This is a genomic window from Weissella thailandensis, assembly GCF_005405465.1.
Taxonomy (GTDB): domain Bacteria; phylum Bacillota; class Bacilli; order Lactobacillales; family Lactobacillaceae; genus Weissella; species Weissella thailandensis.
Genome location: NZ_BJEC01000013.1, coordinates 1 through 57,671 on the forward strand (window position 1 = coordinate 1; position 57,671 = coordinate 57,671).

Here is a 57,671-nt window from a genome sequence, read left to right on the forward strand (position 1 = left end):
TAGGTACATCGTGACTGCTTCAATTTGTACTTCTTTTGAAAACATAGTAAAACCCCGTAAGTTTTGGAAATTACTCCAACTTACGGGGTTCAGTTCACCCAACCCTTTTATGTTTAAAGTGTATTTGTTATATGCTTGGTAATTTGAGCGCAAGTTTTAACCTTGCGTCGTTATCATCATCGTCACAATCGATGTTGATGTCTGCTGCTGTGTCTCTTCAATTAAAGTCGTGACTGTCCAAGTTTGGATACGGTGACCTAATTTGATAGGGGTTGCAACGGCAAGCAAGGTGCCCTCTGTTGCTGCGTTTAAATGATGAGTATGAATATCGACACCAACTGGCACTTGATTTGGATCAGTCAAACTAGCCTTGGCTCCTAAACTGGCAGCAGTTTCGGCAAGAAAAGCATTGATACCACCATGCACGATGCCATAAGGTTGCTTGATATTGTCGGTGATCTGTAAACGCACGATTGTTTTTTCAGCGGTGACCAGATCATTTGTGACATTTAAAAATTTCAGTGCATCCATGGTAATACCTCACGTTTAAATATAGAATATAATTAATCATCATTTTAATATTAATTTGGAAAAAATAATAGAAAAGATTATAATGCATTAGTAGCATATAAGAGATAAAAAATAGGAAGTGGCAAAATAAATATGACAGTAGAATGGTCAACAGTTAAAGAATACTCAGAAATTTTCTTTGAACGTGCTGATGCGATTGCTAAGATTACCATGAATAATCCACGCCATCACAATGCGTTCACACCTGACATGGTTCAAGAAATGATCGACGCTTTTTCAATTGCGCGTGATGATGCATCAATTGGTGTGATTATTTTGACTGGAGAAGGGGATAAGGCCTTTTCATCTGGTGGTGATCAATCAGTACGTGGTAATGGTGGTTATGTTGGACATGATCACATTGCTCGTTTGAATGTTTTGGACTTACAACACTTGATGCGGATTATTCCTAAGCCAATCATTGCGATGGTTAAGGGTTGGTCAGTCGGTGGCGGTAACATTTTGCAATTAGTTTGTGATTTGACGATTGCTGCTGATAATGCCATGTTTGGACAAACTGGTCCCAAGGTTGGTTCATTCGATGCCGGTTATGGTTCAGGTTACCTAGCACGTGTTATTGGTCATAAGCGCGCAAAGGAAGTTTGGTTCTTGAACAAGTTCTATACTGCTCAAGAAGCTTATGATATGAACTGGATCAATCGTGTGGTTCCTTTGGCTGAAGTTGAAGATGCAACCATTGAGTGGGCAAATATCATTCTACAAAAGTCACCAACTGCCTTGCGCTTTATTAAGGCTGCCATGAATGCTGATACAGATGGTTTGGCTGGTTTGCAACAATTTGCTGGTGATGCCACAATGTTGTACTACACAACTGACGAAGGAAAAGAAGGTAAGAACGCCTTCCTTGAAAAGCGTAAACCAGACTTTAACAAGTATCCAAAATTCCCATAAAAAATATTAGGACTCGGTATGTGACAAGTGATTGTCAGTTATCGAGTTTTTTGTTCTAGTTTGCTTTAAAAAATTAATAGAAGGAATATTATGGAAAATTGGCTAACAAAACGTGCCCAGTTATCACCTGATCGACTAGCCGTTCAGTATCAGGAAACAAAGTTAACTTTCGCACAGATGAAAGAAAAGGTGCAGCGCATTGCAACCCAATTAGCGCAATTTGCACAAGATGAAGAACGCATTGCGGTGATTACGTCAAATCAACTTCAAGGCTATTTGATGATTTTGGCTGTTCAACAACTAGGCAAAACAGTCGTGCTGATTAATCGGCGTCTATCCGCAAGAGAAATTAATTTTCAATTACAAGATGCAAGGGTTCAAGTAGTTGTCCAAGACGATGATTTTGCATTGGCGTTGTCAGTTGATCAACAAGTATCTTTTACTGAAGTCTTAGCAAGACCGGTAACCACACTCATTGAACCAGTTGCCGAGTTTGATTTAGATGCAGTGACATCAATTATGTATACATCTGGAACGACTGGTAATCCTAAAGGGGTCATGCAAACTTTCGGGAATCACTTTTATTCAGCCGTAGGTTCAGCGCTGAATTTAGGTATTATGGCGGATGATGTTTGGCTGGCGGTAGTCCCAATCTTTCATATTAGCGGTTTGTCGATTATGATGCGTTCGCTTATTTACGGTATGGGGGTACGCTTATTCGAAAAGTTTGATGTTCACGCGATTAACCACGCATTATTGAATGGTGAAGTGACAACAATTTCTGTGGTTCCTATGATGTTAACGCAATTATTAGCTGAACTACCAGCCAATGCTCGTTATCATAAAAATTTCCGCACAATGTTACTGGGTGGTGGACCAACTGACTTAACGACCTTGCAACGGGCAAAAGCAGCTGGTATTGAAGTCGTGCAGTCGTATGGTATGACGGAAACTGCTTCGCAAGTCATTGCTTTGGATGCAGCGAATGCACAACGAAAACTAGGTTCAGCAGGTAAGCCGTTATTCCCTGTCTCAATTCGTGTTGCCCACCAAGATGACCAACAGCATGGACGTATTCAAATTAAATCACCAACATTGGCCGTGGGGTACTTAAATCAACCCGAAAAGTATGCCAACACATTTGAAGATGGTTGGTTTGATACTGGTGATATGGGTTGGTTGGATGATGAAGGCTTCTTATTTATTGATGGTCGTGAGGGCGATATGATTTCATCCGGTGGTGAAAATGTCTTTCCAGATGAAATTGAATCAATTTATGCGAAGTTAGATGAAATCAAGCAAATTGCGGTGGTTGGTGTCCCAGATAAAAAGTGGGGCGCAGTACCGGTAGCTTTTGTTACCTTTAAGGATGGCCAAACATTATCACGACAAGCATTACGTGACTTTGGTCGCGATATGTTGGCCCATTATAAAGTGCCTGCTCATTTTTACAAGGCGACAGACTTCCCACGTACAGCTAGTGGTAAAGTGCAACGACATAAATTACGCGATTTGCTTGCAAACGCATCAGAAATAGAATAAGCATTATCCTTGAATTTTCTAAATGAGCTACTATAATAGTTGGTAATCTAGGAAAGGGGGTGATACGTTTTGGCAGATATACACAATCAACGAAACGTATCGCCCTTGTAAAAGGAAACAAGGGCGATACGTTCTGTATAATTTAGTAGATAACTACTAAATAGATTATGCGGATTGTAATATAACAGCATAATCTGAATGGTTGGGTCACAATGTTGTCCCAACCATTTTTTGTCTCGCTCTTTTTTTATAAATGTCTATCCATGTTATAATCGTAGATAGTTTATAATTTATGTCGATAGAATGAGGTGTTAAAAAATGGAAATCATTGATGTTACGCCAAAGACTGAAGCAGACTGGGAACGTATTTACCTTGAAGCATTCCCAGAATATGAGCAACGTCCCATTGCGGATCTCGTTGCAATGTCTGATCAACAGAGTGGCACAAGGATGCAAGTGGTTACTGATGAAGATCAGGTAATTGGTGTTTTGTATTTGTGTGAAATTGGTGTGGACAAAGCGTTTGTGCTATATTTTGCGATGGATGCAAAAATTCAAAGCAAGGGTTATGGTAGCCGTGCCTTAGCTATTTTGAAAGAACGTTATCCAAAAGGTTTGATTTTGGAAGCTGAAAAGACTGGCCACCAAGCAGAAAATGAAGAGCAACGTGTTAAGCGTTATGCCTTCTACAAGCGTAATGGATTCGAGGATAAGCAATTGCTTTCTGAAAATTCTGGTGGTATTTTCCACCTACTAGCAACTACGGAAGATGTTACGGCAACGGAGTATTTGCAGGCTATGCAAACATTGTCAATTGACGCAGTTATCCGTAGAGGATAGGGAATTAAAATAGAATTAACATGTTTATTGACCCGAAAACTGACCAGACTGTTTGGCAAGTTTTCGGGATTTTTTTGTTTTTTCTAAAGAAAGTCCTATTTAATGGATTTTTCAGGTAAAATAAGTCTTAATAAATGTATTGTATTATGGTCGATAAGTAGTGGTATGTGCCCAAGTTGATATGTTTTAATATAGTAGGTCAATTAGGACAGAAAATGGGTTGCTAGACACGTACGTCAAGGTAGGTTTAGAAAGGTAGGATTATTTATGGCACAGAATGGGCTTAAGCCAAGCATTAGCACATTAGGAATTATTTCCTTAGGTGCTGGTGGTGTAATTGGTAGTAGTTGGATTTATACAAATAGTCAGTTTTTCCACCAATATGGTGCGGGTGGAGAAATTTTTGGTTTATTAGCGGCATCAGTATTAGCAATTCTGGTTTCGCTGTCATTTGCCGAGTTATCAACGGTTTATCCTAAAGCAGGTGGTGAAGTTGTTTATGGGTATGAGGCCTTTGGTAAAAAGGGTGGTATGTTTGCCGGTTGGGCATTGCTCGGGTCGTACCTAAGTGCGTTAGCCTTTTATGTTACAGCATCTAGTATGTTACTTTCACAGATTATTCCGAAAATTGCGACTGGACCAACTTACTCGTTTGCAGGGGTTAAAGTTCACTATACAGAATTAATTTTGGGAGTATTGATTACATTATTTATCTTCGCGATTAATTATCGTGGTGCAAACCTGACAAGTAATGTGCAAATCGTGTTATTTATTCTACTAGTTGTTATTGGAGTGGTCTTGGTTGTTGTGGGCTTTAGTCATGGGAAACCAAGTAACTTTTGGCCAGCATTCTATGATCATCAAGCTAAAACACCTGAAATCTTTCGTTTTATTTTGCCAGCAATGACGTTTTTGACTGGTTGGGAATCAATCGGTGTGATGGCTGAAGAGGTGAAAACCCCAGCACGAAAAATTGGGCGCATCGTTGTGATTGCTATTATGATTGCCTCAGCTTATTATCTATTAGTGCTCCTAGCATCAGCTTGGATTCACCCATGGCAAAGTACTGCAACCATGGAAATGGGAACAATTGATGCATTTAAGGCAGAAGGCTTTCCGATCTTGGGGACAGCGGCCTTTGTTATCTCTTTCTTAGGATTGGGAACAAGTTTCTTAGCATTGTTCTCAGCAGCACCACGGTTGATTTATTCATTAGCTGAACAAAAAATCTTGCCAAGCTACTTTGCTAATGTACATCCAAAGTATGGTACACCTAGTCGTGCTATCGTAATGACCTTAGTATTGGTATTATCTCTTGGCTGGTTAGGAAAAGGTGCGCTAACGTATTTCTTGGATATTGGTGGTTTCTTAACGGCTTTAGCCTGGGGAATCAACGCCTTTAATTTGTTAGCTATCCGTAAGAAGTATCCTGATTTAAAGGGTGGGTTCCGTATTAAGCATTTATCACTGCCCGTTATTGGTGGTGTGATTGCTATTCTAATTGCATTATCTACTATTATTCCGGGTACATCAGTTTCCCTAGTTTGGCCTTACGAATACGTTATTTTGGGTATTTGGGTCATTATCGGATTAATTAGTTATGTTGCAGGCAAGAAAAAGTAGCCGTTTATCAATTAATAAATTTTAAACATTAAACAAACTGTGCCATTTTCTTTGGTAGCAGTTTGTTTTTTTGTGCAAGAAAGTGCTCTATAATATGAGATAGGAACCTTAAATATTTAAGGTATAAATAAGTTGAAAATAGGTAGTTTTTAAGGTTCAGTGTTTATATTGAAAATAACAAAACTAACAAGTACAAGAGGGATGGTAACATTATGGCAGAAAATACGGTTAAATTATTAATTGTTGAGGATGACTATGCGTTGAATGACACAGTGAAAGAAACAATTTCTGACCTAGGTGAAGTTGTTCAGGTCCACGATGGCAATGAAGGCTGGTTTGAAATTGAGTCAGGGGTATATGATGCAGTCGTTTTGGATGTGATGTTACCTGGACAAGATGGTTTCACTATTTTGAAAAAGGCTAAGGAACAGTTTCCAAATTTGCCAGTGCTGATGCTGACAGCTAAGGGTGAAATAGCTGATAAAATGCAAGGATTTGACCTAGGTGCTGATGAATATATTACGAAGCCATTCTATAAAGAAGAACTTTTGGCACGTTTAAAGACGTTATTACGTCATACAGGTGTGCTTGGACAAGATGGCGCATTGGAAGTTGGTAATGTACAAATTTATGTGGATCAACACAAGGTGTTAGTTGATGACACAGAAGTTAGTTTGCAAGGTCGTGAATTTGGTCTGTTAGTATACTTAGTGCAACACGTGGGCCAAATAGTTACCAAGGATCAAATCTTTGATCGACTATGGGGATTTGATTCTGATACATCTTTGACGGTGGTTGAAGTTTACATGTCTAACTTGAGAAAGAACTTGCGTCAAGCGGAGGCCCAAGTTAATATCAAAACATTGCGTAATGTGGGATACACACTGAGCGCAACGACTGAGGAATAATGGCCAAAACGAAACTGGCTGAAAAGCAACACCATTGTTTTAACAAACTAAGACTACCAAAGTGGCTACAGAGAATCCGCGCTTCATTGTCACAACAGGTTAAAATGACTATTTTAATGGTGGTTGGCTTTACTTTAGTTTTCGTTTTGATCGGTACCTTTTCAATTAGCCAATTCCGAACAGTGATGTATGGTAATGCCCAATCACGTGTGGAAAGTGCTTTTGATGTACAAGCAAACCGCTTTGATCGGCCCGTTGTCCAAAACGAAACGGCACAGATTACCGATTATGTGGGTGCCTTTCAAAAGACGTTGGATTTACCTAAATCTAATCACGTATATTTGCGTGAATATCGGGGCAGCTGGTATTTTTTCAATCGTAAGGGTAGTGAGTTGGCCTATGTTGATGTCACGGCAGAGCATGATTTAGTAGAATCATATCAGACGCGTTTGTTTTGGATTTATGTGTTATCTGAATTAGCACTATTACTGATGGGAATGGCATTAACGAGAGCTAATATGCGTCCAATTATTCGGTCATGGAATCAGCAGCGGACATTTGTCGCTGATGCTGCGCATGAATTTAAAACACCGATGACGGTTATTCAAAATAATTTGGAACGTATGTTGGAACATCCAAATGATACGGTAATGGATCAAGTCGAAAGCGTTGCCAATGCATTGACTGAAGTTAGACATTTGAATCATCTAACCGGAGATTTATTGACCCTTTCACAGGCCGATGCGGATATTCCAATGTTCGAGTTTGAAGAAATGGATTTGGCTAAGACGGTTCGTGAAGTTGGTGATATTTATGAATACAATGCCAATGAAAAACAACAAACGTTGCAAGTTGATGTCCCAGAAACGTTACCAATTATTGGGGATGCTCAGCGTCTACGTCAACTGTTGGTGATTCTTACTGATAATGCGCAAAAGTATGCTGGTGAAGGGGCCAGTGTCACTATTACTGCGGCTGCAACAAGCAGTGGGGTCAAGTTGACAGTAGCGGACACTGGTAAAGGTGTCTCAGAAGAGGATAAGAAACACTTATTTGATCGTTTCTATCGAATTGACAAAGCTCGCTCACGTTCAACTGGTGGTCATGGTTTAGGGCTGTCGATTGCGAAATGGGTCGTACAAGGACATCGTGGGACGATTGAAATCTTGGATAATAAACCACACGGTACGATCTTTAAGATGTTAATTCCAAAAGGTCAAAAAAGTGCCTCATAATGTGATTTGTGAAAAAAGACAGGTAAGAAAAATCCTAGGATTCTTCTTACCTGTCTTTTAATTTACGTTTCCTCAGCTATTTAATTAGATTAAGGGCTGGGGATGTGAATCAAAAACCGCAATCGTCTCATCATCACGACCAACGATTACTTGGTCAACAATATTTAGGAACAAACCGTGCTCAACGACACCAACCATACTAGTTAGTTCACGACCTAGTTTGAATGGGTCGGGCATTTTATCAAAATGCAAATCAAATAGGAAGTTGGCCGAATCGGTACGAACCGGGTTACCGTTTTGGTCTAAGCGCCAGGTTGGTTCATAACCTTTTTGCTTTAAGCGCTTAAATAGTTGTTCAGCACCGTAAGGGATAACTTCTACAGGTAGATAATGTGTTAAGTGAGGTGCTATTTTTGTATCATCAACGACCCAAATATTGCGTCGTGAATTAACAGCGACAATTTTCTCCCAAAGTAAGGCAGCTCCTCCACCTTTAATTGCTGCAAAATTTTCATCAATTTGATCGGCACCATCGATGGTTATATCGATATGATCAACGTCATCGACGTTATGCATGGGAATACCAAGTTTTGCTGCTGCACGACGTGTCTTATCTGAAGTAGGAACCCCTTTTATTTTTAATCCTTCTTCTGCAACACGCTTCCCCAATGCTTCAACAACAAAGGCGATAGTTGAACCTGACCCGATTCCAACTACCATACCATCTTCAACGAATTCAGCTGCACGATAACCGGCTAATTTTTTTAGTGCAGTTTGGTCTGCCATAAGGATAATGCCTCTTTCTTAATTTTTTTCTTATCTTCATTATCGCTCATTACATATGGTTTAGGCAAATTTGAAATTAGAAAATGTTACACTGGATAAATAACTTTCAAAAAAGGTGGCAAAATTCCATGATTGAGATGTGGCATGAAGACAAAATAGCGGCATTCCGTCAAACATTACTTGAATGGTATGACAGAGAAGGCCGTGCAGATTTACCGTGGCGTAGAGACCGTGAACCTTATCGTGTTTGGGTATCTGAAATTATGTTACAGCAGACCCAGGTGCAAACAGTTATTCCATATTTTGAACGCTTTATGACAACCTTTCCAACAATAGAAGATTTAGCAGAAGCTCCGGAACAAATTTTATTGAAAACTTGGGAAGGACTGGGCTATTATTCGCGAGTACGGAATATGCAAAAAGCTGCCCAACAAATTGTTGATGATTATGCAGGCATATGGCCAAGTCATATGGCCTCTTTGCAGAAATTAACCGGAATTGGCCCATATACGGCAGCAGCTATTGCTAGTATATCTTTTAATGAACCTGTGCCAGCTATTGATGGGAATGCGTTTCGGGTATTTTCACGTTTGTTCAAAATTGATGCCGATATTGCTCAAGCAAAAACGAGGAAAGTTTTCTTTGAAGTAGGGGAACAGTTAATTGATCCAGAACGCCCTGGTGATTTTAATCAAGCAATCATGGATTTAGGGTCATCTTATATGAGCGCTAAAAATTATGATAGTGAACACTCTCCTGTTAAAGCGTTTAATGCAGCGTACTTAGACGGAACCGAGGATTTTTATCCAGTAAAAACAAAAGCACCTAAGCCTAAAACAGTTACTTATTTTGCAATTGCTGTGAAATCACCAGTCGGTTATTTATGGGAACAACGACCAGCCAATGGTTTATTAGGAAACTTTTGGACGATGCCTTTGTATGCATTAACAGACTTTGTTACAGATAGTGATGCCAACTGGACTGAAGAAGAAATGATTACCGCTACTCAGAAAAGACTAGCCGTTGATTATGGTGTGGTAGCTGATTTAAAGAAGGTAACCGGTCGTCCAGTAACCCACGTGTACACGCATTTGAAGTGGACGGTCACAATTTTAACGGCAGAAGTAGCACCACAACAATTAGTTCGTGGCATGTGGCGATCATTTGATGACATGCAAAAGGATCCACAACCTAAAATTCAGGAAAAAATTTGGCGTCGCTTAAGTTAAAATCAGGTAATTGATTACTGGATTTATGATGATAATTTCTGCTGGATGGTTGAACAAATATTAATGTTCCACGTGAAACATAAGCCTTTCGATTTTATGATTCAACTCTGTCAATCTATTGAATAGATGGGTATTTTGCGGTATTCTTTTAGTATTGGAATCAGTTTGGAGAGAGATAATGAACCCCGAAGAATTTGCGGCGGCACTACGCGATAAAAACGTCATTTTAGACGATAAACAACTAACGCAATACCAAACGTATTATGATCGTTTGGTAGCAGTTAATGAACATATGAATTTAACAGCCATTACTGATCGTGATGAGGTTTACTTAAAGCATTTTTATGATTCATTAACTTTAGCATGGGCATATCCTAAGTTACAAACTGACCAACTTAGTATGATTGATGTTGGTGCAGGTGCTGGATTCCCATCGTTGCCGCTAAAAATAGCCTTTCCACAATTACAGATTACTATTATTGATGCTTTAAATAAGCGGATAAATTTTCTGCAGGATCTAGTGAATGAAATAGGCCTCGAAGGGGTAACGGTCATCCATGCGCGAGCTGAAGAGTTTGGTCATAAAAAGGCACCCAATCGTGAACAATTTGATGTGGCGACTGCTAGAGCATTAGCTCGATTAAATGTTTTGGGCGAATTGACTCTACCACTTGTTAAAGTTGGTGGGGCACTATTAGCCATGAAAGGTAGTGCTGCCAGCGAAGAATTGCATGAAGCACAAGGCGCAATTACAAAGTTGGGTGGCAAGATTGGCGAAGAAGTACCAGTCAACTTACCAAATGGTGACCCTAGAACGATTATTGTCATTGATAAGGTAAGTTCAACGCCTAACCGTTATCCTCGTAAACCAGGAGACCCGGCACGCAAACCATTGTAGGAAGGGGAAAATAATGGGACACATTATTGCATTAGCAAACCAAAAAGGTGGTGTTGGTAAAACAACCACAACAGTCAATTTGGCTGCTTCGATAGCATCTTTTGGCAAGAAAGTATTAATTATTGATACCGATGCCCAAGGCAATGCGACATCAGGAACTGGTGTTCATAAATCAAATATTGAACAAGATATTTATGATGTCTTGATTAATGACGTGCCCATTGATGACGTCATTTTATCAACCTCTCATGAAGGTGTTGATATTGTACCAGCAACGATTCGACTTGCCGGTGCAGAACTTGAGTTAGCACCAGTAATGGCCCGCGAGTTACGTTTGAAGAATGCACTGGGGAATATTCGAGAAAAATATGACTACATTTTGATAGATAATCCGCCTTCACTTGGATTAGTGACGATTAATACATTTTCAGCGGCGGACTCAATTTTGATTCCGGTTCAAGCTGAGTATTATGCATTAGAAGGGCTTGGCCAACTTATGAATAACATGAAGTTGGTTAAACGTCATTTTAACCCTGATTTAGAGGTTGAAGGTGTCCTAATGACCATGGTCGACCCACGTACCAATTTGTCAGCTGATGTTATTGATAATGTGCGTGAGTACTTCGGTAGCGAAGTCTACGATACCGTTATTCCACGTAATGTTCGTTTGTCTGAAGCACCATCGCGGGGAATGTCAATTATTGATTATGATCCAAAATCAAGAGGTGCTGAGGTCTATACAAAGTTAGCGAAGGAGGTCCTGGAATCTCATGGTGAAATCTAAAAAAACAGGATTAGGTGGCTTTGGGAAAAAGGGCGGTGGCCTAGGAGCCTTATTTGCTGATCAAGGTCTTGATAACTCAGTTTCTAATGGTGATGAAGTTCGTGAAATTGCGATTGAAAAGATGGTTGCCAATCCATTCCAACCGCGACGAGTGTTCAACCAGGATAAACTGCAGGAATTAGCTGAGTCAATTAAGCAAAACGGGGTCTTACAACCAGTTATTGTTCGGCACAATCCCAAAGATAGTAGTCAGTACGAGATCCTTGCTGGTGAGCGTCGTTGGCGAGCATCACAAATTGCTAATATAGAAACTATTCCGGCAATTGTGCGCAAGTTAGATGATGATCAAATGTTGCAAGCGGCCATTCTGGAAAACTTACAACGTGAAGATTTGACGCCATTAGAAGAAGCGCAGGCTTATCGTGATATGATGGATGGCCTTAATTTGACACAAGCACAAGTAGCTAAACGATTGGGTAAGGCCCGGTCGGTGGTTGCTAATTTCTTGCGTTTATTGAATCTACCTGATGAAGTCAAAGAATTGTTAAATGCCGGTCAGCTGTCAATGGGGCAGGCTCGTACGTTATTAGGATTACACAATAAGCGTCGGATTGTCCCTGTTGCCAAGCGTGCTGTTGCTGAAGGCATGACAGTTCGTCAATTAGAACAATTGGTCAATAAATTAAACGAACAGTCAGCACCTACTAAGGAACAACCAAGTTTGTCTCCTTATATCAAAGCATCCACAACGGCATTGGAAAATAAGTTCGGGACAAAAGTGCATATGACACGTAACCATAAAGGTGCTGGAAAAATCGAAATCACCTATTTGTCAGATGAAGACTTAAACCGGATTTTTGAAACACTAGATATTGACTTAGATGCGGAATAGTGGAGGCAGTGATGTATAATTTACATGATATTGTTGAAATGAAAAAGGCGCATGCATGTGGTGCAAATGAATGGCAGATTATGCGTGTCGGCGCTGATATGAAAATTGTGTGCCAAGGTTGTCAGCGACAAATTGTCATGACACGTCATGATTTTGATAAACGTTTTAAACGTGTACTAAAAAGTGCACAGGATTAATTAATGAAAAGAGAGATGGGTAAATAAAATGGCTCTTACAGCAGGAATTGTTGGCTTGCCAAACGTCGGTAAATCAACTTTGTTTAATGCAATTACTAAAGCAGGTGCAGAAATGGCGAACTATCCATTTGCCACCATTGAACCAAATGTTGGTATGGTTGAAGTACCTGATGATCGGTTGGATCGTATTCAAGAATTGATTCCGGCAGATAAAGTTGTACCAACAACTTTCGAATTTACTGATATTGCGGGAATCGTTAAAGGTGCTTCACAAGGTGAGGGACTTGGAAATAAATTCTTGGAAAATATTCGACAAGTTAACGCCATTGTCCATGTGGTACGCGCATTTGATGATGATGACATTACCCATGTGTCAGGTAAGATTGACCCATTAGAAGATATTGAAACGATCAATACGGAGTTAGTATTAGCTGATTTAGAATCAATTGACAAGCGTTACAGTCGTGTTGAAAAGTCAGCAAAGTCTGCTAAAGATAAAGATGCTATTGCTGAGCTTGCGGTTCTAGAACAACTAAAGCCTGCATTGGAGGCTGGTAAACCAGCTCGCTCAATTGATTGGGATGAAGATGAGCAAAAGATCATTCATGATTTATTCTTGCTAACTTCAAAGCCAGTGCTTTACGTGGCTAACGTTTCAGAAGACGATATGGCTGATCCATCAGAATCAGAATATTATCAACAGATTGCGCAATATGCAGAATCAGAAGGTGCTGGTGTTATCGGTATTTCGGCACGTGCTGAGGAAGAAATTGCCGAAATGGATGATGAAGATAAAGCGGAATTCATGGAATTGCAGGGCATTACCGAACCAGGATTGAACCGTTTGATTCGTGCTGCTTATCATATGCTTGATTTGCGCACATTCTTTACTGCGGGTGGTAAAGAGACACGTGCTTGGACATTCCGTGCTGGCATGAAAGCACCTCAAGTTGCTGGTGTTATTCATTCAGACTTTGAACGTGGTTTCATTCGTGCTGAAACAGTGTCGTTCGAAGATTTGGACAAGTATGTATCAATGAAGGCGATTAAAGAGGCTGGACGTCGTCGTTCAGAAGGAAAGGAATACGTTGTACAAGATGGAGACATCATTGAATTCTTGTTCAACGTTTAATTGGGGAGAAATATGACAGAGTCAAAGGAACAAACACAATCACAGGCACCAAAGCCAACTTTGCCAACCATTCAAGAACTTGCAACGTCGGGTTTGACAAGACGTAACCAAGAATTTATTCGTCAAATGGTCATCCTGGCTAATGGTGATGAGTCTAAAGCACAGTTGATTACTGAAGTTGGCGCAAAATTATTAACTGCCCAAAAAACAGGGGTAACAGCTAAGCAATTATACAATACGCCAGCCGAAGCTATGGGACTAAAGACTGAGGCAGAAAAGAGTGATGATACTCGTGGTTATGCAAGTTATGGTTTTTGGCCACTTGCAGTTGATAATGCCATTGCCTTCTTTATGATGTTTAGTTTCATGTTTGGACTAACATTGATCTTTAGTGGTATGAAGTCATCAGCGGATGGTTCAGCAGGTGCTGCCGGAATTACTTCATTGATTTTGACGTCAGTCTTAGGTGGTATTTTCTTCTCGGCTGTTACATTGACCCTTGCACCACGTCGCGATGGTAAACACGTATCGTTTTTGAAAAAGGCTAGTGTCACAGTAGGGGCCTTTGCCATTTGGTTCTTGGCATACCTAGGCTTTGCCTTCTTACCACCAGTAATTAATCCACTATTACCAGGTTGGGTATATCTTGTGATTGCAGCACTTGCCTTCGTTGGTTTCCGTTACTGGCGTTCAAAGACGGGAATCAAGGGTGGTTTCCTTGGAGCAAACGCACAAGCGCAATCACGAAAGAAATAGCCAAAGAAGCAGTGAGGGTAGATTAATGAAAATTTTGATTGTTGATGATGACCAAGAAATTGCGGAATTGCTAGAAATCTATGTGAAAAATGAAGGCTATGAGCCAGTTGTTGCTAGCGATGGTAGAGAGGCGCTGACTAAGATTCGGACAAGTCCCGATATTGGTTTGATTATTTTAGATATTATGATGCCTGAAATGAGCGGAACTGAGGTCTTGAAAGAAGTTCGTAAGGATAATTCAGTACCTATTTTAGTATTGTCAGCAAAGTCAGGTGCGATGGATAAAATTCAAGGACTAATTACGGGTGCTGATGATTACGTGACAAAGCCATTTAATCCATTGGAAGTTATGGCGCGTGTACGTGCATTACTACGTCGGGCGCAAAATGGCTTGGCACAAGCAACACCAGAGGTGCTAGATGTCGGTCCATTGACAATCAATAAAGATAGTCACGAAGTGCGAACAGCGGACGGTGTTGATATTAATTTAACAGCTTTGGAGTTTGGCATTTTGTACTTACTAGCATCACATCCAAATAGAGTATTTAGCGCTGATGATATTTTTGAACGTGTTTGGCAACAAGAATCTGTTGTTTCAGCAAAAACAGTGATGGTTCACGTGTCGCATTTACGTGATAAATTAGAAGAAGCCACTGGTGGCAACCAGGTTGTGCAAACTGTTTGGGGCGTTGGTTATAAGATCGAAGTACTTTAATACAGAAAGGCAGTGGGGATGAAACTAAGAATACTGAGTTGGCTAAAATTAACGGTCAAGGCAGTGGTTTCCGCCCTGCTTTTTGTATGCATGGGAATTGGTATTGTTCTCATGATTCAACCACATTGGGATACAAATAATTTGTGGTCAGAATTAGTTAGGATATCACAGCAATCACCAGCAACTGTCGGGATTGTCGGGGGTATTTTATTAATTGTCTGGTTGCTATTGCTATGGCAGTTTTATCAACAAACAAAGTTATCAGAATTGATTGTAGCAGTGAATAAATTAGTACCACAGGTTGGTGATACAAAGAGTCAGGGATTACAGGTTAAGCGCTGGGGCCGTCGCTTGCAACCATTAGCAGAGAATGTTAACGGCGTTTTTGAAGCTGCGCAACAAGCAATGGTTGAAGAGCATGAAATTGAACGGTCTAAAGATGAAATGGTTACAAATGTTTCGCATGATTTGCGGACACCTTTGACGTCGATTTTGGGGTACCTTGGATTAATCATTAACGATAGTGAGCAACAAAAATTGCAACGTGAAGAGATTATGAAATACGCCCAAACGGCTTTTGATAAGTCGGGTCAAATGAAGTCATTAGTTGAAGATTTATTTGATTATACGCAAGTTCATCAAGTTGATTTCAAACTTCATTGGGCACCGCTAGATTTAGCAGCCTTACTTCAGCAATTGGCAGTAAATTATGAACTTGAAGCTGAAGAAAAAGGTGTTGTCATTTCGGCGGTTTCAAATCCAACGGTTATCGAAATGGTTGGTGACCCCGATCGGCTGGCGCGTGTGTTTATGAATCTAATCAATAATGCCTTTAAGTACGGTGAGGGTGCAACTTTCGTTAGATTATCAGCAAAGGTTATGCCAGATGACAATCAGGTAGAAATTCGGGTGACAAATAATGGCGCTAAAATTCCCGATGAGTCCATTAAACGTCTGTTTGATCGCTTTTATCGGGTAGAAGGCTCTCGTAATACGAAAACTGGTGGCACAGGACTTGGTTTGGCAATCGTTAACGGCGTGATTAATGCGCATGGCGGACAAGTACGAGTTGAGTCAGATGATGCCATTACTAGCTTCATTATTAATTTGCCATTAACGCCAGAAGAAGACGAATTACTCGATTAATAATTTATACATTTTTAACGCAAAATAGGTTGGAACAAAAGAAAATGTTCCAACCTATTTTTTACTAATAGCGTTATTTAGTTGTTGGTACTTCCTTAATAGGATGCTGTTCCTGCAAAGTACCCAAAATTTTTTCGGCTTCTAATTTATGGAAAAGGACACTAGCAGCCGATTGCATCATCTGTGTTTCTAGAGATACGCCTTCAAGCGGTTGATTCGTGGGATTTTTGAAAAAACCTAGAAGGGTATCAACAAAAGAATTATAAGCTTTCTTTGGGTAATTATCGATGGTTATTTGATCGATTGCTGCCCGGATTTGGTCCAATGAGAAGATAGGCTTTAGTAATGAAATAATCAAAATATCAGCTACCTGAAGCGTTTGATACTTCTTCTTTACGGGCGCTAGAATCATCTTTTTCTTAACATAATTATTGATCATTGTTGAAGTCACTGTAGGCATTTCTAGTGGCGCTAACACTTGATTAATGTATGCAACGACCTGATCCATATAGAGGTCAAAATTTGGTAAATCATCCCAATGTGGGAAAACGATGTCTTCGAAATTATTTTTTTTCAACGTGTTTACAGTCATGATTGTTACCTCATATCATCGTAGATTGTATTGTTATTATATCACATCTAGACTATGAAACTAAATGATGGTTGGGTCTAGACTAAAAAGTTGGTTGTGTCATGACTCGAAAGGACCGAAGAAAATTCGGACAAGTGGTACGGGTTTGTGATAGTATAGGTACAATTTGATTTTTTTAGGATAGAAGGGTAGTTGTTATGCAAGAATTCATGGCATTAAATCGAAATTTAAAATTAAGAACGTTAACGGTATTTTTAACGGTCTTGCTTGGTAGTTCGATTGGTCCCAATATGACGATTTATTATGTACAATATTTTGGTGCTTTTGTATCGGGATTTTTATTAATGGTTGTTTCCGTAGCTGGATTTATTGCAGGACTCTATGGTGGTCATTTATCGGACGTATGGGGGCGTAAACGGACGATGCTGACCGGATCAGCATTGATTATATCTGGTTATACGCTGGCGATGTTAATGAACACGCCATGGTATACAAATCCATATATCACTTTTGTTGGCTTTTTAACTGCATCAATTGGGTCGTCGCTAGCCGATCCGGCTGAACAAGCAATGATGATCGATGCATCAACGATAAAAAATAGAAAGTTTGTTTACGCATTGATTTATTGGGTAATCAATATTGGTGTCATGTTAGGGGCAGCCATTGGTGGTTGGTTCTTCCGTGATTATCTATTTGAGTTATTGTTAGGATCTGTTTTTGTAGGTGTTGTGAATGCGTCAATCATTAAGTTTGGGATGGCGGAGACGCTTAATATGGAGAATGTGCATGCAAACTCATCAGTATGGAGTGCCGTCAAGTCTTACGGCCGTGTTTTATCTGATAAGCGTTATGTATTATTCATGTTTGGATCAATTTTCTCTGTGGTGATTTACTCACAGCCTGATTTTTATTTAGCTGCTCATTTAACACAATTCTTCCATGATTATACCTTCATGGGTATTCACTTCTACGGGCAACGAATGCTGTCATTTATGTTAGTGATCAATACGGTCATGATTGTATTGGTGATGAATTTAATCAACCGCTATACTAATCGTTGGCCATTAATTAAAAGCTTTGCTCTTGGTACATTTATTCAAGGATTTGGTTTCGCAGCCTCGTTCTTATTACGTGACTTTTGGCCATTAGTTATTGTGGCAGTGGTCTTTACCTTGGGTGAAATCATTAATGTGCCGTCAAGTCAGACCATGCGTGCCGATATGATGAATCCGGAACAAATTGGTGCTTATTCGGGTGCGTTTGCTGCAACACGTCCAGTGGGAAATATTATCTCTGGTATGATGGTTTCACTATCACAATTTACGAATGACTGGGGAATGGCAGGTGTCTTAATGATTGGGACATTAATTGCAATGGTTACAATTGTTAAGGCAGCTAAAATGCCCGCACAATTTAAGACGGAAACTATGCAATAAGGTTTATGAAACATTAATTATTATCGTTTAAGAACTGGCCGGAACATTTCTTGTGTTCCAGCCAGTTCTTTTAGTATGTCTTCGGTTTTTGAGCAAAATAAAAAGCCAACAAGCGTAATCGCTCATTGACTCTTTTTAACTGGGATAGCTGGATTCGAACCAGCGAATACACGGTACCAAAAACCGATGCCTTACCGCTTGGCCATATCCCAATAATATAATGGGGGCTATAGGATTCGAACCTATGAACCCGAAGGAATGGATTTACAGTCCACCGCGTTTGACCGGACTTCGCTAAACCCCCATATGTCTGATGAGTAATAATTAACTTATCACCTCAACGGATATATACTATACAGAATACTTAATTACTTGTCAACACTATTTGTATTATTTTGTTTAACCATGACTGATAAAAAGTATTAGCTGTCCATTCTTGTAACTTGTGACGATTATAGCCGACGCTAGGGTTGTAATAAGTTATTAAGTGCTTTTTACGAGGTGGGACCGTGACATGGATATGTCCGTAGAAAACATGTTGGATATTATCATATTGCGCTAATAATTCACCTGTTTTGGTTGAACCCAGGACGCCATTGACCATTGCCCATCGTGAATTATGATTGGGATAAAAGATTTCGTCGTTAATTGGTGCAAAATGAGTAAAGAAGATGACTTGTTTGTGTTGTTGCATTGCATCGTCCAACAGTTGTTTCATTTGATAGAGACCTAAGGCCATGCGATCCGGATCGCTCATTGGTTGATCGATCACTCGGTCGTAGTAAAAGCCCGACCGAAAACGGGCAATGCTTTCGGGGGCAATATCTGGTGTAAAACTATAATCATACCAGCCGTTATGGCCAATAATGCGCCAGTTGGTATGGGGGATGTCGAAATATTGATTATGTAGATAGAGTGGGTCGAGTGGGGTTTCTAATTCAGCAAATGAAATATTACGTCCCATATCATGATTGCCAGCGATAAATAGGACCTTTGTATCTGTTGATAAAGCATGCTGAAGGTCATGGACGTATTTTAATGATTTTTCAAAATCGTTAAACAGATCTCCAGCAATTAAGTAATAGTCGGGTTGTAATTGATGTAGCGTGGTTGCCTGTTGTACAAGTACTTGCTAAATATCTTGTTTGTTAACATCCAGGTGATTATCACTTGATACGATAATTTTAGTCATATAAACTCCTTGTCTACTCTATTTTATAGACTGATTATAACAAAAGTGATAAAAAAATTAGTAGAAAATGATGGTTGCGCTTGTAGATAGTTATAAATTCAAGTAAAATTTAACAAGTGACGTTTTGTCACAATGTTCAGAGTAGAAGAACACTTTATTTGAATGAGGAGTTTTTATCATGAAAACGGAAAAGAAATTCCTGGGACAACCCTTCGGTCTTAAAACATTATTTATGACCGAAATGTGGGAACGTTTCAGTTACTATGGTATGAAAGCCATTTTGCTTTACTACATGTGGCACTTAATTAGTACTGGTGATTTAGATATTACCAAGGCTACTGCTGCATCAATCATGGCGATATATGCCTCAATGGTTTATCTATCTGGGGTTGTTGGTGGTTTTATTGCCGATCGTATTCTAGGACAGCGGCGTACCGTGTTCTGGGGTGGTGTGCTAATTATGTTTGGACACATTGCGTTGGCACTACCATTCGGATCAACAGCAATGTTTGTCTCAATGATTTTGATCGTTCTTGGAACGGGGTTGCTAAAGCCAAATGTTTCATCAATGGTTGGGTCACTATATGATGATGAAGGCGATAATAGTTCACGAGATTCAGGATTCTCAATTTTTGTGTTTGGAATTAATTTAGGTTCATTTATTTCGCCATTATTGGTTGGTTGGACACAAGAAAATGTTGGTTTCCATGCCGGATTCTCATTGGCTGCTATTGGTATGTTCTTTGGTTTGGTACAGTATCACTTTGGTGGCAAGCATTTACATGAAGATTCAAAGTATGCGCCAGATCCTCTACAAGAAGAAGAAGTTAAGCCATTAATTGTTAAGATCATCTTAGGAATTATTTTCTTTGCATTGATTGTTGTATTGATGAACTTGATGGGTTGGAATAGTCTACAAAATTACGTTAATTTGTTGACGATTGTTGCGATTATTTTGCCGATTTCATACTTTGTGTTAATGACGACATCGGCTAAAGTGACTAAGGAAGAACGTTCACGAGTTTTCTCGTATATGCCATTATTCTTAGCTGCTGTATTGTTCTGGGCAATTGAGGAACAAGGATCAATTGTTTTGGCAACCTTCGCTGCTGAACGTGTTGATACGTCATGGTTCCCAGCTGCCTGGTTCCAGTCATTGAACCCATTGTTTATTATGTTATATACGCCATTCTTTGCTTGGTTATGGGTAAAGTGGCAGAAGAACCAACCTTCTTCACCAATGAAATTTGCAATTGGTCTAATGTTCACTGGAGCTTCATTCTTGTTGATGGCCTTGCCAGGTACTTTGTTTGGTACTTCAGGTCATGTGTCACCACTTTGGTTAGTTGGTTCATGGGCCCTAGTTATTGTTGGTGAAATGTTGATTTCACCAGTCGGCCTATCAGTCACAACAAAGTTAGCACCTAAGGCATTTATGTCACAAATGATGTCAATGTGGTTCTTAGCCTCATCTGCTGGGTCAGCCTTAAATGCACAACTAGTAACATTGTATTCATCAGATAATGAAGTTGCTTACTTTACATGGTTTGGACTAGCTTCAGTTGCCCTAGGAATTCTATTAGTGTTCTTAGTACCACGTATCAAGCGATTGATGGCTGGTGTGCAATAGTTAATGATATTAAAGAGTTTGTATGTCATCACATACAAACTCTTTTTTTTATAGGTTACTGAATTGATTTAAAAAAGTGCTTGCAATTTATTTTTTTAATTGGTATGATATAAGAGTTGTCGGGGCAGAGATGCCTGATACAAACATGGGGGTTTAGCGAAGTCTGGTTAAACGCGGTGGACTGTAAATCCATTCCTTCGGGTTCATAGGTTCGAATCCTATAGCCCCCATTATATTATTGGGATATGGCCAAGTGGTAAGGCATCGGTTTTTGGTACCGTGTATTCGCTGGTTCGAATCCAGCTATCCCAGCTAAAAAGAGTCAATGAGCGATTACGCTTGTTGGCTTTTTATTTTATGTAATAATTATTGACAGTAAAAATAAAATGCACTAAAATAAGTAAGTCGCAAACATTGGGATATGGCCAAGCGGTAAGGCATCGGTTTTTGGTACCGTGTATTCGCTGGTTCGAATCCAGCTATCCCAGTAATTATTCGTGAAAGCATCTGTCCAGTTGAACAGGTGCTTTTTTCTTTTAAAAAAGTTATCGATGGTGAAGGTGCAATGTTTGGTTAAAACGAATAAAATAAGCCCTAAGATATGGTAAACTTAAAAGAAGTTAATTAATGAAAGGTGACGTATGTTTACTGATTACGATTTAAAAAAACAAGCGAAAAGTTATGTACGTGGTGATAATTTTGGCACAGCGATAAAGTTGTCGATTATTTTAATTATTTATCAAATTGGTACAGCAATTCGGTCAAATAGAGAAGCAATATCAGGCGCTATGGATCAGGCGGCTAATAATTCGGATAGTGCTGTTATACAGTATTCCTCGGATTTAGCGGGGAATGCTTTACCAGTGTTTACGGAGATTTTTACGACAAGTTTGTTGTCTGAAATAATTTTAGGTGTCTTTACGTTAGGAGTGACTTGGACATTTGTTCAATGGCATCGACAGAAAGAAGCGCCTGAAAAGCCAGTCCGTGCTAGTTTCAAATTTTGGAGTAAGCGAACAATTGTTGATATCGTTGTCTTGCTGGGATTACGGTTTATCTTCACAATTTTGTGGACATTTGTTATCATAATTCCGGGAATTATGAAAACCTATTCTTATTCACAAGCACCTTTATTGTACGCTGAAGATGTGCGCGCTGGTCGTGAAATTTCATCACTGACGGCTTACCTAAAAAGGTCAGAAAAGATGATGCGTGGTTACCGGATGAAGCTATTCTGGTTACAAGTTAGTTTCATTTTCTGGTGGATTTTTGTGGCCATCACATACGGTATTGCAGCAATTTTTGTTGTCCCATACTATCAGGCAACATTAGCACAGTTTTATTTGGCCGTTCGCAAAGGTGAACCAGGACGACGTCCAACCATGCGATTTGATGAGAATGATGAACTGTAACTAATAAGCAGTAAGATGACAAATCAAGAATTACAGCAACTGGTTGAACAAATTTCACTTGAACAATTTGGTCAACCTTTTGAACATAAAACAAGGTTTAATAAACGTTTACGCACAACGGGTGGTAGATACTTGTTAGCGACTCATGATATTGAAATCAATCCTTTAATGCTTTCTCAGTTCGATTTAAATAATCTTACTGGCATCATTAAACATGAATTGGTTCATTATCATTTACATACACGTCATTTACCGCACATGCATCGCGATAAAGAATTTAAACAGTTATTAAAGCAAGTTGACGGGTTAAGATATGCGCCAAGAATTTCGAAGATGCAAAATCAGAAAAAGTATTGGCTTTACGTCTGCGAAAGAGGGCATAAAATATATCGGCAACGGCGCATCAATACGGCACGTTTTGTTTGTGGTGACTGCAAAACAGCGCTAAAATTGGTAAGGTACGATTATTTGAATAATAATCAGAATTAATCCATCTAAGTTATTAGTTTATTAGAGTAGAATATTTATTTAGGAAGAGATGACATGAACCAAAATGTAACAAATAAGCCACGTTATATTACTGGATTTGATGGGCTTAGAGCAATTGCAGTTATTGGCGTAATTGTATTTCATTTATGGCCAAAGGCTTTACCCGGTGGTTGGATGGGAGTGCCACTGTTCTTTGTTTTATCAGGTTATTTAATTACAGATCTGTTAATTCAGGAATATGATCGTAATGATCATATTGATGTGCTGAGCTTTTATCGACGGCGTCTGAAGCGGCTATACCCGGCACTTTTGATGATGCTATTTGCAACAGCCACGTATATTGCTTTTTTTGCTCGTGATTTGCTGTATAATTTGCGGTCAATTTTAACTAGTAATATGTTGTACGTGTATAATATTTGGGCAACCAAACACGGTGACTCTTATTTTGATTCATGGGGTGGGTCGTCACCGTTTACCCATTTGTGGTCATTGTCTATTGAAGGACAATTTTATTTAATTTGGCCAATTATTGTGATGATCCTACTAGGACTACGTATTCGTAGAATTTCGATTGGTGCTGCGTTGATTGGATTGGCTGGTGTGTCAGCTATCCTGTTGGGTGTGTTGTACGATCCAATGAATATCAACCGCGCTTATTATGGTTCAGATACACGTATATTTGCGGTGCTTTTTGGAGCAGCCCTTGCCTTTGGTTGGCCATCTAGACGTATGAAATATATTCTGTCACCACGTGTGAAACGGAATTTAAACACTCTTGGTGGGATTGCTTTGGCATTGACCATTATCACATTTTTTGGATTAAATGGAGAATGGCGTGCAACCTATATGGGATTGATGTTCGTCGCAACAGCAATCATTACCAGTTTGATTGCGATTACTGCGCACCCGGCATCATTTTTGAGTCATGCATTAGATAACAAGTTTTTGAATTACTTAGGAACGCGTTCGTATAGTATTTATCTGTACCAGCTACCAGTCTTTGTATTCTTTGATAAAGTCGTTACCAATCATAGTACATTTTTGATGGGTATCTTGAAAATCATGATTGTGTTGCTTTTGTCGGAATTGAGCTATCGTTATGTTGAGAATGTTTTCCGGAGGGTTAAGAAACCGGCCCTAGGTACTGGTGCTTCATGGTATCAAACATTTTTCAGATCACATTCAGTACAAGCGATGTTGGTAGTTGCCGTGATGCTGATGGCTGGGACAGGTTATGCGGTTTCAGCTAATGAGTCCGCCCACGCAAAACCAAAGAATACGCTAGAAAAGCGCTTGGATAGTAATAAAGACCGCATCAATAAGGCTAATAAGAAAGCCGTTTCTCAAGCTAAAAAGGCACAGAAAGAATCAAGTAGTGCAAAATCATCCGGCCAAAAAGTCGATCCTAAGTCGTTATCACAACAAGATCGCGATTTGATGGACAAATATGGTTTGAATGCAGAGCAGTTTACAACAATCCGTGATAATCGGGTGACGGCAGTTGGTGATTCAGTTATGGTCGATGTCGCTCCTGATTTACAAGAGTTGATGCCCAATACCGTTGCGAATGCGACAGTTGGACGACAACCGTATTCAGTACCAGAAATTTTACAATCGTATGATGGCCAAGGACTATTATCACAAAATGTTGTGATTTCAATTGGTACCAATGGTGCGATTGGAGAAAATGACTTTAAAAAGATTATGGATATTATTGGTCATGATCGCCAGGTTTATTGGATCAATGGCTATGCTGATCGTGACTGGGTATCACAAAATAATAACTTCTTAACGGAGCAAACTAAGACACACAAAAACTTACATATTGTTAATTGGGCAGCACTTGTTAAGGACCATTCTAACTGGTTGGGTGACGATCATGTTCATCCAAACCAGACAGGTTCTGTACAATATACTAGTTTGATTGCCAAAGCGATGGTCGAACAGGGCCAGAAAAAGTAAGAGAAATTTTTGTTGTTTTCTAATCCACGTATTTACCGATACTATTCGGTGGGTACGCGGATTTTTTTATTTCTGAGAAAGTTGCACTAACTTTTTGTACGTGTTACCATTAACTGGTTAATTAACCAGTTAAGGAGATGTGAACGATGACAACACAATCATACGCCGGACAAATCGACCAATTTTTAAATCATTTAAAATTACTTTCTGAAAATCAACGAGAAGTATTAATTGGCGAAAATGAGACTAATATTACTACCACACAAGGTCATTTACTGATGTTGCTAGCTCAGAATGGGCCGCAAACTAATTCAGAGTTGTCACGCGCTTTGCATGTGTCTGGTGCAGCCGTCACCAAGGCAATGAAAAGCTTGTACATTCGTGATGAACCTATGGTTAATGTGATTCCCGATCCAGAAGATGGCCGAGTTAGTCGTTGGTCATTGACAACATTGGGCGGTTCACTAGCGACTGCTCATACACAACGACATCGTGAGACGATTGATGAATATAAAAAGATATTGACCGAATTTTCTGATGACGAAAAAGCGGTTATTAGTCGCTTTTTGACCCAACTATCTGCATGCTTAACAGGAGAGAAGATTGAGTAATAAACAAACGAAATTTATTTGGGTGCCAGCTATTCTAGTGGTTATCTTACTGGGAATGATTTTCTACAGTGCTTGGCAACGACAGGAAACTAAGGTTAGTACAAGTAAAAATAAGATTACTGTTGTGGCTAGTTTAGATAGTTATGGTGAGATGGCCGAGGCTGTCCTAGGTAAGCAAGGAACGGTAACAAACATCATTAATAAACCGAATATGGATCCGCATGAGTATGAACCCACTGCCAATGTTGCGAAACAATACCAGAAAGCTGATGTCATTGTTTCTAATGGTGGTGGTTTTGATAATTGGAGTCTAAATTTCGCAAAACAAAATAAAGCTGCTAAAACAATTAATTTGGCTCATCTTTATAACTATAAGGACGGTACCAGTGGTGGTAATGAACATTTTTGGTATAAAACTGATCTCACGACCCGCCTAACGAATCAGCTCGCCGTAAAATACAGCCAATTAATGCCAGCAAAAAAGACTTATTTCGAGAAGAATGCGAAGAATTACCAGAAAAAGGCTGAAAAGTTAGTCGATTTGCAAAATCAAGTAAAAACGCGATTGGACGGTAAAAAGTTGTTAGCGACTGAACCAGTCTTTGATAACACTTTGTTGGCTTTAGGTGCAGATATGCAGGATCAACAATTTGCTCGTGCTGTTGAAGAAGGTGATGACCCAACGCCGAGTGATGTCCGTGAGTGGCAAGAATTGATTAAGCAAGGTCAGATTGCTGCTGTCATTGATAATCCGCAAGCAACGGGCAAATTGGCTAAGCAAGGTGTTGATTATGCTAAGGCTCATGACGTACCCATGGTACAAGCACGTGAAACAAAACCTGCACAAACGTCTTATATTGCATGGCAGATGAAACAATTAGACGCATTAAACGAGGCACTACAAGAATGATGATTTTAGATGGAAAAGATATTGGGATTAAGTTTGATGATAGATGGCTCTATCAAAAAGTGAATTTCCAGTTAAATCAAGCACATAATTTGGCTTTGATTGGCGATAATGGTGTTGGTAAGACAACTATGATTCGTGCCATGCTGGGTAAAATCCCCTTAACAACAGGTGAATTTAAATGGTATGACGATGGGCAACATAAAATAGCTTATGTGCCACAGTATCGGCCTGATATGCAAGCTTTTCCGCTACGTATTAGGGATTTTGTTGGTCTTACTTTTGATCAGGGGTTGCGACCATGGCTATCGAAAGAAGAGAAAAATCGGTTACAACATATTTTGGCAATCACTAATTTGACAAGTATTGCTGATCAACGAATTGATCGGGCGTCGGGTGGTGAACGACAGCGAGCTTATTTGGCGCAAGCTTTGGTTCAGAAACCTAATGTGTTGATATTGGATGAAGCAACAGCCAATTTGGATAATGTTGCCAAATATGGCTTGATGGATGTTGTTGCTGCGTATCAAGAAAATTATCAGCTAACGACTATTATGGTTAGTCATGATATTGATATCATGCAACGGTATGCAGATGAATATTTGTTACTAACCAAACACGGTAGTGAGTACGGTAATATTGATCAATTAGATGTGACTAAGTTACGTGAAGGAGGCGAAAATTTTGTTTAGTTTTCCTTTTATGCAGCACGCTTTTGTTGCTGGGACATTGATTGCGATTATGAGTGGTCTGATTGGACCATTTATTGTTGCTCGTCGCATGTCATTTCTCGCACATACATTAAGTGAAATTGGCTTTGCAGGAGCATCTTTCGCCTTGTTTATGAGTTGGTCACCATTGGTAGGAATGCTGTTATTTTCAGTCGTAGCGTCAATGAGTGTTGGTGAGCTTGGGATGAAGGAGCAGCGTTCTGAATCATTGATTTCCGCAGTTAGTGCGGTAGCAATTGGGTTAGGAATTGCTTTCTTGTCTCTATCTAATAAAAATGCGACCGCCGCAACCGGTATTCTGTTTGGTTCGATTTTTAGTATTAATCAAACAGATGTTTGGGAAGTGGTTGTGTTAGCCACATTGGTTATCTTGATCACATTAATGATGTTTCGACCTTTGCGTCATTTTGCATTTGACTATACAACAGCTAGTTTCAGCTTAAAGAATATCCAATTAATTGAAGTTTTATTTCTTGGATTAATGGCGACAACCGTTGCCGTTTCAGCACAGATTGTTGGTTCGTTATTAATTTTTATCTTGATGATTTTACCTGCTAGCTCTGCCATGCGGTGGGGTCGGACAGTTTGGCAGATTATCGGGTTAGCAATTATGTTTTCTGTTCTCGGTGTGTGGCTGGCATTGGTGCTATCATATTGGCTTGATTTACCAGTTTCATTCTTCATTGCCATTATCGAAGCAGGCGTTTACTTTATTAGTTTGATTAAAAGAAGATAGAGCGTGACAAAATAATGCCATGGTTATTTTACGCATAAACGCGTTCCAAAAGACTGAAGCCTTAATGTAACAACGATTGCGCAATTCTGTCTCTTCGCTGCGCTACGAGCCAAAATAACGCAATCATCGTTACAACCGGCTTCAAAACGTCTTTTGCCACGCTCTCAAGTTATTTAACTTGCTTATAAATAAGCCATTTGATAGAGTTATTAGTGGTATGCTTGCGTTTCGCAAGTGATAATTAATGAGTAAAAAATAAAATGATATTTTGTAGGAGAAGATAAAAATATGCTAACCGTTTCGAATGTTTCTGTATCATTCACTGGGAAAAAATTATACGACGATGTTAACTTAAAATTTACCCCTGGTAATACATACGGTATTATTGGTGCCAATGGTGCCGGGAAGTCAACCTTTTTAAAGGTATTGGAAGGTAAACTACAACCAACTACTGGAAATGTTTCAATGGATCCAAATGAACGTATGTCATCATTAGTGCAAGACCACTTTGCGTTTGATGAATTTACAGTTTTGGATACTGTTATGCAAGGTCATAAAGAATTATATGATGTAAAAACTGAAATGGATGACATTTACATGCATGATCCTTTCACAGACGAGGATGGTATTCGTGTTGGTGAATTATCGGCCCGTTTTGAAGAACTTGATGGTTGGACGGCTGAGACAGAAGCGGTTCAACTTTTGCAGAGTATTGGTATTCCTGATAGTAAACATCAAGCTTTGATGTCAGATTTGCCCGAAGTAAGCAAAGTTAAGGTATTGTTAGCGCAAGCTTTGTTTGGTAACCCTGATATTTTGATTTTAGATGAGCCAACTAATGGTTTGGATACGAAGACGATTGCCTGGCTAGAAGATTTCTTGGCTGATTATCAAAATACAGTGTTAGTTGTTTCCCACGACCGTCACTTCTTAAATGCTGTGGCAACAATGATTCTTGATGTTGATTTTGGTAAAATCAAGCTCTTTGTTGGTAACTATGATTTCTGGAAGCAATCATCAGAACTTGCACAACGTTTGCAATCACAAGCTAATGCTAAGAAAGAAGAGCAAATTAAAGAACTACAAGACTTTATTGCACGTTTCTCAGCTAATGCATCAAAGTCAAAGCAAGCGACATCGCGTAAAAAGCAACTAGATAAGATTACGCTGGATGATATCCAACCTTCATCACGTAAGTATCCATATATCAATTTTGAAACGTTACGTGAAATCGGTAATGATATGTTACGTGTTGAAGGCGTTTCAAAGAGTGTCGATGGTGTCAAAATTTTGGATAACATTTCATTTACGGTTAGCCCAAATGAAAAAGCCTTGATTATGTCTGATAATGATGTTGCGGCAACGATGATTTTGGACATTATTGCGGGTAAGGTAAAGACTGATTCTGGTAGTGTCACTTGGGGTGTTACAACAACGCAAGACTATTTGGCAAAGGATATGGGAACTAACTTCCCTAATCCAGAACGTCAAATTTTAGATTACTTGCGTGACTTTGCTTCAAAGGAAGAAAGTGATAATACCTTCCTCCGTGGTTTGTTAGGTCGGATGTTATTCAAGGGTGAAGATGCTGATAAAACATTGGATGTCTTATCAGGAGGAGAAAAAGTTCGCGTAATGCTTTCAAAGCTAATGCTAACGAAGGCTAACGTACTAATCCTGGATGATCCTACTAACCATTTGGACTTGGAATCAATTACGTCATTGAATGATGGCTTAATTAATTTTAAGGGTGGTTTGATTTTCACTTCACACGACCATACATTTGCACAAACAATTGCTGATCATGTGATTGTCGTTTCTAATCAAGGGGTGGTTGATCGTGCCGAAACGACCTATGATGAATTCATGGATCACCCTGAAGTGCAAAAACAATTAGCTGCAAAGAATGTCATCTTATAAAATGCAATAGCTGACAATGTCGGTAAAATAGCAACAAATTTTAGTGATATTGTACAAGCCCACAAATATAGCCAGTTATCTGGCTGTATTTGTGGGCTTTTTTGTCACTTTAAAAAAACTTAATATTTAATTAATTGACCGGATAAAAACGCAATATGACGGCATCTTGTGAAGTTTATCATTAAATATTTGTACGTAAATTTGTATGTTTTACACAAAACTCTTTTAATTTGTCCGCACAACATGTATAATAATGTTGTTGATGAAAACGGTTACAAATTTTCATGGAGTTTATTTGAATTTAAATCATTGCAGGTATTTATTTTTGAACTTCATTTTGGGGAACTCGGAGTCGTTTTCAATTTAAAATTTTTTAAGTTTAGGATCATATCAGAGGATATGATTTTGGAGGGATTAGTTCATGTCTGAGAAGAAAATTTCAAGTAAATTTATTTACTTCTTCGGAGCCTTTGGAGGTATCCTATTCGGATACGATATTGGTGTTATGACCGGTGCGTTGCCATTCTTGCAAAGTGATTGGAATCTATCTGGTGGTGGAGTTACCGGTTGGATCACATCATCATTGATGCTAGGAGCTGTGTTTGGTGGTGCGATTGCTGGTCAATTGTCCGATCGTTTAGGTCGTCGTAAGATGGTTTTGTATTCAGCCGCATTGTTTATGGTTGGTGCATTGCTAGCCGGTGTTTCACCTCATAATGGGGTTGCCTACTTAATTTTCACCCGTGTTCTTTTGGGTATTGCTGTTGGTGCTGCTTCTGCTTTGGTGCCAGCATACTTGTCTGAAATGTCACCAGCTGAGAAACGTGGTAGTTTGTCAGGAATTAATCAATTGATGATTGTTTCTGGAATGTTGATTTCATACATTGTTGATTTCTTGCTAAAGGGATTGCCTGAGCATATTGCATGGCGTTTGATGCTTGCTATGGCCGCTGTTCCTGCCTTGGTTTTGTTCCTAGGTGTATTGCGTTTGCCAGAGTCACCTCGTTTCTTGATCAAGGCTGGTCGTAAGGACGAAGCTCGTAAGGTGCTAAGCTGGATCCGTAAGCCTGAAGAAATTGAGGCTGAGATTCAAGGTATTACTGAAACTGCTAAGATTGAGCAAAAAGCTGAGAAGTCAACTTCATGGGCTTCATTGCTAGATGGTCGTTACCGTTACCTAGTTATCGCTGGTGTGATGGTTGCCTTCTTCCAACAATTCATGGGTGCTAACGCAATCTTCTATTACATCCCATTGATTGTTGAAAAGGCTACTGGTCAAGCTGCCGCCGATGCATTGCTATGGCCAGTTGTAAACGGTGTTATTCTTGTTCTTGGTGCTTTGTTCTACATGGCAATTGCTGAAAAGTTTAACCGCCGTGGTTTGTTGATTCTTGGTGGAACTGTGATGGGTCTTTCATTCATCCTACCAGCAATTATTAACTCATTTATGGATACAAATCCTATGATGATCGTTGTCTTCTTGTGCATCTTCGTTGCATTCTATGCCTTTACATGGGCCCCATTAACTTGGGTTCTAGTTGGTGAGGTCTTCCCACTAGCTATTCGTGGTCGTGCTTCAGGATTGGCATCATCAATGAACTGGGTTGGATCATTCGTTGTTGCATTGGTCTTCCCAATCATGACTGCTTCAATGTCACAAGAAGTTGTGTTCGCTATCTTCGGTGTTATCTGCTTGGTTGCCGTAGCATTTGTTTTGTTCAGCGTACCAGAAACACGTGGTCGTTCACTTGAAGAAATCGAAAAGATTGGTGCTGACAAGGCAGCTAAGTAATGATATTACTTGGTTGATTGTTAATTAAATAAAGTTAAGAAACCGAGACATGAGAGTGTCTCGTTTTTTTTATATTATCCATTTTAGTTACCGACAAACTTATCAATAGACAAAAGAATAAAAGCTATTCTATACTTGTTTCTAATACATATATAATTAGTTAAGGAGCGGTAAGCATGCAAGATCTAACAAGTGGTAAGCCGGCAAAGGTTATTCTAATGTTTGCCATTCCTCTAATGCTCACGAATATGGTACAGCAACTGTACAATATTTCCGATACATTGATTGTTGGGCAAACTTTAGGCGTTAACTCGTTGGCTGCAGTTGGAGCGACGGGAAGTATTCAATTTTTAGTCATGGGGTTTGTGCAAGGTTTTAGTTCGGGAATGGCTATTATCACGGCGCAACGTTATGGTGCGCACAATGTTCGTGGTATCCGTGAATCATTTGCTGCTAGTATCGTCGCGGCATTGATTACATCGATTGTCCTAACAATTACTAGCCTGGTTTTTATTGATAATTTGTTGGATGCTATGCAAATGCCGGCAGCAATTTATGGAGAAGCTAAGTTATTCATTGGGATTATCTTAGCTGGAACTATTATGACGATGGGTTATAATGTGGTTTCCAATGCGCTGCGAGCGGTTGGTAATAGTAAAGCACCGCTGTATTATTTAATTATTGGAATGATCGTTAATGTGTCATTAGAGTTGGTACTGATTATTAAATTCCATTGGGGAGTTGAAGGAGCAGCCACAGCAACCGTATTTGCACAATTTGTAACGGTTGTGATTTCGTACTTACATATTACACGGTATACGGATACGTTACGGTTAAGTTGGTCGGATTTTAAACTTAAAAAAGGTGATTTGCGAAAACATCTGTTGGCCGGATTGCCAATGGGATTTCAACAATCAATTATTGCCATTGGAGCTGTTACACTAGCAACAGCTGTGAATACTTTGGGGACAGATGCGGTAGCTGCGAATACAGCCGCTTCAAAAGTTGACCAAATTAGTACGCAATTAATGATGGCAGTCGGGGTTGCTATGGCCACTTATACAGCGCAAAATTTCGGTGCTGGTAAATATGATCGTATTTTAGAAGGTGTGAAGAGTTCTTTGAAGATGTCGATCAGTATGAGTTTTGTATTAGGAGCCATTGAGGTTATCTTTGGTCGTGTATTGGTCAGCTTATTTGTTGGTGCTGGTGAACACCACGTGATGGACTTAGCGCAAGAGTATTTCTGGGCCAATGGACCGTTTTACTTTATCTTAAGTACTTTGTTTGTATTACGCTATACATTACAAGGGCTTGGCGATGTACGAACGCCAACGTATGCCGGTATGGGTGAAATGGTGATGCGTACAGTCACAGCCTTCGCATTGGTTGGCTGGTTAGGTTACTTTGGAGCTAGTTTAGCTAACCCGCTAGCTTGGTTAGGTTCGCTATTGTTCTTGATTCCGGCATGGCTATGGATGGTGAAGCGTTTGCGTAAACTTCATAATCCAGAGGAAATAAGTAATTTAGAATAGTAAAAAATAGGTTGGAACAATGTTTTTGTTCCAACCTATTTTTGGCTAAAAATGTATTAACTATCAACCTGTAAATTTTATAGCGTAAACGCGTTCCAAAAGTCTGAAGCCTCAATGTAACAACGATTGCGCACCGGCTTCAAAACGACTCTTGTCACGCTCTTTTCTATTATTCTTGGGCTTCATCTGCAGTTAATGGCGTGGCAGTTGAGTTACGAACAATCATATCTGGTTCATAAATCACATCATGACCAGGTTGCCCATCAATAAGATCGAGTAGAATTTGAGCAGCATCACGTCCCATTTTACGTTTGGGATGACGATTAGTCGTTAAACTAGGTGTCATGTACGTTGAGAGGCTATAATCATCAAATCCAACAATGGCAATGTCTTCTGGAATTCGGAAGCCTAGTGACTTTACTAAATCACTAGCTTGAATAGCTAATGAGTCATTATATAGCGCTAAGGCAGTTGGGCGATGGGGTGATTCTAAGTAGCTTTCAATCTTATTTAAGATGAGAGTGTTATTCTCTTCATCATCAGATTGATACATGATGATATTACTGTCTAAGGCGTAATCCGGTTGCGTTTGGAAAGCTTTGTAAAAGCCCTGCATACGGTGGGCGCCTTGGATGTCATCAACCTTGAAGACGCCTAGAATCCTTTTGTGCCCCTGAGCAATTAAGTGACGGACCAATTGCGCTTCAGAGTCAACATCATTAACGCCAAGATAATTGAAGTCCAAGCTTTCATATTTTGAGTTAATAAAGACTGTTGGTATATTTAGTTGCTTAATTTGATCGTACAAATCTTTATTGGGATTAGGTAGTGCTGACATTGTGGGCTCGATAATCAAGCCGCTAATGCCCGTTTCAATAATCCGTAATAGGCTGCGCCGTTCACGATCGAACGTATTGTGTGTATTACTGATAAATAAAGCATAACCAGCGTCCGAAATTATTTGGTCAATACCACTAATAATTTCTGGGAAAATGTAGTCAGCTAAATGGGTTGTAATGACACCAATGACTTTATTTTCAGTTTTAGCAGCGGGAACTTTCTTCCAATCATTAACATACATACCATCCCCTTGGATACGGTATAAGTAATTTTCTTGTTCCAATCCTGCTGTGGCACGCCTGACTGTGTAACGGCTCACATTATATTGCTCAGTTAAGTTTGCTTCAGTGGGTAATTTTTCACCGATTGCAAATTTTCCAGAAATAATGTCGTTGCGGAGCCCTTTCTTCACGATGTCATATTTCGTATCCATATTTCGATAGCTCCATTTCCAAAACATATAATACATTTATTATACAAAAAATTCACATAGTTAAAAAGCTATTTATTAATTGTTAGTAATGGCAAGATAGTTGTTTTGAATTATTTTTAGCGATAAGGATGACGCTAACGTTAACGATCAATAAGCATTTCGATGTCGTGATTTGTTGAGCAATTTGGTGAAAAATTTTGTTGCTAGAAATAGCGGTATCATCGCGTTTGTTGATGATGTATGGAATTGTACATACAAATCTTCGCTTTAACACTTGATTTGTCCGCACAAATGATTTACTATAATACTTGTAAACGGTTACAAAAACTTTGATTCTCATTTGAGGGGAATAGATTAATGAATAAAGAACAAATTCAAGAACAAATTACTACAGGGCAAGCGGCCCTTGGTGTTGAGTTTGGTTCTACCCGTATTAAGGCCGTGCTAGTTGCAACTGATTCATCAGTTATTGCAGTTGGTAGCCACAATTGGGAGAACAAACTTGAAAATGGTGTCTGGACATATTCTTTGGAAGATGTCTGGTCAGGTCTACAAAGTGCGTATAAGAATTTAACAGATGTCGTCGCTGACGAATATGATGTTAAAGTAACCAAGCTTTCATCATTTGGAATTGCAGCTATGATGCACGGTTACTTGGTCTTTGATAAGAATGATAAGTCATTGGTACCATTCCGTACATGGCGTAACGCAATTACAGGTGAGTCTGCAGCAGCATTAACAAAGTTGTTTGATTTCAATATTCCACAGCGTTGGAGCATTGCTCACTTGTATCAAGCAATTTTGAACCAAGAAACACACGTTAAGGAAATTAATTACTTAACGACTTTGGCTGGTTATGTTCACTGGCGTTTGACTGGTGAAAAGGTTATCGGTATTGGGGATGCCTCAGGAGTCTTCCCAATTGATGAAGAGACTCATGATTATAACCAAGCAATGATGGATAAGTTCAATGCATTTAAGTCAGTGCAACAATATTTGTGGCAGTTACGGGATATCTTGCCAACAATTAAGTTAGCTGGTGAGGAAGCCGGTCGTTTGACTGAAGAAGGTGCCAAGTTACTTGACCCATCTGGTGCTTTGGAGAGTGGCGCAGTTGCTGCAGCTCCTGAAGGGGATGCTGGTACTGGAATGGTATCAACGAACTCAGTTAAGAACCGTACCGCAAACGTATCTGCTGGTACTTCAGCATTTGCCATGGTTGTCTTAGAGAAGGAATTGTCACAAGTTAATGAGAACATCGATATGGTAACAACACCTGATGGTTCACCAGTTGCCATGGTTCACATTAATAACAGTACATCTGAGATCAATTCATGGGCGCGTGTCTTCACTGAATTCGCCGCTGCAATCGGTGCAACGGTTACCGGTGGTGAAATCTTCAGCGCATTGTTCAACAGTGTTTTGAAGTCAGATTCAGATGCTGGTGGCTTGCTAAGCTACGGTTACCATTCTGGTGAGAACATTACTGGTATGGATGAAGGTCGTCCACTATTTGTTCGTACACCAAATGCTAAGTTTACATTAGCTAACTTGATGCGTATGCATTTGTACAGTGCCTTTGGTGCAATGAAGATTGGTTTGGATGTTTTGGCAAAAGAAAAGGTTGCCATGGATTCAGTTGTTGCCCAAGGTGGTATCTTCACAACGCCAGTTGTTGCTCAAAAGATTTTAGCTGGGGTTATGGATGCACCCGTAACCTTAATGAAGAATGCTGGTGAAGGTGGTCCTTGGGGAATGGCAGTTTTGTCACAATTCGTTGTGAGCCACAAGGATGGTCAATCACTTGCTGATTACCTAGAAGATGAAGTATTCCAGTCTCAAGAGAGTACGACAATCGAACCAGACCCAGAAGATGTTGCTGGATTTGGTAAGTTTATGGAAGAGTACAAAGCTGGTTTATCAATTGAACAAACAGCAATTGATCAGATGCCAGTTGAGACATCTAAGGAGGATTAATTAATAATGTTAGAAGACGTTAAGCAACGTGTTTATGACGCTAACATGGCCTTGCCAAAGCATGGCTTGATTAAATTTACTTGGGGAAACGTTTCTGAAATCGATCGTGAAAGTGGCTTGTTCGTCATTAAACCTTCCGGGGTTCCATATGATGAATTAAAGCCAGAAGATATGGTTGTTGTTGATCTTGATGGCAAGATCGTTGAGGGTGACCTTAACCCATCAAGTGATACAGAAACGCACCGTATTTTGTACAAGGAATTCCCAGAAATGGGTGGAATCGTGCACACGCATTCACCATGGGCGGTGTCATTTGCCCAAGCTGGGATTGACCTACCAGCTGCAGGTACGACACATGCAGATACATTCTACGGTGATGTGCCTGTAGCTCGCCAGATGACCGACGAGGAAATCAATGGTGAGTACGAGCTTGAAACAGGTAATGTAATTATCGAAACGTTCAAGAAGCGTGGTATTGATCCAATGGCTGTGCCAGCTGTATTGGCACAGGATCATGGACCATTCACGTGGGGGGAATCTGCTGATAAGGCAGTATATAACGCAGTTGTGTTGGAAGAGTCAGCTAAGATGGCTTACCACACGATTATGTTAAACCCACACAGCATCCATGTTTCACAAACGCTGTTGGATAAGCATTATTTGCGTAAGCACGGTGCTAATGCATATTATGGTCAAAAGTCTAAGGACTAGTCGTTGTTGTTATATTATATATTTCAGGGGGAAATAGAACATGTTTAACACAGAGAATTACAAGTTTTGGTTTATCACAGGATCACAATTCCTTTATGGTCCAGAGGTATTAGACAAGGTTGAAGCTGACGCCAAGGATATTGTTGACAAGTTGAATGAATCAGGAAACTTGCCATACCCAGTAGAATTCAAGTTGGTTGCAACAACTTCAGAAAATATTGCTGGTGTTATGAAGGAAGCTAACTATGATGATTCTGTTGCCGGAGTCATTACTTGGATGCACACATTCTCTCCAGCAAAGAACTGGATCCGTGGTACACAATTACTACAAAAGCCTTTGCTACACTTTGCAACACAATACCTAGAAGAATTGCCATATGATGACATCGACTTCGACTACATGAATGCTAACCAATCAGCTCACGGTGATCGTGAGTACGCATTTATCAATGCTCGTTTGCAATTAAACAACAAGATTGTTTATGGTCACTGGGCTGATAAGGATGTTCAAGACAAGATTGGTAAGTGGATGGACGTTGCTGTTGCATACAACGAATCATTCAAGATCAAGGTTGCTGCATTTGCTGACAAGATGCGTAACGTTGCCGTTACCGATGGTGACAAGATCGAAGCACAAATCAAGTTTGGTTGGCGTGTAGATTACTGGGCAATGGGTGACTTGGTTGAAGCAGTTAACGCGGTTAGCGACGAAGACATCGATGCTAAGTATGAAGAACTACAAAAGGAATATGACTTCGTTGTTGGTGACAACACACCAGAGAAGTTTGAGCACAGTGTAAAGTATCAAATCCGTGAGTACTTCGGTTTGAAGCACTTCATGGACGAGCATGGTTACACAGCCTTCACTGATAACTTCGAGGACTTGTATGGTCTAGAACAATTACCAGGTTTGGCATCACAACTATTGATGGCTGAAGGATATGGATTCGCTGGTGAAGGTGACTGGAAGACAGCCGCTTTGGATCGTTTGATGAAGATCATCTCACACAACAAGCACACAGTCTTCATGGAAGATTACACACTTGATTTGCGTAAGGGCCACGAAGCTATCCTTGGATCACACATGCTTGAAGTTGATCCAACAATTGCCTCAGACAAGCCACGTGTTGAAGTTCACCCATTGGACATTGGTGACAAGGCTGATCCTGCACGTTTGGTATTTACTGGTATGGAAGGTGATGCGGTTGACGCAACCCTTGCAGACTACGGTGACGAGTTCAAGTTGATGTCATATGACGTTACTGGAAACAAGCCTGAAGCTGAGATGCCACACCTACCAGTTGCTAAGCAATTGTGGACACCAAAGCAAGGTTTGCGTGACGGATCAGTTGGTTGGTTGACTCTTGGTGGTGGACACCACACTGTTCTATCATTTGATGTTGATGCAGAACAATTGTCAGATTTGTCAAAGATGTTCGGCTTGACATACGTTGATATCAAAGACTAATTATTCATTAATTTAAAATTTCTAACCTAATAATAAAATCAAAAAATAAAACCTAAAATCTCATATAAAAGTTAACAATATAAAATAAAATCTCTCATGTGAATTGTCAGTAATAATATGGTCTAAGACATATTATTGCTGACTTTTTACGTTATCTGTTATGATATAGTACTGAGGAAACTGAGATAAGCAAATGATAGAATTTAATCAAAAGGGGCAAAATTCGTAAGATGGATATTACAACACAGCTTCAATTAGCAGATGGTTATCAAATGCCACAACAAGGTTTAGGATTATACAAGGTAACAGACCAAGATAACTTGACTGAAGTTATTAAAACGGCATGGAAAGCGGGCTACCGTTTATTTGATACGGCACAAATGTATAAAAATGAGGCCGAAGTTGGTCAAAGCTTGCGTGCATTGGGAATGCCTCGTGAGGATTATTTCGTGACGACTAAGGTGGCCGAGGCAAACCAGGGATATGATAAAACTTTGGCATCTGTTGAACAGTCTCTGAAGGACTTGCAAATGGATTATGTTGATTTATTGATGGTCCATTGGCCACTGCATGAACAATTCTTTGATACATGGCGTGCTTTTGAGCGCTTACAAGCAGAAGGTATCGTCAAATCTTTGGGAACGTCAAATTTTGGGATGGTTCATTTACAATATTTGGCTACACAAGCTAATGAGATGCCAGTAGTGAATCAAATTGAAAACCATCCTCATCTTGTTCAACCCGAATTGCGTGACTTTTTACGAGAAAATAATATTGTCACACAAGCTTGGGCACCTTTGGGACGTGGATCGGTCTTAGCTGAACCAACCATTGTTTCGATTGCTGAGAAAAATGGCAAATCACCAGCACAGGTTGTCCTGAGATGGCATTTGGCACATGGTACTAGTATTATTCCAAAGTCTGTTCACCCACAACGTGTGATTGAAAATGCTGATATTTATGATTTTTCACTGACAGTGGAAGAGATTGCTGCGATTGATGCATTGGATACTTATACACGAATTAGCCAAGAACCTGAGCAAGTCTATGAACGTGGACGTCAGTACCCACATCATTAATCAATATTTGAAATCATGAAGAGATTGGGACCGTTTCTGTTGTCCCAATCTTTTTTGTGTACACCCCGGCTTCAAAGCGTTTTGGTTCACACTCTCTCATAAACGTGCTCACCAAAGCTGAATTCTCAATGTAAGGCAATTTAGAATAATCCTGTTCTTCGCGTTGCTACGAACAAAATTATCCTAAGCAGCCTTACACACGAATTCAAACCGCTTTTGCTCACACTCTCTATAAAAATGTTACATATTCCTTCCCTCGTTTCGTTAGTATAGATGTCAGCATTTAGCTGATAGTCGAATGGCCGTTCGAAAAAACGAAAGAATTGAGGATGAAAATTATGGTAGAAAAGAAGCGGTTGCCTAACAATATGTTGAAGGTCAAAATTATTGGCAAGACAAATGAAGACGTTGTTACAAGCCGTCAATTTTATGTGAAGCAGGGGACGACCATTACTGAACTAAACCAGTTAGCTCAGTTAATGTTACAACTAGGTGCTGAAATTGCCATTGATAAGATAACGACAGTAGACACAAAAGCGCATTTATTTAATCCAAATACCATTACTAATTAAGGGAGAATTGAATATGAACCAAGTCCTAGAATTATCATTTTTGGCACCGGGACAACAGGTTACGGATACGCCAAAAAAATTATCAGTGATTAAGATTAAGCACCCAGCAATGACATTAGACCGTGAGTCAGTTTATCAAGCGATGGTGAAATTAGCTTCATTTCATTTTTTATTAAATACCAAAGGGGAACCGATGACCTTGGGTGAACCATATATGGCTACGTTAGTTGCAAGTAATAAAAAAATCATCTTTGATAATTCTCAAAAAATGATGTAAAAATTATAATTTATACAAGTAACGCCGGATATGCGCATAATTATATGCATATATTCGGCGTTTTTGTATAAATAAAAATTTTTAAGCAGATTATTAGTTTTTTATTGCATAAATTATCATTAACTGTTAATATTTATTCATCAATAAGAACGGGGAGTAGATTTATGGCAATTCTAGAGATTAAAGATTTACATAAAGCGTACGGTAAAAATACGGTTTTAAAATCAATTAACGCTGAAGTTGAAGAGGGGGATGTGATTGCAATTCTTGGCCCTTCTGGAACGGGTAAGTCAACGTTGTTACGTGAATTAAATATGTTAGAGCATCCCACTTCTGGGGCAGTTATTTTTGACGATCAGGATGTTACTAAAGCTAATGAATCAGGGTTGGATAAGATTCGTCAAGACTTGGGGATGGTTTTCCAAAGTTTTAATCTATTTCCAAATACGACCGTTTTGGATAATGTAAAAATTGCTTTAACTAAGGTTAAGGGAGTTGCTGACGGTGAAGCGACAGCGACAGCCAAAAAGTTTTTAGATAAGGTTGGTGTGGCAGATAAAGTTGATGTGTATCCAGCATCGCTTTCTGGTGGTCAACAACAACGTGTGGCCATCGCGCGTGCTTTGGCTATGAATCCAAAGATTATGTTATTTGACGAACCAACGTCAGCCTTAGATCCAGAGATGGTTGGAGAAGTTTTGAAGACCATGCGTGAGCTGGCCCAAGAAGGTATGACCATGTTAGTCGTGACGCACGAAATGGGGTTTGCCCGTGAAGTGGCTTCAAAAATTTGGTTTATGAGTGATGGTGAAATGACAGCGTATACCGATCCAGCAGGCTTTTTTGAAAATCCTAATTCAGAACGTGCGCAGAATTTCTTAGCAAAAATGTTGTAAAAGAGGGAATGGATTTATGAAAAAGTGGATGAAAAAAGTAGCCATCTTATTAATGGCGATTGGTATGTTTATCAGCAGTGGTGCTGGTGTGTTTAGTGTAAAAAATGTTAGTGCTGCTGAAACTGATCCAACGTTATCACGAGTTAAAAAGTCGGGTAAATTAGTCATTGGAACGGCTGCCGAATACGCACCTTATGAATTTCACGCGACGGTCAATGGCAAGGATAAAATTCTTGGTTTTGATATGGACGTTGCTAGAACGCTTGCTAAGCATTTAGGCGTTAAATTAGAAGTGCAGGATATGAGTTTCGACTCTTTGCTAGGTGCAGTTAAGACTGGAAAGATTGATATGGCGATTGCGGGAATGACTTATACGCCAGAACGTGCAAAAGAAGTTAATTTTTCAACGCCTTATTATAATGATAAAAATGTTGTTCTAACGCTAAAGGAAAACAAAAATAAATGGGCAACACTTGACCAAATTCGTGGTGCAAAATTAGGAGTACAAGTATCGTCAAGTCAATCAAAGTTAGCTAGTAGCTTAACAGATAAGAAAACCGTTCAAGTTAAAAAGATTACTGACTTGGTCATGCAGTTGAGTCAAAAGAAAGTTGATGCAGTTGTACTTGCCCAAACCAGTGCCAAAAGTTATTTAACACAAAGTGACCAATTCGCCATTACAAAAGCCAAGTTACCAATTACAACAGGAAATGCGGTTTCTACTGTGATGAACAAGAATTCACCAGTATTTAAGGAAAAAGTTGACCAAATCCTGAAAGATCACGTGATTGGGGCACCACTACAAAAGTGGCAAGATAAGGCGTTTAAGCAAGCTGTCCAAAAAGATTCATTTATTAAAAAATACATGCCTTACTTCATTAAGGGTACCGAATATTCGGTCGGCTTGGCAGTAATTGGGGTCTTCTTTGGAATTATTTTAGGTGTTTTGTTTGCACTGATGAAGATGTCAACAATTAAACCATTGAAGTGGTTAGCAGTTGCTTATATTGAAGCTATTCGTGGTGTACCACTATTGATTCAAGTATTTTTGGTTTACTTTGGTACACAAGTCATCGGGCTCGATGTTTCGAGTTTCTTAGCAGGTGCCATTGCCATGTTCTTGAATTCAGCAGCCTATGTGGCAGAAATTATTCGTTCTGGTATTCAGGCGGTACCAGCCGGTCAGACAGAGGCGGCACGTTCGCTTGGCTTTACTAAAAATCAAACGATGCGTTATATGATTTTGCCACAGGCAATCAAGAATATTTTGCCAGCCTTGGGAAATGAATTTGTGACCGTTATTAAGGAAGGCTCAGTTGTTTCAGTTATTGGAGTTGGTGAGTTGACTTTCCAAACATCAGTTGTTCAAGGGGCATCCTTTAAGCCATTCTTACCATTGATTGTTACAGCGGTTATTTACTTCATTTTGACATTTGGAATTACGCGTTTGTTGAACTTGTTTGAGAAGAAGTTGCATAAATCTGATAAATCATTTGGATAACAGGGTCATCTGATAAAAAATTAAATATCGACAAAAAAGCTGAAGATACACAAAACCACGTGTATATATTCAGCTTTTTTGAATAAAAAGAGAAAATTTAAGGGCTTTAAGCATAAATTATTGCATATACTTTCAACTACTGGTAGTATTTACTGGTCAGTAATGAATGGGAGTAGAAATATGGCAATTTTAGAAATTAAAAACTTACATAAAGAGTACGGTAAAAACACTGTTCTAAAGTCAATCAATGCCACAGTTGAAGAGGGTGACGTTATTGCGATTTTAGGGCCTTCAGGTACAGGTAAATCAACGCTATTACGCGAATTGAACATGCTGGAATACCCAACTTCAGGTGCGGTGATTTTTGAGAATCAAGATATTACCAAAGCTAGTGAAGCTGGTTTGGACAAGATTCGTCAAGATTTGGGTATGGTTTTCCAAAGTTTTAATTTGTTCCCAAATATGACCGTGTTAGACAATGTAAAAATTGCTCTAACTAAAGTCAAAGGCATTGCTGATGATGAAGCCACGGCAACTGCCAAGCAGTTCTTAGAAAAAGTTGGGGTGGTCGATAAGGTTGATGTGTATCCAGCATCTCTATCTGGTGGTCAACAACAACGTGTGGCCATCGCCCGTGCTTTGGCAATGAATCCAAAAATTATGTTATTTGATGAACCAACGTCAGCTCTGGATCCAGAGATGGTTGGGGAAGTTTTGAAGACGATGCGTGAGCTTGCCCAAGAGGGGATGACGATGTTAGTCGTGACTCACGAAATGGGATTTGCCCGCGAGGTGGCTTCAAAAATTTGGTTTATGAGTGACGGCGACATGATGGCCTACGATAATCCAGTTAGCTTTTTTGAAAATCCTAATTCTGAACGTGCGCAGAATTTCTTAGCAAAGATGTTGTAAGAGAGGGAATTAAATCATGAACAAATGGATAAAAAAGCTCATTATGTTGGTAATGGCATTTGGACTAGTAATGAGTAGCGGTATGGGTATGCTGAATATGCATACAGTCAACGCTGAAGAAACTGATCCGACATTAGAGCGAATTAAGAAATCTGGTAAGTTAGTCGTTGGAACTTCAGCCGATTATGCGCCTTATGAGTTCCATACAACCGAGCACGGTAAAGACAAGATTGTTGGTTTTGATATCGAAGCTGCCCGTGAGATTGGTAAGCAATTAGGTGTGAAAACTGAAATCCAAGAAATGAGTTTTGATGCCTTATTGGGTGCTGTAAAAACGGGAAAAGTTGATGTTGTTGTGGCAGGTATGACGGAAACGCCAGAACGTTCCGAAGAAGTTAACTTTTCAAAGCCTTACTTTGTTGATAAAAATGTTGTGCTAACTTTAAAACAGAATAAAGAAAAGTGGTCAACGTTAAAGCAACTTCGCCAAGCAAAATTGGCAGCGCAAGTCTCATCTAAGCAAGACGATATCGCACATGATATAACTGATAAAAAGGTTGTCTCATTAAAGAAGATTACTGATGAAGTGACGCAATTGAACCAGGAAAAGGTTGATGGTGTCGTGGTTGCTAGTACGACAGCAAAAAGTTATTTAGAACAAAGTGATCAATTTGCTGTCTCACCAGCCAAATTACCAGGCATTTCTAATGGTTCATCAGTGGTGATGAACAAGAATGCAACGGTATTGCAGTCAAAGGTTAATAAGATTTTAGATGACCATATTATTGGTGAACCACTGCAAAAGATGCAGGATGATGCCATAGCGTTGATGAATAAAAAAGAATCTTTCGTTTCTAAATATTCACCTTATTTCGTTAAGGGAACGCTTTACACGATTGGGTTAGCGGTCATCGGTGTCTTCTTTGGAATTATCTTAGGTATCCTATTTGCCTTAATGAAACTATCTTCAATCAAAGTATTTAAGTGGTTGGCTTCAGCATACATTGAAGCAGTCCGTGGTGTGCCTTTGTTGATTCAAGTATTCATTGTTTACTTTGGTACACAAGCCATTGGATTGCATATTTCAAGCTTCTTGGCTGGTGCAATTGCCATGTTCTTGAATTCAGCAGCCTATGTTGCGGAAATTATTCGTTCAGGGATTCAGGCAGTGCCAGACGGACAAACTGAGGCGGCACGTTCACTTGGCTTTACCAAGAATCAAACGATGCGTTATATGATTTTGCCACAGGCAATCAAGAATATTTTGCCAGCCTTGGGTAATGAATTTGTTACGGTTATCAAGGAAGGTTCTGTTGTTTCAGTTATTGGTGTTGGTGAGTTAACTTTCCAAACTTCAGTGGTTCAAGGAGCATCCTTCAAACCATTTATCCCATTGATTATTACAGCGGTTATTTATTTCATTTTGACATTTGGAATCAGTCGCTTGTTAAACTTATTTGAAAAGAAATTACGTAAATCAGATAAGACGTTAGGTTAATTGGCCTGAATGTCATATAGCAAAACAGGGTGGACAGTGATGTGCACCCTGTTTTTTTGTCACATTTTTCAGGGCCCAGAAACTTTTATAAAAAGTAGGAATAGCGTATATTAAAAAGCATAGAGTATGAAGGAGAAGGAAGATGTCAAAGAAAGCACGTATTAAAAAAATTCTTGTCGAACAAATCTTGGATAAGGCGGATATTCCCTATGAAACGATTGTATTTTCAGGAGGAATGAATCGTAACCAGGCAGAACTGGATGCCTATGGGTTAACAGATCATGACATTTATAAGACGTTAGCTTTGGACGGTAATGTGACTGGACCAGTTATTGGCGTTGTCCCGGTTGATAATCATTTAAATGAAAAGAAATTAGCCGCTGTGTCTGGTAATAAAAAGGTTAATATGATTCCGACTAAGAACTTGCAAAAGACAACGGGTTATATTCATGGTGCGAACAATCCTGTCGGTATTTGGCAAACAAAGAAGTTTCCAATTTATTTTGACAATAGTGCCAAAGAGGCAGGTACGATCACTGTTTCGGCAGGTGAAGTGGGACGCTCAATTCGGATTGATGCGGAGACTTTGGCTGAATTTGTCCATGCACAATTTGCAGATATCCGGTCGGTTGACTAATTATGTCAGGTGTAATTGTTTGGCATACAGTACTGTATCTCTTTATCATTTTTTTAATTGGACCACTAGTTGTTAGTTACTGTGTCTCTGCAATTACGGCTAAAACAAATCAGCATTTGATAAATCGGTTTGGGACTCGTGCCCCCTTACTATTTGGTTGGCTGGGAGTCATTGTTCATGAATTATCGCATGCTGGTATGGCTATCTTGTTTGGGCATAAAATCAATCGCTTGGTACTTTTAACCAATCCCTTTCGTTCAGATCGGGAGCAGCGGCTAGGTTATGTTGCACATTCGTGGCAGCCTAAAAATATTTACCAACAGTTTGGTAATTTTTTCATTGGTTTAGCACCAGTGATTGGGATTACGTTATTAACTGGATTAACGACACAGTTATTATGGCCAGAACTGTTTGCTGTGCAAAACATTGGATGGCAAGTTTTTAGTAGTGTACCTTGGTGGCAGTTAGTCATTTGGCTATATATTGTGGTTAATTTGAACTTAGCCATGAACTTGAGTCGTTCGGATTGGTCAAACGTTTGGCAGGGATTGGCCTATTATAGTGTGGTACTGTTGTTGATAAGTTTAATCGTTGGTGTCTTTATTTCGGATCCCTGGCTGATTTTTGAAACGGTTGGTTACTGGCTGGGGATTGTTTGGCTAATTGATATTGGTATTGGCGTTTTAATGCTACTAATCGCACATGTTTTAGATTGATAATTTGAATGGGGGATAAAAGTGAATCAACAAGAAGATGAACAGTTGGCGGTCATGACAGATTTTACGACACAACTATTATCTGCAGATCAAACGGGGCATGATATGACACATATTCAGCGTGTCCTAAATATGACAAAGCATATTTTAACGACGGAACCAACTGCTGACGCATTTGTTGCACAAGCGGCAGCGCTTCTACATGATACTTATGATGATAAATTGTTTGATGACGTTGATCAGGCCAAGGCCCGGGTGGCTAATAAGCTGACAACGATTGGTGTATCTGAGGAAAAACAGTTAGAAATTTTTAAAATTATTGATAATATGTCATGGAGTAAGCAACGATTTGGCAAGCCAGAATCATTATCATTAGCTGGTCAAATCGTTCAGGATGCGGACCGCTTGGATGCAATTGGGGCCATTGCCATTGCACGAGTGATTCAATATGGGGTTGCCCATGGCCATGAATTGTATAATCCAGATATCAAACCAAGACAGGCGAAGACAAAGGCTGAATATCGTCAGGCAGATGGTGAAACCATTATGAATCATTTTTATGAGAAATTATTTTTACTAAAAGATTATTTAAACACAAATGAGGGCAAACGAATTGGCAAAAAAAGAGATCAGCTAATGCATGATTTTGTGACCCAGTTTGAATTAGAATGGCAACAAAAGGATTATTGATCTAATAAGAAGGGAGTGAGTGTGTGAATTCAATATCAAAAAAGGAACGTGGCGTCCTGTTAATATTGATGGTGGGGGTTTTTCTGGGATTTTTGAATCAAACGTTGATGAATACAGCGTTGCCACAAGTTATGGCGGATTTTAAAATTTCGACTTCCCTTGGTCAGTGGATGACAAATGGGTATATGTTAGTGAATGGTATTATGGTGCCATTAACAGCGTTTTTGATTCAGCGATTAAAAACGCGAACATTATATTTAAATGCATTATTGATTTTTGCAATTGGTACTTTAATTGCTGGTTTTGCGCCAACTTACTTTGTTTTAATTTTGGGACGAATGGTGCAAGCTGCTGGAGCAGGGATTTTTGGTCCCTTGATGAATGTTGTCGTAATGAACATATTTGCGGTTAATCGACGTGGTGAAGCGATGGGAATCATCGGGTTAGCATTGAACTTTGCGCCGACAATTGGACCAACGTTATCTGGATTTATTGTTTCAAGCCACTCATGGCGCTGGTTGTTTTGGGGAATTGCGCCATTCATCTTTTTAGATTTAATCTTAGCTTTTTTCCTATTAAAAAATATCGGTACACAACAGTTCTTACGTTTTAATTTCTTAGGCGTGTTACTTTCAAGTATCGGGTTGGGTAGTCTGTTGTATGGTTTCTCGAATGCGGGGGATGGTCAATGGTCAAGCCCAAATGTTTGGGGATTTTTGCTGGTGGGTATCTTAGTCACTATGCTATTTGTCTACCAACAAACCCATGCGAAAAACCCGTTGCTAAACTTTAATGTCTTCAAGTACCATAATTTTACGATTGCGACAATTATTAACGTCGTGTTGATGTGCGCCTTATATGGTGGTGCTTTGATGCTACCCTTATATATGCAAACGGTGCGTGGCGAATCGGCACTGATTTCTGGATTAGTTCTACTACCAGGTGCGTTGATTACGGCAATTTTATCGCCAACTTCAGGTAAATGGTACGATCAGTTTGGGGCCCGCCGATTAGCCCCAATTGGGTTAGGGATTGTTGTCGTCGGAACAATTATTTTAGCGAACTTGCGATTGGATTCACCGCTATGGTTACCAGCCCTTGGTCAATTGATTCGTCAATTAGGTTTGGTCATGGTAACGATGCCAATTCAAACAGAGGCTTTTAATTCATTACCAATCGCGATGGTACCTGATGGCTCAGCGGTTTATACAACTATTCGTCAAGTTGCAGCATCATTTGGAACTGCTGCTTTAATTACGGCATATGGCTTAACAGCTGCTGGTGTCAAGGCAGGGCAGACCCAAGTAATGGCTGATTTAAGAGGCATTCACGTCGCTTTTTGGATAGCGACCGGTTTGGTCGTTACGGCGCTATTGTTAACTAGATTGTTACGAGATCGGCAATACATTGATGAAGATCGTCATGTTCATCAAGAAAATGACTAAATAAAAAGTGGTCTGACCTATTTTGGTTGGACCACTTTTGTGTTATGATAATAGCTTGAAGTGAACAGGAGGTTCAAAATGGCTAGAGAAGTACTGTACATGAAAGTACTTAATGATTTAAACCGACGTATCAATGCACAAGAATTCCCGAATTTAAAGTTACCAGATGAGCGGTCTTTGGCTATCTCGTATGATGTTTCGCGAAGTTCTATTAAAAGAGCCCTCAATGTTTTGGTGCAACAAGGGATTATTTTTAAAAAACGTGGCTCAGGAACGTTTGTCAATCCACTGTATTTAAAAAACCAAGGGATGTTTAATGCTGTGGGACAAAATTTAGGTGTTTCTGATTCTTTTCGTTTTAAGGGTGAAACACCAGCAATCAAACTGTTAGTTTTTGAAAAAGAAATTGCGAATGATGAAGATCGTGAGGCATTGTTTTTAGAGCCTGATGATGAAGTTTATCGTATTAAACGTTTACGTACACTGCAAGATAAAGTATTTATGATCGAGAATGCGGTGATTCCGGTGAAATTATTGCCAATGTTAACGGCTGAAGATATGACACATTCTATGTTTCAGTATGCTGAACAGACAACTAACAAAGCAGTTACCAAATCATTCATGACAGTTACAGCTGAACCATCTAGCGAAGAAGATCAACAATATTTGAATTTGGCACCGACAGAACCAGTTGGCGTGATGTCTGGTGTGTACTTTTTAGATGATGGGGCACCTTTTGAAGTTGGGCAAATGCGCGTTCATTATAGCTATATGCGCTATAACAGCTTCGTTAGTTTAGATGGTGAATAATTGAATTTTTAATGTCTCAAATTGGGACGGTCCAATTAGTAGTTTTTTATTGTACCCCTTTTGTAAATCTGTTATTATAATAGTTGTAATCCAGAAGATAACTTCTGCGATGGAACCTTTCTCAAAAGTAAAAAGGAGATTTAATCAAAATGGCAGTAGATTTTGATTCAAAAGCATATCTAGAAAAGGTTGATGCTTGGTGGCGTGCTACCAACTACCTTTCAGCAGGTATGATCTTTTTGAAGAGCAACCCATTGTTTTCAGTAACTAACACACCAATTCAAGCAGATGACGTTAAGGTTAAGCCTATCGGTCACTGGGGAACTATCTCAGGACAAACTTTCCTATACGCTCATGCAAACCGTTTGATCAACAAGTTTGATTTGAACATGTTCTACATTGGTGGTCCCGGTCACGGTGGCCAAGTTATGGTTACGAACTCATACTTAGACGGTACTTATACTGAAAGCTATCCTGAAATTACTCAAGATGTTGACGGTATGGCCCGTTTGTTTAAGCGTTTCTCATTCCCAGGTGGAATTGGTTCACACATGACTGCACAAACGCCAGGTTCATTGCACGAAGGTGGTGAGTTAGGTTACTCACTATCACACGCAACTGGTGCAGTTTTGGACAACCCTGACCAAATTGCTTTCACAGTTGTTGGTGACGGGGAAGCCGAAACTGGTCCTTCAATGACTGCATGGCACTCAATCAAGTTCTTGAACCCTAAGAACGATGGTGCTGTATTGCCAATTTTGGACTTGAACGGATTTAAGATTTCAAACCCAACAATCTTCTCACGTATGAGTGATGAAGAAATTACTAAGTTCTTCGAAGGCTTGGGATACTCACCACGTTTCATTGAAAATGATGATATCCATGACTACATGGCATACCACGAGTTGGCTGCTAATGTATTCGACAAGGCTATTGAAGATATTCATGCTATTCAAAAGGCTGCCCGTGAAGACGGTCGCTACATTGATGGTGAAGTTGCTGCATGGCCAGTTATCATTGCTCGCTTGCCAAAGGGTTGGGGTGGACCAACTCATAACGCTGCTGGTGAGCCAATTGAGAACTCATTCCGTGCCCACCAAGTGCCACTTCCTTTGGCACAACAAAAGTTGGAAACTTTGTCTGAATTCGAAGAATGGTTGAATTCATACAAGCCAGCTGAATTGTTTAACGCTGATGGTTCATTGAAGGCAGAAATTGCTGAAATGGCACCAAAGGGTGACAAGCGTATGGCTGCTAACCCAGTTGCTAATGGTGGACGTCGCCGTGGTGATGAGCCTACTGATTTGACATTGCCAAATTGGAAGGACTTTGCTAACGAAGTGACGGCTGATAACCGTGGAACGGAATTGCCAGAAGGCGGCCGTAACATGGATATGAACCTATTATCAACTTACTTCGCTGCAGTTTCAAAGTTGAACCCAACGTCATTCCGTATCTTCGGACCTGACGAAACGATGTCAAATCGTTTGTGGGAGATGTTCAAGATTACTGACCGTCAATGGATGGAAGAAGTCAAAGAACCTAATGATCAACACGAAGCTCACGAAGGACGTATCTTGGATGCCCAATTGTCAGAGCACCAAGCTGAAGGTTGGCTAGAAGCTTACACATTGACTGGTCGTGTTGGTGTGTTCGCATCATACGAGTCATTCCTACGTGTTGTTGATTCAATGATTACACAACACTTCAAGTGGTTGCGTCATGCGTCAGAACAACCATGGCGTAATGATTACCCATCATTGAACTTGATTTCAACATCAACTGCTTTCCAACAAGACCACAACGGTTACACTCACCAAGATCCAGGTATTTTGTCACACTTGGCTGAGAAGAAGGCTGACTTTATTCGTCAATACTTGCCAGCTGATGGTAACACTTTGTTGGCTGTCTTTGGTCGTGCATTTACTGAACGTCACAAGATCAACCACATTGTTGCTTCAAAGCAACCACGTCAACAATGGTTCTCAGTTGATGAAGCACAAGAGCTAGCTACTGAAGGTGTTAAGGTCATTGACTGGGCTTCAACTGTTGCTGAAGGTGAAGATGCTGATATCGTCTTTGCATCAGCCGGTGTTGAGCCAACAATCGAAGTACTTGCTGCATTGCACTTGATCAACGAAGCATTCCCAGCTGTTAAGATGCGTTATGTCAACGTTGTTGAATTGCACCGTTTGCTAAACAAGAATGGTAAGATGAACCACGAACGTGCCTTGTCAGATGACAAGTTTACTGCATTGTTCGGTGAGTCAGGAACACCAGTTATGTTCGGCTTCCACGGATTCGAAGACTTGATTGAGTCAATCTTCTATGAGCGTCAACACTTAGGTGCACACGTTCACGGTTACCGTGAAGATGGTGATATCACAACTACTTACGATATGCGTGTATACTCAGAATTGGATCGTTTCCACCAAGCTAAGGAAGCTGCAAACGTTTTGGCTGACAAGGGCGTAATTGATGCTGCTGAAGCAGAAGCCTTTGACAAGAAGATGGATGCTATCTTAGCAAAGCACTTCGATGTTACTCGTAACGAAGGACGCGATATCGAAGAGTTTACTGACTGGAAGTGGACTGCTTTAAACAAGTAATCGACTAATCAGATCAATGCTGAATCGATAAAATAAAAGCTCATAATCGCTAAACTTTGGCGGTTATGAGCTTTTTTTGGTATAATTTGTAATGGTTGAATATGTTTTTAAGGAGAAAGTTAATGATTGTCTTATTTGTTTTAGGAATTGTGCTGTTGGCCTATGCAGCTATCCAGGGGGTCGTGCATCATCAAGTACGATGGGTACCGATTACGATCGGTCTTTTATTGACTATTTTTATGGGCTTGGGTGTGCAACGTGCACAACAACGGCATTTTTTAATGGCAGAAGTTCCTTTCTCAAAGACACAAAAAATTCAGCCTGCTGTTACTATTGATAGTTTCAATTTAATAACAACAGAAAAAGGTAGTAATGGACGCTTGCGTTATACATACCGAACAAATGACAAAACATATCAAACATTGACGCAACAAGCTAAGACTAAGGTGGTTGCTGGTCAAAAACCAACTTTGAAAACAACTGTGATGACTTATCAAGCCAATTCAACCTGGCGTCGATTCTTGCTTTTGGGACAAAAAACAGTTGAAAAAGGTGATACAACCTATAAGTTAACACTTCCTGAGGGCTGGTATGTTGTGCCTAAGGACAAGGTTGATGATTTACAAAAGATGGTACAGGACAATGAATCTGACATCTCAGATAAAGTTCGTGATGAGATCAATAAGCAAGTCGCTAAAAAAGTTAAAGCGGACAAAGATTTTGTTGATGATGAGGATGGTCAAAATAAATTGAAAGATGATATCGTTAAGAAAGTAACTAGCGATTCACAGAAGCAGTTGAAGGTAGATATAGTCAATCAAATTAGTAAATGGCAAAAAGAACAATAGGTCATTTAAAGAATTAATGTTAATAATTTTAACAAAGCGGTGTTGGAACAAAATAAGTGTTCCAACACCGCCTTTTATTTAAAATGGCTTCAAAGTGTTTTTTGTCACGCTCTGTATAAACGTGCTCCCAAAGACTGAATCCTCAATGTAACAACAATGGCGCAATTCTGTCTCTTCGCTTTGCTATGAGCCAAAATAGCACCATCATTGTTACAACCGGCTTCAAGACGTCTTTTGTCACGCTTTGTTCTTTGTGGTATCTTATTCTATAAGAAAAATGAAATTTTGAGGTGAAAATATGGGGACACGTCAACAAGACGATTTTTATGAAGCAATCAATGAAGATTGGGTCGCACAAGCTGTGATTCCAAATGATAAGTCACGAACTGGTGGCTTCATTGATCTAGCCGATGAAATTGAAGATTTAATGTTAGCGACAACGGATAAGTGGTTAGCTGGTGAAGATGTACCAGATGATAAGGTGTTACGTAACTTTATCAAATATCATCGATTAGCAGCAGATTGGGAAACACGTAATCAAGTCGGTACTGCGCCTGTTTTGCCAATTATCAAACGTTATCAACAATTTAAATCATTTGCAGATTTTGCACAAAACATTGCTACTTTGGAAAAAGAAGGATTGCCTAATGCTTTGCCATTAGGAATCGCACCTGATTTTAAAGATGCTCAAACTTATGTTTTATGGGCAGATGCTTTAGGCACAATTTTGCCAGATACAACTTATTATGAACCTGACCACCCACAAGGGGCAGAATTGTTGAAGAAGTGGCGTGAGTCTCAAGAGCAACTATTGCCTAAGTTTGGCTTTAGTGAAAGTGAAATTAAGGACTTACTAGATAAGGCTATTGCATTTGATGCACGTGTGGCTAAAGTTGTGTTGAGTCAGGAAGAATCTTCAGAGTTTGTGAAGTTATACAAACCTTATAAGTGGGCAGACTTCACTGCTTTGGCACCAGAGTTACCATTAAATGAAATTGTGACTGAGATGATTGGTGAGGAACCAGACATGGTTGTTGTGCCTGAAGAACGTTTCTGGCATGCAGCTGACCAGTTCTTCTCAGAAGAGGCTTGGCCATTATTGCGGGCTACTTTGATTATTAGTATTGCTAACAGTTATACAGGTTACTTATCAGATGATGTCCGGATACTAGGTGGTGCCTATGGTCGGGCGTTATCTGGTACCCCAGAACCAAAGAATCGGCAAAAGTCAGCTTATTATCTAGCTGAAGGACCATTTAACCAGGCGTTAGGTTTGTGGTATGCCCATAAAAAGTCCTCACCAGCGGCAAAGGCTGATGTTGAGGATAAGGTTGCCACGATGATTGATGTTTATAAAGAGCGTTTGCAGCAAACAACTTGGTTACAACAATCGACGCGCGATAAAGCAGTGGTTAAGTTGAATGCTATCAAACCACATATTGGTTATCCTGAAAAGCTGCCTGATTATTATCAAGATAAAGTGGTTGCGGACGGTGCAACATTATTTGAAGCCATGCAAAAGTTCACGCAACAAAGTATTGCACGTACATGGGCAAAATGGCATCAACCAGTCGATCGTGATGAATGGCATATGCCAGCACATATGGTGAACGCATATTATGATCCACAGCAAAACCAAATTGTTTTCCCCGCGGCTATTTTACAAGCACCATTCTACAGTTTGGATCAATCTGATTCAGCGAACTATGGTGGGATTGGGGCAGTGATTGCTCATGAAATTTCACACGCGTTCGACACTAATGGGTCATCGTTTGACGAACATGGTAGCCTAAATAATTGGTGGACTGATGAGGATTTTGCGGCCTTTAAAGAACGGACACAAAAAATCATTGATCAATTTGACGGGTTGGATTCATATGGTGCCAAGGTGAACGGTAAGTTGACGGTTTCCGAAAATGTTGCTGATTTAGGTGGATTTGCTGCGGCGTTGGCAGCGGCAAAACGAGAAGCAGACTTTTCGGCTAAAGAGTTCTTTGTGAGTTGGGCGACGATTTGGCGTATGAAGGCTCGTCCAGAATTGATGAAGTTCTTTGCCGCAGTGGATGTTCACGCACCTAATAAAGCACGTACCAACGTCATTGTCTCAAACTTTGATGATTTCTATAAGACGTTTGATGTTAAAGAGAATGATGGGATGTATCGTGCACCAAGTGATCGAACAATGATTTGGTAAACGCATTACATTAAGGCTTCAGACTTTTGGAACGCGTTTATGCATATCAAAAGAGAATCCACATTGATGATATAAAATTTAATGTGTTTTAACACAAGAAGGTCGGGACATTTAATTAGCCCCGACCTTCTTTTTGCATATTTGTTGACAGTTGTAAACGATAAATTATATACTTAATATAGTTACAAATGTAAACGATAATAAGGAGATGATGTTATGGCGCAGGCACAGGATATGTCTACTGCTGAATGGGAATTGATGCGAGTTATTTGGACAATGCATGAAGCCGGTAGCAGTGACATTATTAGAGTGATTCAGAGTAAAAAGGATTGGACTGAATCAACTATCAAAACTTTGTTACGCCGTTTGGTAAATAAAGAAGTCCTAACAACGCGTAAAGTTGGGCGAAAATTTATTTATCAACCTTTGATTGGTGAAGATGAGGCAATGGATCAGATGACGGCTGAAACTTTTGATCGCTTGTGTCGGATGAAAAGAGGTCGCGCCATTAGCAAGTTGGTCGCTGATACAACGTTGAGCCAAACTGACATTCAAGAATTACAGCAAGTTTTGGCAGAAAAAGTAGCGACCGCACCGGAAAAAGTGGCTTGCGATTGTATTGCACCAATGAGTTGTGAAAATTGTGAAGATCATTCAATGATGGTCTAGAAAGGAGTCATACATGGCAAGAATAATGGTATTAATTATTGGTATATTGATGATTGGCTTTATTGCTTGGTGGTTCTTTGGTAAGCATGAGGCAAAAACTGAAACGGCAGCTTTCGCATCAGATCAACAGGATGTCGATATCTTGGTTAAGGGTGGTTATTCACCTGAGCAAGTGGTCTTAAAGCAAGGTGTGCCTGCAAAATTACATTTTACGCGGACTGATCCATCTAGCTGTCTGGATCATGTTGTTTTCCCCGATTTTGGGATCAATCAAGCATTACCACAAAATCAAGAAGAGACGGTCACGATTGATACAAATAAACCAGGTGAATATGAATGGGCTTGTGGGATGGATATGTTCCACGGCAAAGTCATCATTAAATAAGTTTTATATCCAGGAGGTAAAAACGAATGAGTGAATTATAAAAAGTAGATGTAACGGTTGCTGGTGGTTATGAACCAGAAGTTGTTAGTTTAAAGCGTGGTGTCCCAGCCGAAGTGACGTTTACTCGTACCAGTACACAGGGTTGTTTAGACGTTGTTCATTCTAAAGAATTGGGTTTTGAAGAAGATTTGCCTATTGATGAACCGAAAACAGTGACAATTAATACAGAGAAGGCTGGCGAATTTGAGTTTAGCTGTGGGATGGATATGTTCCATGGCAAAGTTATTGTAAAGTAGGTGGTCATATGAAAATCACCACACGTTTTTGGATATCGTTAATTCTGTCATTGCCAATGTTAATTGCCATGATTGTCATGCCGTTCACGGATTGGATGCTACCAGGTGGTGAAGTGACGATGCTGGTCTTAACGACAGTGATTATGTTGATTTCTGCTCGGCCGTTTTTGTCGAGTGCCTGGTCGTCTTTTCAAAAGCATCACTCAAATATGGATACGCTGATTGCTGTTGGAACAGGTACTGCCTATGTCTACAGTATTTATGCGATGTTTACCGGTAAGGCGGTCTTTTTTGAAAGTGCGGCCTGTGTTATTACCTTTGTTTTGCTTGGACAAGTTCTTGAAGAGAGAATGCGTGATAATGCTTCGTCAGCGATTGAGAAGTTGATGGATCTGCAAGCAAAAGATGCGGAAGTGAAGCGTGATGGAAAATTTGTTCGTTTATCATTAGATAAAGTGGTCGCTGATGATTTGATTCGGGTACGTCCTGGAGAGAAAATCGCCGTTGATGGTAAGATTGTTGAAGGAACGTCAACTGTGGACGAATCGATGGTAACGGGTGAAAGCATGCCGGTTACAAGACAAGTTGGTGATGACGTAATTGGGTCGACCATTAATATGACGGGGACGTTTGTCTTTCGTGCTGAAAAAGTGGGTGACCAAACAATGCTAGCCCAAATCGTTACGTTAGTTAAAAAAGCACAATCTAGTCATGCACCGATTCAAAAATTGACGGATCGTGTATCGGATATTTTCGCGCCCGTTGTGTTGATGATTGCTATTTTAACTTTCTTGATTTGGTATGTCTTTATTGGTCATGATGTGGCAAATTCACTAATTTTTGCTGTTTCAGTTGTCGTGATTGCCTGTCCATGTGCCCTTGGTCTAGCGACGCCAACCGCTTTAATGGTGGGAACTGGTCGTGGTGCCAAAATGGGTATTCTAATTAAAAATGGTGAAGTACTTGAAAAAGTGAATGCTGTGGATACAGTGGTTTTCGATAAAACGGGTACTATCACCGTTGGTAAGCCTAAGGTTACAGATATCATTGGGGATAAAAAGCAAGTCCTGACACTGGCTGCGCAATTAGAAGCTAGCT

52 protein-coding genes, 5 tRNA genes and 2 pseudogenes (1 of these 59 running past the window's edge) are annotated in these 57,671 nt (G+C 39.8%); 52 read left to right on the forward strand and 7 right to left on the reverse strand.

Going from position 1 to position 57,671, the window contains the following annotated elements:
• Positions 1-156: 156 nt before the first annotated feature.
• A complete protein-coding gene (locus FFM62_RS06700) occupies positions 157-531 on the reverse strand; it encodes a PaaI family thioesterase (protein ID WP_115471373.1) in 375 nt (124 codons plus the stop codon).
• Between the two features lie 132 nt (positions 532-663).
• On the opposite strand from FFM62_RS06700, the gene menB reads away from it, so the two are divergent.
• The 6 genes from menB (at position 664) to FFM62_RS06730 (ending at position 7,630) form a co-directional block, all read left to right on the forward strand.
• The gene (menB, locus tag FFM62_RS06705) at positions 664-1,482 is read left to right on the forward strand and encodes a 1,4-dihydroxy-2-naphthoyl-CoA synthase (RefSeq protein WP_115471372.1); all 819 of its coding nucleotides are present in this window, start codon (positions 664-666) and stop codon (positions 1,480-1,482) included.
• A gap of 90 nt (positions 1,483-1,572) precedes the next feature.
• Complete coding sequence (locus tag FFM62_RS06710; protein WP_115471371.1) at positions 1,573-3,024, forward strand: o-succinylbenzoate--CoA ligase; 1,452 nt, start codon at positions 1,573-1,575, stop codon at positions 3,022-3,024.
• Between the two features lie 318 nt (positions 3,025-3,342).
• A complete protein-coding gene (locus tag FFM62_RS06715) occupies positions 3,343-3,864 on the forward strand; it encodes a GNAT family N-acetyltransferase (protein ID WP_115471370.1) in 522 nt (173 codons plus the stop codon).
• A 267-nt stretch (positions 3,865-4,131) separates the two neighbouring features.
• The gene (locus FFM62_RS06720; protein ID WP_115471369.1) at positions 4,132-5,487 is read left to right on the forward strand and encodes an APC family permease; all 1,356 of its coding nucleotides are present in this window, start codon (positions 4,132-4,134) and stop codon (positions 5,485-5,487) included.
• Between the two features lie 212 nt (positions 5,488-5,699).
• Complete coding sequence (locus FFM62_RS06725; protein WP_115471368.1) at positions 5,700-6,395, forward strand: response regulator transcription factor; 696 nt, start codon at positions 5,700-5,702, stop codon at positions 6,393-6,395.
• Complete coding sequence (locus tag FFM62_RS06730) at positions 6,395-7,630, forward strand: sensor histidine kinase (protein WP_115471367.1); 1,236 nt, start codon at positions 6,395-6,397, stop codon at positions 7,628-7,630. The genes FFM62_RS06725 and FFM62_RS06730 overlap by 1 nt, the downstream gene beginning before the upstream one ends.
• 84 nt (positions 7,631-7,714) lie before the next feature.
• On the opposite strand, the gene rpiA is transcribed toward FFM62_RS06730, so the two are convergent.
• The gene (rpiA, locus tag FFM62_RS06735) at positions 7,715-8,416 is read right to left on the reverse strand and encodes a ribose 5-phosphate isomerase A (RefSeq protein ID WP_115471366.1); all 702 of its coding nucleotides are present in this window, start codon (positions 8,414-8,416) and stop codon (positions 7,715-7,717) included.
• Positions 8,417-8,544: 128 nt separating this feature from the next.
• Between rpiA and mutY the strand changes: the two genes are divergently transcribed.
• From mutY to FFM62_RS06780, 9 genes are all read left to right on the forward strand, one after another.
• Positions 8,545-9,645, forward strand: a complete 1,101-nt coding sequence (gene mutY, locus FFM62_RS06740) for an A/G-specific adenine glycosylase (protein WP_115471365.1) — start codon at positions 8,545-8,547, stop codon at positions 9,643-9,645.
• A 178-nt stretch (positions 9,646-9,823) separates the two neighbouring features.
• On the forward strand, positions 9,824-10,543 hold the full coding sequence (gene rsmG / locus FFM62_RS06745) for a 16S rRNA (guanine(527)-N(7))-methyltransferase RsmG (protein WP_115471364.1): 720 nt from the start codon (positions 9,824-9,826) through the stop codon (positions 10,541-10,543).
• Between the two features lie 13 nt (positions 10,544-10,556).
• Positions 10,557-11,327 carry a ParA family protein gene (locus tag FFM62_RS06750; protein ID WP_115471363.1) on the forward strand — a complete coding sequence of 257 codons (771 nt, stop codon included), beginning with the start codon at positions 10,557-10,559 and terminating at the stop codon, positions 11,325-11,327.
• Positions 11,314-12,219 (forward strand): ParB/RepB/Spo0J family partition protein, encoded by a 906-nt coding sequence (locus FFM62_RS06755; protein ID WP_115471362.1) that lies wholly within the window; start codon positions 11,314-11,316, stop codon positions 12,217-12,219. The genes FFM62_RS06750 and FFM62_RS06755 overlap by 14 nt, the downstream gene beginning before the upstream one ends.
• Positions 12,220-12,230: 11 nt before the next feature.
• Positions 12,231-12,416, forward strand: a complete 186-nt coding sequence (locus FFM62_RS06760; RefSeq protein ID WP_075270422.1) for a DUF951 domain-containing protein — start codon at positions 12,231-12,233, stop codon at positions 12,414-12,416.
• A 28-nt stretch (positions 12,417-12,444) separates the two neighbouring features.
• Positions 12,445-13,548, forward strand: a complete 1,104-nt coding sequence (gene ychF / locus FFM62_RS06765) for a redox-regulated ATPase YchF (protein WP_115471361.1) — start codon at positions 12,445-12,447, stop codon at positions 13,546-13,548.
• Between the two features lie 12 nt (positions 13,549-13,560).
• Entirely contained in the window at positions 13,561-14,304 is a 744-nt protein-coding gene (locus FFM62_RS06770; RefSeq protein WP_075270420.1) for a DUF1129 domain-containing protein, read from the forward strand.
• A 25-nt stretch (positions 14,305-14,329) separates the two neighbouring features.
• Positions 14,330-15,019 carry a response regulator transcription factor gene (locus tag FFM62_RS06775; RefSeq protein ID WP_115471360.1) on the forward strand — a complete coding sequence of 230 codons (690 nt, stop codon included), beginning with the start codon at positions 14,330-14,332 and terminating at the stop codon, positions 15,017-15,019.
• A gap of 18 nt (positions 15,020-15,037) precedes the next feature.
• On the forward strand, positions 15,038-16,165 hold the full coding sequence (locus FFM62_RS06780) for a sensor histidine kinase (protein ID WP_115471359.1): 1,128 nt from the start codon (positions 15,038-15,040) through the stop codon (positions 16,163-16,165).
• Between the two features lie 73 nt (positions 16,166-16,238).
• On the opposite strand, the gene FFM62_RS06785 is transcribed toward FFM62_RS06780, so the two are convergent.
• Entirely contained in the window at positions 16,239-16,757 is a 519-nt protein-coding gene (locus FFM62_RS06785; RefSeq protein ID WP_115471358.1) for a DUF1836 domain-containing protein, read from the reverse strand.
• Between the two features lie 197 nt (positions 16,758-16,954).
• Between FFM62_RS06785 and FFM62_RS06790 the strand changes: the two genes are divergently transcribed.
• A complete protein-coding gene (locus FFM62_RS06790) occupies positions 16,955-18,193 on the forward strand; it encodes an MDR family MFS transporter (protein ID WP_115471357.1) in 1,239 nt (412 codons plus the stop codon).
• Positions 18,194-18,332: 139 nt separating this feature from the next.
• Here the strand turns inward: FFM62_RS06790 and FFM62_RS06795 are convergent.
• The 3 genes and pseudogenes from FFM62_RS06795 to FFM62_RS06805 form a co-directional block, all read right to left on the reverse strand.
• Positions 18,333-18,405 (reverse strand) — tRNA-Gln (locus tag FFM62_RS06795).
• 9 nt (positions 18,406-18,414) lie between these two features.
• Positions 18,415-18,497: transfer RNA gene (locus tag FFM62_RS06800), tRNA-Tyr, on the reverse strand.
• A gap of 60 nt (positions 18,498-18,557) precedes the next feature.
• Positions 18,558-19,310, reverse strand: a pseudogene (locus FFM62_RS06805) (metallophosphoesterase); the annotation flags it as partial.
• Positions 19,311-19,563: 253 nt separating this feature from the next.
• Here FFM62_RS06805 and FFM62_RS06810 point away from each other — a divergent pair.
• The 14 genes from FFM62_RS06810 (at position 19,564) to FFM62_RS06875 (ending at position 33,110) form a co-directional block, all read left to right on the forward strand.
• On the forward strand, positions 19,564-21,015 hold the full coding sequence (locus FFM62_RS06810; RefSeq protein WP_115471356.1) for a peptide MFS transporter: 1,452 nt from the start codon (positions 19,564-19,566) through the stop codon (positions 21,013-21,015).
• Between the two features lie 147 nt (positions 21,016-21,162).
• A tRNA-Tyr gene (locus tag FFM62_RS06815) sits at positions 21,163-21,245 on the forward strand.
• A gap of 9 nt (positions 21,246-21,254) precedes the next feature.
• Positions 21,255-21,327, forward strand: a tRNA-Gln gene (locus FFM62_RS06820).
• Between the two features lie 103 nt (positions 21,328-21,430).
• A tRNA-Gln gene (locus FFM62_RS06825) sits at positions 21,431-21,503 on the forward strand.
• A 153-nt stretch (positions 21,504-21,656) separates the two neighbouring features.
• Positions 21,657-22,427: a DUF975 family protein gene (locus tag FFM62_RS06830; protein WP_115471355.1), complete on the forward strand. Its 771-nt coding sequence runs from the start codon at positions 21,657-21,659 to the stop codon at positions 22,425-22,427.
• A gap of 15 nt (positions 22,428-22,442) precedes the next feature.
• Positions 22,443-22,916: a SprT family protein gene (locus tag FFM62_RS06835; protein ID WP_115471354.1), complete on the forward strand. Its 474-nt coding sequence runs from the start codon at positions 22,443-22,445 to the stop codon at positions 22,914-22,916.
• A 54-nt stretch (positions 22,917-22,970) separates the two neighbouring features.
• Positions 22,971-24,878, forward strand: coding sequence for an acyltransferase family protein (locus tag FFM62_RS06840; protein WP_115471353.1), 1,908 nt, complete (start codon positions 22,971-22,973; stop codon positions 24,876-24,878).
• A gap of 146 nt (positions 24,879-25,024) precedes the next feature.
• Positions 25,025-25,489 (forward strand): MarR family transcriptional regulator, encoded by a 465-nt coding sequence (locus FFM62_RS06845; RefSeq protein WP_115471352.1) that lies wholly within the window; start codon positions 25,025-25,027, stop codon positions 25,487-25,489.
• Positions 25,482-26,399, forward strand: a complete 918-nt coding sequence (locus tag FFM62_RS06850) for a metal ABC transporter solute-binding protein, Zn/Mn family (protein ID WP_115471351.1) — start codon at positions 25,482-25,484, stop codon at positions 26,397-26,399. Before FFM62_RS06845 ends, FFM62_RS06850 begins: the two co-directional genes overlap by 8 nt.
• On the forward strand, positions 26,396-27,088 hold the full coding sequence (locus FFM62_RS06855) for a metal ABC transporter ATP-binding protein (protein WP_115471350.1): 693 nt from the start codon (positions 26,396-26,398) through the stop codon (positions 27,086-27,088). The genes FFM62_RS06850 and FFM62_RS06855 overlap by 4 nt, the downstream gene beginning before the upstream one ends.
• A complete protein-coding gene (locus FFM62_RS06860; protein WP_075270406.1) occupies positions 27,081-27,863 on the forward strand; it encodes a metal ABC transporter permease in 783 nt (260 codons plus the stop codon). Before FFM62_RS06855 ends, FFM62_RS06860 begins: the two co-directional genes overlap by 8 nt.
• Positions 27,864-28,151: 288 nt before the next feature.
• Positions 28,152-29,783 carry an ABC-F family ATP-binding cassette domain-containing protein gene (locus FFM62_RS06865; RefSeq protein ID WP_115471349.1) on the forward strand — a complete coding sequence of 544 codons (1,632 nt, stop codon included), beginning with the start codon at positions 28,152-28,154 and terminating at the stop codon, positions 29,781-29,783.
• Positions 29,784-30,204: 421 nt separating this feature from the next.
• Positions 30,205-31,575: a sugar porter family MFS transporter gene (locus FFM62_RS06870; protein ID WP_115471347.1), complete on the forward strand. Its 1,371-nt coding sequence runs from the start codon at positions 30,205-30,207 to the stop codon at positions 31,573-31,575.
• 176 nt (positions 31,576-31,751) lie between these two features.
• Positions 31,752-33,110 carry an MATE family efflux transporter gene (locus FFM62_RS06875; protein WP_115471346.1) on the forward strand — a complete coding sequence of 453 codons (1,359 nt, stop codon included), beginning with the start codon at positions 31,752-31,754 and terminating at the stop codon, positions 33,108-33,110.
• A gap of 169 nt (positions 33,111-33,279) precedes the next feature.
• On the opposite strand, the gene FFM62_RS06880 is transcribed toward FFM62_RS06875, so the two are convergent.
• On the reverse strand, positions 33,280-34,383 hold the full coding sequence (locus tag FFM62_RS06880) for a GntR family transcriptional regulator (protein WP_115471345.1): 1,104 nt from the start codon (positions 34,381-34,383) through the stop codon (positions 33,280-33,282).
• A 357-nt stretch (positions 34,384-34,740) separates the two neighbouring features.
• On the opposite strand from FFM62_RS06880, the gene FFM62_RS06885 reads away from it, so the two are divergent.
• The 22 genes and pseudogenes from FFM62_RS06885 to FFM62_RS06990 form a co-directional block, all read left to right on the forward strand.
• Entirely contained in the window at positions 34,741-36,360 is a 1,620-nt protein-coding gene (locus FFM62_RS06885; RefSeq protein ID WP_115471344.1) for a xylulokinase, read from the forward strand.
• A 6-nt stretch (positions 36,361-36,366) separates the two neighbouring features.
• The gene (locus FFM62_RS06890) at positions 36,367-37,071 is read left to right on the forward strand and encodes an L-ribulose-5-phosphate 4-epimerase (protein ID WP_115471343.1); all 705 of its coding nucleotides are present in this window, start codon (positions 36,367-36,369) and stop codon (positions 37,069-37,071) included.
• A gap of 40 nt (positions 37,072-37,111) precedes the next feature.
• Positions 37,112-38,539 carry an L-arabinose isomerase gene (gene araA / locus FFM62_RS06895; protein WP_115471342.1) on the forward strand — a complete coding sequence of 476 codons (1,428 nt, stop codon included), beginning with the start codon at positions 37,112-37,114 and terminating at the stop codon, positions 38,537-38,539.
• 230 nt (positions 38,540-38,769) lie between these two features.
• Positions 38,770-39,618, forward strand: coding sequence for an aldo/keto reductase (locus tag FFM62_RS06900; RefSeq protein ID WP_115471341.1), 849 nt, complete (start codon positions 38,770-38,772; stop codon positions 39,616-39,618).
• Between the two features lie 338 nt (positions 39,619-39,956).
• On the forward strand, positions 39,957-40,190 hold the full coding sequence (locus tag FFM62_RS06905) for a hypothetical protein (RefSeq protein WP_115471340.1): 234 nt from the start codon (positions 39,957-39,959) through the stop codon (positions 40,188-40,190).
• 13 nt (positions 40,191-40,203) lie between these two features.
• On the forward strand, positions 40,204-40,467 hold the full coding sequence (locus FFM62_RS06910) for a hypothetical protein (RefSeq protein WP_115471339.1): 264 nt from the start codon (positions 40,204-40,206) through the stop codon (positions 40,465-40,467).
• Between the two features lie 164 nt (positions 40,468-40,631).
• Positions 40,632-41,363: an amino acid ABC transporter ATP-binding protein gene (locus FFM62_RS06915; RefSeq protein ID WP_115471338.1), complete on the forward strand. Its 732-nt coding sequence runs from the start codon at positions 40,632-40,634 to the stop codon at positions 41,361-41,363.
• A 16-nt stretch (positions 41,364-41,379) separates the two neighbouring features.
• The gene (locus FFM62_RS06920; RefSeq protein WP_115471337.1) at positions 41,380-42,864 is read left to right on the forward strand and encodes an ABC transporter substrate-binding protein/permease; all 1,485 of its coding nucleotides are present in this window, start codon (positions 41,380-41,382) and stop codon (positions 42,862-42,864) included.
• 180 nt (positions 42,865-43,044) lie between these two features.
• Entirely contained in the window at positions 43,045-43,776 is a 732-nt protein-coding gene (locus FFM62_RS06925) for an amino acid ABC transporter ATP-binding protein (protein ID WP_115471336.1), read from the forward strand.
• Between the two features lie 16 nt (positions 43,777-43,792).
• Positions 43,793-45,274 (forward strand): ABC transporter substrate-binding protein/permease, encoded by a 1,482-nt coding sequence (locus FFM62_RS06930; RefSeq protein WP_115471335.1) that lies wholly within the window; start codon positions 43,793-43,795, stop codon positions 45,272-45,274.
• A gap of 142 nt (positions 45,275-45,416) precedes the next feature.
• Positions 45,417-45,911, forward strand: coding sequence for an aminoacyl-tRNA deacylase (locus FFM62_RS06935; protein WP_075270390.1), 495 nt, complete (start codon positions 45,417-45,419; stop codon positions 45,909-45,911).
• A 2-nt stretch (positions 45,912-45,913) separates the two neighbouring features.
• Positions 45,914-46,627, forward strand: a complete 714-nt coding sequence (locus FFM62_RS06940; RefSeq protein WP_115471334.1) for a hypothetical protein — start codon at positions 45,914-45,916, stop codon at positions 46,625-46,627.
• A gap of 54 nt (positions 46,628-46,681) precedes the next feature.
• The gene (locus tag FFM62_RS06945; RefSeq protein ID WP_115471375.1) at positions 46,682-47,317 is read left to right on the forward strand and encodes an HD domain-containing protein; all 636 of its coding nucleotides are present in this window, start codon (positions 46,682-46,684) and stop codon (positions 47,315-47,317) included.
• A 68-nt stretch (positions 47,318-47,385) separates the two neighbouring features.
• Positions 47,386-48,762 (forward strand): DHA2 family efflux MFS transporter permease subunit, encoded by a 1,377-nt coding sequence (locus FFM62_RS06950; protein ID WP_174855246.1) that lies wholly within the window; start codon positions 47,386-47,388, stop codon positions 48,760-48,762.
• 78 nt (positions 48,763-48,840) lie between these two features.
• On the forward strand, positions 48,841-49,572 hold the full coding sequence (locus FFM62_RS06955; RefSeq protein WP_115471332.1) for a GntR family transcriptional regulator: 732 nt from the start codon (positions 48,841-48,843) through the stop codon (positions 49,570-49,572).
• A 149-nt stretch (positions 49,573-49,721) separates the two neighbouring features.
• Positions 49,722-52,181: a phosphoketolase family protein gene (locus FFM62_RS06960; protein WP_115471331.1), complete on the forward strand. Its 2,460-nt coding sequence runs from the start codon at positions 49,722-49,724 to the stop codon at positions 52,179-52,181.
• A 122-nt stretch (positions 52,182-52,303) separates the two neighbouring features.
• Complete coding sequence (locus FFM62_RS06965; RefSeq protein ID WP_240005925.1) at positions 52,304-53,029, forward strand: DUF4811 domain-containing protein; 726 nt, start codon at positions 52,304-52,306, stop codon at positions 53,027-53,029.
• Between the two features lie 298 nt (positions 53,030-53,327).
• On the forward strand, positions 53,328-55,223 hold the full coding sequence (locus FFM62_RS06970) for a M13 family metallopeptidase (protein ID WP_115471329.1): 1,896 nt from the start codon (positions 53,328-53,330) through the stop codon (positions 55,221-55,223).
• Positions 55,224-55,439: 216 nt separating this feature from the next.
• Positions 55,440-55,892: a CopY/TcrY family copper transport repressor gene (locus FFM62_RS06975; protein WP_115471328.1), complete on the forward strand. Its 453-nt coding sequence runs from the start codon at positions 55,440-55,442 to the stop codon at positions 55,890-55,892.
• A gap of 13 nt (positions 55,893-55,905) precedes the next feature.
• Positions 55,906-56,277 (forward strand): cupredoxin domain-containing protein, encoded by a 372-nt coding sequence (locus FFM62_RS06980; protein ID WP_115471327.1) that lies wholly within the window; start codon positions 55,906-55,908, stop codon positions 56,275-56,277.
• A 44-nt stretch (positions 56,278-56,321) separates the two neighbouring features.
• Positions 56,322-56,573: pseudogene (locus FFM62_RS06985) on the forward strand (cupredoxin domain-containing protein); the annotation flags it as partial.
• An 8-nt stretch (positions 56,574-56,581) separates the two neighbouring features.
• A protein-coding gene (locus FFM62_RS06990; RefSeq protein ID WP_115471326.1) for a copper-translocating P-type ATPase crosses the window boundary here: on the forward strand, positions 56,582-57,671 show its 5' portion. Its footprint extends 827 nt past the window's final position; 1,090 of the gene's 1,917 nt are visible here — the first part of the coding sequence; its start codon is at positions 56,582-56,584; its stop codon lies beyond the right edge, outside the window.

Coding starts and splice junctions, on each gene's coding strand:
- FFM62_RS06700 (WP_115471373.1), bottom strand. CDS start 531: ATGGATGCACTGAAATTTTTAAATGTCACAAATGATCTGGTCACCGCT.
- menB (WP_115471372.1), top strand. CDS start 664: ATGACAGTAGAATGGTCAACAGTTAAAGAATACTCAGAAATTTTCTTT.
- FFM62_RS06710 (WP_115471371.1), top strand. CDS start 1,573: ATGGAAAATTGGCTAACAAAACGTGCCCAGTTATCACCTGATCGACTA.
- FFM62_RS06715 (WP_115471370.1), top strand. CDS start 3,343: ATGGAAATCATTGATGTTACGCCAAAGACTGAAGCAGACTGGGAACGT.
- FFM62_RS06720 (WP_115471369.1), top strand. CDS start 4,132: ATGGCACAGAATGGGCTTAAGCCAAGCATTAGCACATTAGGAATTATT.
- FFM62_RS06725 (WP_115471368.1), top strand. CDS start 5,700: ATGGCAGAAAATACGGTTAAATTATTAATTGTTGAGGATGACTATGCG.
- FFM62_RS06730 (WP_115471367.1), top strand. CDS start 6,395: ATGGCCAAAACGAAACTGGCTGAAAAGCAACACCATTGTTTTAACAAA.
- rpiA (WP_115471366.1), bottom strand. CDS start 8,416: ATGGCAGACCAAACTGCACTAAAAAAATTAGCCGGTTATCGTGCAGCT.
- mutY (WP_115471365.1), top strand. CDS start 8,545: ATGATTGAGATGTGGCATGAAGACAAAATAGCGGCATTCCGTCAAACA.
- rsmG (WP_115471364.1), top strand. CDS start 9,824: ATGAACCCCGAAGAATTTGCGGCGGCACTACGCGATAAAAACGTCATT.
- FFM62_RS06750 (WP_115471363.1), top strand. CDS start 10,557: ATGGGACACATTATTGCATTAGCAAACCAAAAAGGTGGTGTTGGTAAA.
- FFM62_RS06755 (WP_115471362.1), top strand. CDS start 11,314: ATGGTGAAATCTAAAAAAACAGGATTAGGTGGCTTTGGGAAAAAGGGC.
- FFM62_RS06760 (WP_075270422.1), top strand. CDS start 12,231: ATGTATAATTTACATGATATTGTTGAAATGAAAAAGGCGCATGCATGT.
- ychF (WP_115471361.1), top strand. CDS start 12,445: ATGGCTCTTACAGCAGGAATTGTTGGCTTGCCAAACGTCGGTAAATCA.
- FFM62_RS06770 (WP_075270420.1), top strand. CDS start 13,561: ATGACAGAGTCAAAGGAACAAACACAATCACAGGCACCAAAGCCAACT.
- FFM62_RS06775 (WP_115471360.1), top strand. CDS start 14,330: ATGAAAATTTTGATTGTTGATGATGACCAAGAAATTGCGGAATTGCTA.
- FFM62_RS06780 (WP_115471359.1), top strand. CDS start 15,038: ATGAAACTAAGAATACTGAGTTGGCTAAAATTAACGGTCAAGGCAGTG.
- FFM62_RS06785 (WP_115471358.1), bottom strand. CDS start 16,757: ATGACTGTAAACACGTTGAAAAAAAATAATTTCGAAGACATCGTTTTC.
- FFM62_RS06790 (WP_115471357.1), top strand. CDS start 16,955: ATGCAAGAATTCATGGCATTAAATCGAAATTTAAAATTAAGAACGTTA.
- FFM62_RS06810 (WP_115471356.1), top strand. CDS start 19,564: ATGAAAACGGAAAAGAAATTCCTGGGACAACCCTTCGGTCTTAAAACA.
- FFM62_RS06830 (WP_115471355.1), top strand. CDS start 21,657: ATGTTTACTGATTACGATTTAAAAAAACAAGCGAAAAGTTATGTACGT.
- FFM62_RS06835 (WP_115471354.1), top strand. CDS start 22,443: ATGACAAATCAAGAATTACAGCAACTGGTTGAACAAATTTCACTTGAA.
- FFM62_RS06840 (WP_115471353.1), top strand. CDS start 22,971: ATGAACCAAAATGTAACAAATAAGCCACGTTATATTACTGGATTTGAT.
- FFM62_RS06845 (WP_115471352.1), top strand. CDS start 25,025: ATGACAACACAATCATACGCCGGACAAATCGACCAATTTTTAAATCAT.
- FFM62_RS06855 (WP_115471350.1), top strand. CDS start 26,396: ATGATGATTTTAGATGGAAAAGATATTGGGATTAAGTTTGATGATAGA.
- FFM62_RS06865 (WP_115471349.1), top strand. CDS start 28,152: ATGCTAACCGTTTCGAATGTTTCTGTATCATTCACTGGGAAAAAATTA.
- FFM62_RS06870 (WP_115471347.1), top strand. CDS start 30,205: ATGTCTGAGAAGAAAATTTCAAGTAAATTTATTTACTTCTTCGGAGCC.
- FFM62_RS06875 (WP_115471346.1), top strand. CDS start 31,752: ATGCAAGATCTAACAAGTGGTAAGCCGGCAAAGGTTATTCTAATGTTT.
- FFM62_RS06880 (WP_115471345.1), bottom strand. CDS start 34,383: ATGGATACGAAATATGACATCGTGAAGAAAGGGCTCCGCAACGACATT.
- FFM62_RS06885 (WP_115471344.1), top strand. CDS start 34,741: ATGAATAAAGAACAAATTCAAGAACAAATTACTACAGGGCAAGCGGCC.
- FFM62_RS06890 (WP_115471343.1), top strand. CDS start 36,367: ATGTTAGAAGACGTTAAGCAACGTGTTTATGACGCTAACATGGCCTTG.
- araA (WP_115471342.1), top strand. CDS start 37,112: ATGTTTAACACAGAGAATTACAAGTTTTGGTTTATCACAGGATCACAA.
- FFM62_RS06900 (WP_115471341.1), top strand. CDS start 38,770: ATGGATATTACAACACAGCTTCAATTAGCAGATGGTTATCAAATGCCA.
- FFM62_RS06905 (WP_115471340.1), top strand. CDS start 39,957: ATGGTAGAAAAGAAGCGGTTGCCTAACAATATGTTGAAGGTCAAAATT.
- FFM62_RS06910 (WP_115471339.1), top strand. CDS start 40,204: ATGAACCAAGTCCTAGAATTATCATTTTTGGCACCGGGACAACAGGTT.
- FFM62_RS06915 (WP_115471338.1), top strand. CDS start 40,632: ATGGCAATTCTAGAGATTAAAGATTTACATAAAGCGTACGGTAAAAAT.
- FFM62_RS06920 (WP_115471337.1), top strand. CDS start 41,380: ATGAAAAAGTGGATGAAAAAAGTAGCCATCTTATTAATGGCGATTGGT.
- FFM62_RS06925 (WP_115471336.1), top strand. CDS start 43,045: ATGGCAATTTTAGAAATTAAAAACTTACATAAAGAGTACGGTAAAAAC.
- FFM62_RS06930 (WP_115471335.1), top strand. CDS start 43,793: ATGAACAAATGGATAAAAAAGCTCATTATGTTGGTAATGGCATTTGGA.
- FFM62_RS06935 (WP_075270390.1), top strand. CDS start 45,417: ATGTCAAAGAAAGCACGTATTAAAAAAATTCTTGTCGAACAAATCTTG.
- FFM62_RS06940 (WP_115471334.1), top strand. CDS start 45,914: ATGTCAGGTGTAATTGTTTGGCATACAGTACTGTATCTCTTTATCATT.
- FFM62_RS06945 (WP_115471375.1), top strand. CDS start 46,682: ATGACAGATTTTACGACACAACTATTATCTGCAGATCAAACGGGGCAT.
- FFM62_RS06950 (WP_174855246.1), top strand. CDS start 47,386: ATGGTGGGGGTTTTTCTGGGATTTTTGAATCAAACGTTGATGAATACA.
- FFM62_RS06955 (WP_115471332.1), top strand. CDS start 48,841: ATGGCTAGAGAAGTACTGTACATGAAAGTACTTAATGATTTAAACCGA.
- FFM62_RS06960 (WP_115471331.1), top strand. CDS start 49,722: ATGGCAGTAGATTTTGATTCAAAAGCATATCTAGAAAAGGTTGATGCT.
- FFM62_RS06965 (WP_240005925.1), top strand. CDS start 52,304: ATGATTGTCTTATTTGTTTTAGGAATTGTGCTGTTGGCCTATGCAGCT.
- FFM62_RS06970 (WP_115471329.1), top strand. CDS start 53,328: ATGGGGACACGTCAACAAGACGATTTTTATGAAGCAATCAATGAAGAT.
- FFM62_RS06975 (WP_115471328.1), top strand. CDS start 55,440: ATGGCGCAGGCACAGGATATGTCTACTGCTGAATGGGAATTGATGCGA.
- FFM62_RS06980 (WP_115471327.1), top strand. CDS start 55,906: ATGGCAAGAATAATGGTATTAATTATTGGTATATTGATGATTGGCTTT.